We start from the raw sequence: 55,339 nt of genomic DNA, 5'->3' as shown, positions 1-55,339 counted from the left end.
GTCCAGCAGATCCGCCGAAGGGTGTCCGGGGTGAGGAGGTTCTCGGTGGGCATCCCCAGCTGCTCGGCCCGTCGGGCGACGCGGGCCTTGGCCGTGCGCAGGCGGCGGTCCGCCACCGGGTCCCGGTCCTTCCAGGCCCGGGGTGGGGGCGGGCCGTCCCCGGTGCGGATCTGCGCCGCGGGGGCGTCGTCCCGCTCGGCGTCCTCGACGCCGGCCCGGATCGCGGCGATCCAGCGCGGGGCCTCGCGGCTCGCGGCGCGGCCGTGGAAGCCGGAGGTCTGGCGCAGGGCGGGGACGGTGCGCGGCTGGGCGGCCGCGGCGGCGACGATCGACCGGTCCGGGATGAGCCGGCCGGGGGCGACGTCGCGGTGGCGGGCGAGGTCCTCGCGGGCCTCCCACAGGCGCTTGAGGACCGCGCGCTGCACGGGGCGGCGCAGCGTCTGGGAGCCCGAGGTGCCGCGCCAGGGGTCCTTCTTCGGCGTGGGCGGCGGGGCCGTGCGCACGTGCTCGAACTCCTGCTCGGCCCACGCGAGCTTGCCGTCGGCCTCGAGGCGCGCGATCAGGGCCTCGCGCAGCGGGACGAGCAGCTCGACGTCGAGCGCCGCGTAGGTGAGCATCGCCTCGGGCAGCGGACGCACCGACCAGTCGGCGGCCGAATGCTCCTTGGCGAGGGTGACCCCCAGCAGCTCCTCCAGGACCGCGGCCAGGCCGACGCGCGGCAGGCCGGACACCCGGGCCGCGAGCTCGGTGTCGAACAGCCGATCGGGGCGCAGCCCCTGCTCGGCCAGGCAGGGCAGGTCCTGGCTGGCCGCGTGCAGGATCCACTCGACGCCCGCGAGGGCCTCCTGCAGCGGGGCCAGCCCGTCGAGGGCCTCGGGATCGACGAGCCAGATGCCGGCGCCCTCGCGCTTGAGCTGGACGAGCATAGCCCGCTGGCCGTACCGGATCCCGGAGGCGCGCTCCGCGTCGACGGCGACCGGCCCGGTCCCCGCGGCGAGCGCCGCGGCGCAGGCCTCCAGACCCGCGCGGGTGTCGGTGAGCCGGGGGACTCCACCGGCCGGTGTCGCGATCAGCCGCGGGGGCGCGTCCGGGGCGGCCGTCTCGGGGGCGTCGGTCATGCTGCTCCNTTCGGGACGCTCAGTGCGGCCCCGGACACCACCGACATCGAGCTGCGCGCCTCGTGGACCCCGGCCCCGCGGGACCTCGGCTCGCATCTCGAGGCGTGGTCGGTCATGCTGCTCCTGTTCGGGGAGGTCGGGGCGGGGACGGGCCGGGGCCCGGTGCGCCGGAGGCGCGGGCGCGCGGTCAGGGGCCGGCCGTGGAGACGTCCGCGGCGTGCTCCGGCGGCAGACCGGCGAACGCGCAGATCATGTCCGACCACGCCTCGAGATGCGAGCCGAGGTCCCGCGGGGCCGGGGTCCACGAGGCGCGCAGCTCGATGTCGGTGGTGTCCGGGGCCGCACTGAGCGTCCCGAAGCCCTCCGCGATGCTGCGCGTCGCGGTGCCGCCGGCGTGGGAGTGCTCGGCGTGGCGGCGCTCGAGCGCCTCCACGAGCCACGTCCACGCGACGGCGCCGGCCAGCTGGTCCAGTGCGACGTCCGGTTCCAGGCTCGCACGGATCCATGTCACCGCCCGGAAGCCTCCCGGCCACCGGGCGTCCGGGGCCGGGTCGTGCAGGAGGACGAACCGCCCCGTGGCCAGCACGCCGCCGGTCGCGCCCGGCCCGTCGCACACGTCGGCGGCGAGGGCGACGGCGAACGGCGCCTGCCCCTCGGGCGCCGGGATCTCCCGCAGCCGCACCTCGGTCCGTGGCCGCGCATCGCGCAGGTCCGCCAGGGCACGCCGGAACACCCCCGGCGGCACGGGCGCCTCGACCGCCCCGGGGGCGGCGGAGAGGCGACGGGGCCCGATCACGCTCATGCCCGTCAGCCTAGGCCGCGGGGCCCAGCGGGCCGCGGGGGCGCGCCGTGGACGCCACGGCGCTCCCGCACCGGATCAGCGCGCCCCGTCCGGGGCCGCCGCGTCGTCGGCGGGGGCCAGGCGCAGCGAGATCGAGTTGATGCAGTAGCGCAGGTCCGTGGGGGTGTCATAGCCCTCGCCCGCGAAGACGTGACCCATGTGGGAGCCGCACGCCGCGCACCGCACCTCGATCCGCTCCATGCCCAGGGTGGTGTCCTTCAGGTACTCCACCCGGTCCTCCGCGAGCGGTGCGAAGAACGAGGGCCAGCCGCAGTGCGCGTCGAACTTCTCGTCCGAGCGGAACAGCTCGGATCCGCACGCCCGGCACGCGTACACGCCCTTCACGTGCGAGTCCCAGTACTCGCCCGTGAAGGGCCGTTCCGTGCCGGCCCGGCGCAGCACCTGGAACTCCTCGGGCGTGAGCCGTCGGGCCCACTCCTCGTCCGTCAGGCGGGCGCCGCCCGGGGCGGCCAGGGTCTGCTCGGGAGCGGGGACGTCCCGCGCGGGGTCGGGGGTGGGGCCGTCATGGGGGTCCCCACCCCGCCGACCTGCCGCCCGCCCTGGCCGCCGCCGTCACCGTGGCAGCCCGGCGGGCCGGGGGTCGCGACTCCCGCGTCCGCCGAGCGGGCCGCCTGGTCCGCCGCGGAGTCACCGGATCGGTGCGCGGCGGCGTGGCCGTGGCCTCCCCGGTGGCCCGCTGGGCCCCGCCCGTGCTCAGCGTCGCCGCGGCCTCCGCCTTCGTGCTGGCCGGGGCGAGCTCGGCGCTCGCAGGCGTGTTCGCCCGCACCGTGGTGACCCCCGTGCGCCGCCACGCCGAGTCCACGCCGATCCTCGCCGTCGTCGACACGCCCGCCGGGCAGGACGTGATCCTGCAGGCCGACGAGTACACCACCGTGCCCGGCCAGTACTCCCTCACGTTCGACGACGGCGCCGGATGCGCCCGCATCGGGGAGATCACCTCCTTCGACCCCCGGGACGGCACGGTGCAGCGCGCGGTCGAGGAGGTCTTCTCCGGCGATCTGACGACGGCGACCCGGGGCCGGTTCACCGGCTTCGTCTACCCGACCCCCGCCGACGCCGGGCTCGACGCCGAGGACGTGCAGGTGCCGGTGCCCGGCGGCCACGCCCGCGCATGGCGCATCGAGCCGGACCCCAGCGAGGACGGCGAACCCCGTCCCGCGGAGGGGCTGTGGGCGGTGATGGTCCACGGCCGCGGCGCGCGCCGCAACGAGGGCATCCGCGCCGTGCCGACCGCCCGCCGCCTGGGCATGACGTCGCTGCTGATCTCCTACCGCAACGACGGCGACGCCCCGGACGCCGCCGACGCCCGCTACGGGCTCGGCACCACCGAATGGGAGGACGTCGAGGCGGCCATCCGCTACGCCCTCGACCACGGCGCCCGGGACGTCGTCCTCTTCGGCTGGTCCATGGGCGGGGCCGTGGTGCTGCAGACCGTGGACCGCTCCCCGCTGGCCCCGCACGTGCGCGGCGTGGTCCTGACGGGCCCCGTCATCGACTGGGTGGACGTGCTGCGCCACCAGGCCCGGCTCAACCGGATCCCCGAAGCCGTGGGCCTGCTCGGCCAGTGGCTGCTGGCCAACCGGGCCGGCCGGTTCATCACGGGCCTGGCCGCCCCCGTGGACCTCAAGGCCCTGGACTGGGTGACCCGCGCCGACCACGTGCGTGTGCCCACGCTGATCCTGCACTCCGAGGACGACGAGTACGTGCCCGTCGGCCCCTCGCAGGACCTGGCCGAGCGCAACCCGGACCTCGTGCGGTTCGTCCGCTTCCACCAGGCCCGCCACACCCGCGAGCAGAACGTGGACCCGCGCAAGTGGGACACCACCGTGCGCGGCTGGCTGCGCGCCGTGCTCAGCGCCCCCCGCCCCGGCGGCCGGGGGCGCTGACCGCGCTCAGGCCGCGGCGTCCGCCAGCCCCCGACGGCGCAGCAGCGGCTCGAGCTCGGCGTCCCGGCCACGGAACGCGCGGTAGGACTCCAGCAGGTCACGCGTATCGCCCCGCGAGAGCAGCTCGTCCGCGAACCGGCGGCCGTTCTCCCGCGTCATCCCGCCGTGCTCGCGGAACCACTCCACGGCGTCCGCGTCCAGCACCTCGGCCCACACATAGGAGTAGTACCCGGCCGCATAGCCGCCGCCGAAGATGTGCTTGAAGTAGCCGGTGCCGTAGCGCGGAGGCACCAGGTCCGGGTCGATGCCCGCCTCGATCAGCACCCGGCGCTCGAACGCGGCCGGGTCGGCCGTGGCGGCGTCCACCGTCTCCTCCGTCAGCGAGTGCCAGGCCCAGTCCACGAGCGCCGCGCCCAAATACTCGACCGTGCGGTGCCCCTCGCCCCACAGGTCCGCCGCCTCGAGCCGCTCCAGCGTCCCCGCCGGCAGCGGCTCGCCCGACTCCACGTGCCGCGCGTACGCGGCCAGCAGGGACGGCTCGCGCAGCCACACCTCGTTGACCTGCGACGGGAACTCGACGACGTCGCGCGGCACGTTCGTCCCGGTGAGCGAGGCGTACTCGCCCCGGGCCAGCAGCCCGTGCAGGGCGTGGCCGAACTCGTGGAACAGCGTCGTGGCCTCATCCAGCGTCAGCAGGGCCGGACGCCCCGCCGCCGGGGCCGGCACATTCATCGTGGTGAACACCACCGGGCGCTCGCCCAGGGCGTCCGCCATGTCCCGCACCGTGTGCATCCAGGCACCGCCGGACTTGGTCGGCCGCGCGAACAGGTCCGCGACGAACAGACCCACCCCGGCACCGTCCTCACCCGTCACCTCGAACACCCGGATCCCGGGGCGGTACAGGTGCCGCGCCAGCTCCGGGCGCTCGGCGAACGTGAGCCCGTACAGCGCCGTCGCCGCCGCGAACACGCCCTCGGTCAGCACCCGGTCCAGCTCGAAGTACGGGCGCAGGGCGTCCGCGTCCACCGCGAACTCCTCCCGCGCGTACGCCGCGGACAGCGCCGGCCAGTCCCATGGGGCCACCTCGGCGTCCGTCCGGCCCGCGTGCGCCGCCGCCGTCGCCGCGTCCGCCCGCGCGTTGGCCATCGCCCGCGGCGCCATCGCGGCCAGCAGCTCCTCCACGGCCGCCGTCGACGGCGCCGCCCGGTCCTTCAGCGCCTGCTCGGCCCAGCTCTGCGCCCCCAGCAGCCGCGCCTTGCGCAGCCGCAGCCGCACCATCGCCATCGCCGTCGTCAGCGTCTCGTGCTCCCCGGACCCGCCCCGGCCCGTCGACGCCTCGAACACCTCGCGCCGCATCCCCTCGTCCTGCAGGGACGCCAGCCACGGCTGCGACGTGAACAGGGACAGCGTCAGCAGCCACGGGCCCGCCGCCGCGGCCAGGTCGTCCTCGCTCAGACCGGCCAGGCGCCCGCGCCGTGCTCGTCACGGACCGCGAGCGCCTGGCCGGTCTGAGCGAGGACGACCTGGCCGCGGCGGCGGGGGCGGCCGCCNCCTCGGCGGCCGCCCCCGCCGCCGCGGCCAGGTCGTCCTCGCTCAGACCGGCCAGGCGCTCGCGGTCCGTGACGAGCACGGCGCGGGCGCCTGGCCGGTCTGAGCGAGGACGACCTGGCCGCGGCCGCCCCCGCCGCCGCGGCCAGGTCGTCCTCGCTCAGACCGGCCAGGCGCTCGCGGTCCGTGACGAGCACGGCGCGGGCGGCGGTGTCCGCGACGAGGCGGCGCGTGTAGGCGGCCGAGAGGGACGCCAGCTCCGTGTTGATCCCGCGCAGCTCCTCGCGCGCGGCCTCGTCCAGGTCCGCCCCCGCCAGGGAGAGGCGCAGGCGCAGCGTCTCCAGCAGGCGGGCGTCCTCGCCCGTGAGGCCGCCGTCGTCGATCGAAGCGGCGCGCGCCGCCAGCCGCGGGTCCAGCAGGATCGCGTCCTCGTGGGCCGCGAGCTCGGGGGAGAGCTCCTCGGCCAGGGCCTGCCGCGCATCCGTGCCGTCCGAGCCGACGAGCGTGAAGAACATCGCGGCGGAGCGGCGCAGCAGCTGGCCGGACAGCTCGAGCGCACGGACGGTGTTCTCGAAGGTCGGCGCCGTGGCCGCCCCGAGGATCTGGTCGACCTCGGCGCGCTGGGCCGCCATCCCCGCGCGCACGGCCTCGGCCAGCTGCGCGTCGGAGACGGCGGAGAAGTCGGGCAGCCCGTAGGGCAGGTCGGAGGGGGTCGCCAGCGGGTGGTCGGCGGGCAGGACGGAGGGCGCGGAGGTGTGGGTCATGGGCGCGAGTGTAGTCAGCCGTGATCCGCGCCACCCCACCGGGCGTCGCTAGACTGGGCGGTCGAGCCAGCAGACGAGATCCAGACCTGAGGAGGCGTGATGGCAGGACATTCCAAGTGGGCGACCACCAAGCACAAGAAGGCCGTCATCGACGCGCGGCGCGCCAAGGCGTTCGCGAAGTACATCAAGAACATCGAGGTCGCGGCACGTGCCGGCGGACCCGACGTCGCCGGCAACCCCGCCCTCGACCTGGCCGTGTCCAAGGCCAAGAAGGCCTCGGTGCCCAACGACAACATCGACCGCGCCGTCAAGCGCGGCGCCGGCCTCACCGGCGAGGTCATCGACTACGCCGAGATCATGTACGAGGTCCGCGGCCCCCAGGGCTCGGCGCTGCTGGTCGAGTGCCTGACCGACAACAAGAACCGCGCCGCCGCGGACGTGCGCGCGGCCGTCACCCGCAACGGCGGCACCATGGCCGACTCCGGCTCCGTCTCCTTCCTCTTCGAGCGCAAGGGCCTCGTGCGCCTGCCCGCCGAGGGCAACACCGAGGACGGCCTGCTCGAGGCCGTGCTCGAGGGCGGCGCCGACGCCGAGGAGGTCGTCGTCTCCGGCGACTCCTTCGAGATCCTCTCGGACCCCTCCGACCTGCAGTCCGTGGCCAAGGCCCTCGACGAGGCGGGCGTGGAGTACGAGTCCGACGAGCTTGAGTTCGTCCCCACCATGAAGGTGGACCTGGACGCGTCGGGCGCCCGCACCTTCCTCAAGCTGGCCGATGCCCTCGAGGACCTCGACGACGTCCAGAACGTCTTCTCGAACGTGGACATCGCCCCCGAGGTCCTCGCCGAGCTCGACGAGGACTGATCGCGCTGAGCGCGCGCCGGCCCGCCGACGTCGTCCGGATCCTCGGGGTGGACCCGGGGCTCACCCGCTGCGGGATCGCCGTGGTGGACGTGGACGCGCGACGGCGGGCCGCGCTCGTCCACGTCGAGGTCACGGGCACCCCGCCCACCGCCCCCCTGGACCAGCGCCTCCTGCGCATCGACGAGGCCGTCTCCGCGGTCCTCGCCGCGCACCGGCCCGATCGCGCCGCCGTCGAGCGCATGTTCGCGAACACGAACACGCCGACCGTGCTGGGCACGGCCCAGGCCGCGGGCGTGGCGATCGCCGCGGCCGCGCGCGCCGGCGTCCCCGTGGGCCTGCACACCCCCTCCGAGGTCAAGGCCGCCGTCACCGGACACGGCGATGCGGGCAAGGAGCAGGTCACCACGATGGTCACCCGGATCCTCCGCCTCGACGCCCCGCCGCGCCCGGCCGACGCGGCCGACGCCCTCGCCTTGGCCATCGCCCACGGCTGGCGCGGCACCGCCCTCGGCGCGGCCGCCGGCCAGACCGGCCTCGACACCGCGGACCTCGCCTCCCGGGCGGGGCGCTCGCAGTTCGCCGCCAAGGCGCCCGCGCGCGCCCGCCCGCGGGGCCAGCTCACCGCCGCGCAGCGGGCCTGGCTCGACGCCGAGCGCTCGGCGGGCGGCGGGCGACGCCGGTAGGCCGCTGCCGGGCCGGCGTTCGATGATATGTTCGAATCCGCGCCGACCGGCGTCCGTCCGTCCCGACAGGAGGGCCCCTCATGATCGCCTCGCTCAGCGGCACCGTCGAGCACGTGGCCCTCGACCGGGCGGTCATCGCCGTCGGCGGCCTGGGTGTGCAGTTCTCCGCCACCCCGCAGACGCTGGCCACCCTGCACGAGGGCCGGCCGGGGGCGGTGCAGACCCACCTCGTGGTCAAGGAGGACGCCCTGACCCTCTACGGCTTCGCGGACCGCGACGAGCGCGAGGTGTTCGAGGTGCTCATCACGGCCAACGGCGTGGGTCCCCGCCTCGCCCTGGCGATCCTCTCCGTCCACCACCCCGAGACCGTGCGCCGGGCGGTCACCGAGGAGGACGAGAAGACCCTCACCCGCGTGCCCGGCATCGGGCCGAAGATGGCGCGCAAGATCATCGTCGAGCTCTCCGGCCGCCTCGCGCCCACCGGGGAGCCGGTGCCCGAGGCGGAGGCCGAGGCGAGCGCCGAGCCGACCGTCGAGGCGCTCTGGCACGCCGACGTCGTGCAGGCGATGGCCGGCCTGGGCTGGTCCGAGAAGGAGGCGCTCAAGGCCGTCGAGGCCACCGTGGCGGCCCGCCCGGAGCTGGACGAGGGCCGCGACGTCGCCGCGCTGCTGCGTGCCACCCTGCGCGACGTCGGCATGGCCGGCTCTGTGCGAGGCGGGCGATGAGCGCGGAGTCCTCGCCGCTGTCCGCGGCGGCCGTCGACCCGGAGGAGCGTCGGCTCGAGGCCGCGCTGCGCCCCAAGCACCTGGACGAGTTCGTGGGCCAGATGCGCGTGCGCGAGCAGCTGGACCTCATGCTCGCCTCCGCCCGGCTGCGCGACCGCGCCGCGGACCACGTCCTGCTCTCCGGTCCGCCCGGGCTCGGCAAGACCACGCTGGCGATGATCGTGGCCGCGGAGATGAACGCCCCCCTGCGGCTGTCCTCCGGCCCCGCGATCCAGCATGCGGGCGACCTCGCGGCCATCCTGTCCTCGCTCACCGAGGGCGAGGTGCTCTTCCTCGACGAGATCCACCGGATGTCCCGCCCGGCCGAGGAGATGCTCTACATGGCCATGGAGGACTTCCGGGTGGACATCGTGGTGGGCAAGGGCGCCGGCGCCACCTCGATCCCGCTCGAGCTGCCGCCCTTCACGCTCGTCGGCGCCACCACGCGGGCCGGCCTCCTGCCGGGGCCGCTGCGCGACCGCTTCGGCTTCACGGGCCATCTGGACTTCTACACCGAGGTGGAGCTCGAGCGCGTCCTGCGCCGCTCCGCCCTGCTGCTGGACATGCGGCTGGCCACGGAGGGGTACCGGCAGATCGCCCGGCGCTCGCGCGGCACCCCGCGCATCGCCAACCGCTTGCTGCGCCGCGTGCGGGACTGGGCGCTCGTGAAGGGGCTGGCCGAGGTCGGCGCGCACGACGCCGCCGCCGCCCTGGACATGTACGAGGTCGACGGGCGCGGCCTGGACCGGCTCGACCGGTCCGTGCTCACGGCCCTGTGCACCACGTTCGGCGGCGGGCCCGTGGGGCTCAGCACGCTGGCCACCGCCGTGGGGGAGGAGGCCGAGACCGTGGAGACCGTGGCCGAGCCCTTCCTCATCCGCGAGGGCATGGTGGCGCGGACCCCCCGTGGCCGCGTCGCGCTGCCGGGGGCCTGGGAGCACCTGGGCCTCGCCGCTCCGGAGGCCACGCCGGGGCCGTGACGCCCAGGGCGGGCCCCTACACTGGACAGGCCCGCCCACCCCGAGCATCAGGAGTCCCCCATGCCCGTCGCCACCGCCGCGACCCTGCCCGTGATCGCCCAGCAGGCCCAGGGGGGTGGCGGCAGCCTGCTCATGCTCATCGCCTTCGCCCTGCTCGCGGTGATGCTCTTCCTCTCCTTCCGCAAGGGCAAGAAGATGCAGCAGCAGCAGGCGCAGATGCGCAGCACCCTCGCCCCAGGCGTCGAGGTCATGACGGGCGCCGGCATCTTCGGCACCGTCGTGGCCGTGGACACCGAGGGCCAGCGGGTGACGCTGGAGACCGCCCCGGGCACCCGCATGGACGTGCACCTGCAGGGCGTCACCACCGTCGTGGAGCCGGAGACGGCCGCCGCGCCCACCACGGACCCGTCGCGTCGGGATGACGCCCCCGGCACCGAGTACCGCGCCGACGACGCCGACCCGCGTCCGCGCCGCGACGACCTGGCCTGAGGCCCACCCACCCCTGCACACGCGGCCCCGCCTGGCGGGGCCGCTCGAATGTGACGGAAGCACCTGAGCAATGGCGAAGAGAACACCCACCGGCTCCGCCGGGCGCACCCTGGCCTGGCTGGCCGCCCTCCTCGTGGTCCTGGCCGCGATCCTCGGCGGGGGCGTGGCCTCCGGCGCGGCCTCCTGGGCTCCCAAGCTCGCCCTCGACCTCGAGGGCGGCACGCAGATGGTGCTGGCCCCCCAGACCTCGACGGGCGAGTCCGTCACCCCCGAGCAGCTGGACCAGGCCGTGGAGATCATCCGCCAGCGTGTGGACGGCTCCGGCGTGGCCGAGGCGGAGGTCGCCACGCAGGGCTCCCAGAACGTGGTCGTCTCCCTGCCCGGGGTCCCGGACGAGGAGACCCGCCGCCTGATCCAGGCGTCCGCGGACATGCAGTTCCGCCCCGTGCTGCAGTCCGGCCCAGGGGAGGCCACCCCCGAGGACCAGCGCCTGCCAGAAGACCAGCTGCCGAAGCCCGACGGGGAGCCGGCGGACGCCTACGACCCGAACTGGGTCACCCCGGCCCTGCTGGCCGAGTTCCAGGCCACGGACTGCACCGCCCCGCGGGACCCGGCCGCGCCCCCGCCGCCGTCCGACCGGGCGATCGTCGCCTGCCAGCCCTCCGAGGAGCTCGCCGACGGCGCCGTCACGCCGGCCCAGAAGTACATCCTGGGCCCCGTGGTCATCCCGGGCACCCAGATCAAGGGCGCGTCCAACGGCATGGCCCAGGCCCAGGGCGGCGTCTCCACCAACCAGTGGGTCGTCAACATCGAGTTCGACGAGGAGGGCACCAAGGCCTTCACGGAGGTCACCCAGAAGCTCACCCCGTACCCCGAGGGCGACCCGCGCAAGCAGTTCGCGATCCTGCTGGACGGGGACGTGATCTCCGCGCCGCAGTCCAACGTGGTCATCACCAACGGCAGCGCGCAGATCAGCGGCCCCACCCTGAACGAGCAGACGACGGCGCAGTTGGCCGAGCAGCTCAACTACGGCTCCCTGCCGATCTCCTTCTCGATCGAGTCCGAGCAGCAGATCTCCGCCACGCTCGGCCGGGACCAGCTCTTCTGGGGCCTGATCGCCGGCCTGATCGGCCTCGGCCTCGTGGCCGTGTACCAGTTCTTCCAGTATCGGGCCCTGGGCCTGCTGACCTTCGCCTCGATCATCGTGGCGGGCGTGCTGACGTGGCTGACCATCGCGATCCTGGGCTGGACGGACAACTACCGCCTGTCCCTCGCGGGCATCGCCGGGCTCATCGTGGCGATCGGTCTGACGGCGGACTCGTTCATCGTCTACTTCGAACGCATCAAGGACGAGCTGCGCGCGGGCCACACCGTGCCCGTCGCCGTGCACGAGGGCTGGAAGCGCGCCCGGCGGACGATCACCGCGTCCAAGGCCGTGAACCTGCTGGCCGCCGTCGTGCTGTACTTCGTGGCCGTCGGCAACGTGCGCGGCTTCGCGTTCACCCTCGGCCTCACCGCGATCGCCGACCTGATCGTGGTGTTCATGTTCACCCACCCGCTCATGGTGCTGTTGGCCCAGACCCGCTTCGTGGGCGAGGGACACCCGATGTCCGGACTGGACCCGTCGCTGTTGGGCGGGCCGTCCCTGTACCAGGGCGCCGGGCGCTTCCGCGAGCCCGCCACTGCCCCCCGCACCGGGCTCCCGGCGGAGGCCTCCGACGAGCCGGCCGACGCCGACGACGCGGCGGCCGCCGACGCCCCGCGCCCGCTCGCCGCGACGGGCGCCCCCCGCGCGGGCACGTCCGCCCGGGGCGGCCGCCGCTCGCGCACCGCGCCGCCCATGACGATCGCCGAGCGACGCCGCGCCGAGCGCCGCCGCCAGGAGGAGGACCAGTGAACCGCTTCGCCGACTGGGGCAACGCCCTCTACTCGGGCCGCATCTCCTACCCGTTCATCCAGCGCTGGCGGTGGTGGTTCGCCCTCGCCGCCCTGCTGCTCGTCCTCGCCGGCGGCCTGACCGCCCTGCGCGGCGGCTTCAACCTCGGCATCGAGTTCCGGGGCGGCTCCGAGTTCACCGTCTCGCAGACGGCCTCCACCGACGTGGCCGCGGGCGAGCGCGCCGTGACCGACGTGCTGGCCGACGGCCACGCCACCGTCACGAACGTCGCCCCGGGCACCGTGCGCGTCCAGACCGAGCAGCTCGACGACGCCCAGACCCGAGCCGTGGCCGCGAACCTGCAGGAGGCCTACGGCGTCGGCCAGGACCAGGTGACCTCGACCTTCGTGGGGCCGACCTGGGGCGCCGCGGTGTCGCAGCAGGCCCTGATCGGCCTGGTGATCTTCGTGGTGCTCGTGACCCTGTTCATGGCCGTGTACTTCCGCACCTGGAAGATGTCCCTGGCCGCCGTGCTCGGCATGCTCTACGTGGTCGCGCTGACCGCCGGCATCTACGGCGCCACCGGCTTCGAGATCACGCCGTCGGCCATCATCGGCTTCCTCACGATCCTGTCGTACGCGCTCTACGACACCGTGGTGGTCTTCGACAAGATCCGCGAGAACACGATCGGGGCCGAGGAGGACCCGGAGCGCTCCTTCGTCGAGAACGTGAACCTCGCGGTGAACCAGACGCTCGTCCGGTCCATCACGACCTCCGTCGTCGGCATCCTGCCGGTCGGCTCGATCCTGTTCATCGGCGCGGGGCTGCTCGGTGCCGGCACGCTGCGGGACATCGCGCTCGCGCTGTTCGTGGGCATCATCGTGGGCACCCTGTCCACCCTGTTCCTCCAGGCGCCGCTGTACGCCCTGCTGCGCCGCAACGACCCGGACGTGCGCGACCACGACGCCCGGGCCGCGGCCCGCGCCGCCCGGGAGCGTGCCTCAGAGGCGGTCACCGATCCCGACGTCGCCCCCTGGGACGACGGCGCACGGCTCTGACGGAGCCGCTGCGGCCCCGGTGGTCTTCCTGGGGCGGGGTGGGACGGGCGCGGGTAGACTCGCCGATCATCCCGGCCGGAGCGGTCGGGGCCGCACGAGTCAGGAGGCGTGGCCCATGAGCGAGCAGGACCCCACTCCCGCCCCGGCCCGTCCCGTCCCGGTCCGGCCCCGCGGCCGGATCGCACGCCTGACCGGCCGGCACGCCACCGAGTACTCGCCCCTGCTCGAGCCGCTGATGCGCACGGTGCGGCAGCGAGCCACCAAGACCGAGCTGGCCGACATCGTCCGCGCCTTCGAGGTCGCCCGCGCGGCACACGAGGGGCAGATGCGGCGCTCCGGGGACCCGTACATCACCCACCCCGTCGCGGTCGCCACGATCCTCGCCGAGATCGGCGTGACCGGCCCGACCCTCCTGGCGGCCCTGCTGCACGACACCGTCGAGGACACGGACTACTCCCTGGAGCGCCTGCGCGCCGACTTCGGCTCCGACGTCGCCCTCCTCGTGGACGGCGTGACCAAGCTGGACAAGGTGACCTACGGCGCCGCGGCGCAGGCCGAGACCGTGCGCAAGATGGTCATCGCGATGGCCCAGGACGTGAACGTCCTGCTCATCAAGCTCGCCGACCGGCTGCACAACGCGCGGACGTGGCGGTACGTCTCCCCGGAGTCCAGCGCGCGCAAGGCCCAGGAGACCCTGGACATCTACGCCCCGCTGGCCCACCGGCTCGGCATGAACACCGTCAAGTGGGAGCTCGAGGACCTCTCCTTCGCCGCCCTCAAGCCCAAGATGTACGCGGAGATCGTGCGCCTCGTGGGGGAGCGGAACCCGGAGCGGGAGAAGCACATCGCGGCGCTGCGCACCGTGATCGAGGATCATCTGCGCGAGCACCGGATCCGGGCGACCGTCACCGGACGGCCGAAGCACTACTACTCGATCTACCAGAAGATGGTGACGCGCGGGAAGGACTTCGACGACATCCACGACCTGACGGGCATCCGGGTGCTCGTGGACTCCGTGCGTGACTGCTACGCCGTGCTCGGCGCGATCCACGCCCGCTGGAACCCGGTCCCGGGTCGGTTCAAGGACTACATCGCGGTCCCGAAGCTGAACATGTACCGCTCCCTGCACACCACGGTGATGGTGCCGGGCGGCAAGCCGGTGGAGATCCAGATCCGCACGCAGGAGATGCACCGCCAGGCCGAGTACGGCGTCGCCGCGCACTGGCGGTACAAGGCCCAGGCCGCCGGCCAGGCGCCGGTGCAGGCCACGCCGGCCTGGCTGCGCTCGGTGATGGACTGGCAGGCGGACACCCGGGACCCGGACGAGTTCCTCGCCTCGCTGCGCACCCAGATCGGGGCGGACGAGGTGTACGTCTTCACGCCGAAGGGGGAGATCCGCACCCTGCCGGCCGGCTCCACGCCCGTGGACTTCGCCTACGCCATCCACACCGACGTCGGCCACCGCACCATCGGTGCCCGGGTCAACGGCAAGCTCGTCCCGCTGTCCACGCCGCTGAGCCACGGTGACACCGTGGAGGTCTTCACCTCGCGCGCCGAGGACGCGGGCCCGAGCCGGGACTGGCTGGGCTTCGTGGTCTCGCCGCGGGCCCGGTCCAAGATCCGTCACCACTTCGCCACGCAGCGCCGCGACGAGCAGGCCGACCGGGGACGCGAGTCGCTGACCCGTCAGCTGCGCAAGGCCGGCATGGCCGTGCAGCAGGTGCTCGGCGGCGAGGAGCTGGTGCAGGTGGCCACGGATCTCGGCTACGCGGACCTCGACGGGCTGTTCGTGGCCCTCGGCGACGGCCACGTGTCCGCCCAGTCCGTGCAGGAACGCGTCGCGGAGCGCCTCGCTCCGCCGACGCCGACGCAGGCCGAGCCGGAGGGCGAGCTGACCGTCGGCGAGGTGCACCTGCAGGAGCTGGTCCCGGCCCAGTCGCGGCGCGCCCCCGCGCGGGCCACCAACGACGCCGGCGTGCTCGTGGACGGCGACGGCGGCGTCATGGCCAAGCTGGCACGGTGCTGCAACCCGGTGCCGCCGGACGCCATCGACGGGTTCGTCACCCGCGGCTCCGGGGTCTCCGTGCACCGGGTCGACTGTCCCAACCTGGCGACCCTGCTCGCGCAGGAGCCGGAGCGCCGCACCCCGGTCAGCTGGGCGCCGTCGCGGGACACCGTCTACCTGGTGGAGATCCAGATCGAGGCGCTGGACCGCAAGTCGCTGCTCTCCGACGTCACACGGGTCCTCTCCGAGAACCACGTGTACATCCTCTCGGCCTCCGTGAACACCACCCGCGACCGCGTGGCGATGAGCCGGTTCGTCTTCGAGATGGGCGACCCCCGGTTCCTCGGCCACGTGATCGACGCGGTGCGCCGCATCGACGGCGTCTTCGACGTGCACCGCACCTGAGCCTCCCGGCCTCAGTCGGGGACGTCCAGCGCCGCCAGCAGCGCGCCCAGCCGGCGCCGGGCCGCCACGACGCCGGCACGGCGGGTCCGGCGGGCCAGCCGCTCCCGCAGCCCGGCGGCGCCGTGGGCGCCGATCACGGCGGCCGCGCGCCGCGCCGCATCCGGGTCGGCGCTGAGCAGCAGGTCTTCGACTGTCCGGGCGGGCGTCGTGACCCGCACGGGGCCGAAGCGGAGCACGTCGTGCTCGGCGGGGGCGACGCCCGTGGCATCGGCCGCGACGTCCGACTGCGTGAGCGTCCAGGGCAGCAGGCCCCCGCCGGCGGGGCGCCGGTGGAAGTGCGGCACGGCCGCGTGCAGCCGCCCGGGCGCCGCGCCGCCGGCCAGGATCCAGGCCGCCGACGGGCCGATCGCGGTCCAGCCGGCGGCCAGGAGCGGGCCGCCGAGGGTCCACAGGGCAGCGGCCCGGACCGCGGGATCGTCCGCGGCGTCCGGCCGCGCCCACACCCCGGGCAGCAGCGGCCGCACGGCGCCCCGCGCGCCGAGCGCCTGCAGCTCCGGCTCCGTGAAGGGGTCGCCCGCCAGCACGAGTGCCCCGGTCGGGGCGGTCTCCTCGATCGTCACGGTCGTCATGCCCGGATCCTGCCAGAGACGGGGACGCCCCCGCGGCCGCCTGTGGACAGGCGGGCCGCGGGGGCGTGCTCGAGACGGGTGGGGCTCAGCGGAGCTCGGAGGCCGAGGCCTCGAGGGCCTGCTTCCACTGCAGGCGCGCGTCGAGCGCCTCCTGGGCCTTCTTGACGGCGCGCTGGTCGCCCCGGGCCTGGGCCCGGGCGAGATCCGCCTCGAGCCCCGCGATGGTCTCCTCGAGCTGCGTGAGGGCGGAGTTCGTGCGGGCCTTGGTCTCCGGGTCGGTGCGGCGCCAGTGCTCGTTCTCCGCCTGCTTGAGGGCGTCCTCGAGCTTGCGGAAGCCCTCCTCCATCCGGCGGACGTCCCCGCGGGGCACGCGGCCGGCATCCTCCCACCGCCCGCGCAGCTCGTTGAGCGCGCGCCGTCCGGCCTTGACGTCCGTGAACGGGAGCAGCTTCTGGCCGTCGGCGAGGATCTGCTCCTTCACCTTCAGGTTGGCCCCGTACTCGCGGTCGATCTCCTGGTTCGCGGCCTTGCGGGCGGCGAAGAAGACGTCCTGGGCGGCGCGGAAGCGGGCCCAGAGGGCGTCGTCCTCCTTGCGGGAGGCCCGGGGGGCGCGCTTCCACTCGTCCATCAGGTCGCGGTACTTGCCGGCGGTCACGCCCCAGTCGGTGGAGGTGGACAGCTCCTCGGCACGGGCGATGAGACGCTCCTTGACCTGCTTGGCCTCGGCCGAGGCGGCGTCCAGCCGGGAGAAGTGGGCGCGGCGGGTCTTGTCGAACGCGGTGCGGGCGCCGCGGAAGCGCTTCCACAGGTCGTCCTCGACCGACTTGGCCAGACGCGGACCGGCCTTCTGGGCGGCCTTCCACTCCTCGAACAGCTCCGTCATGCGCTTGGACGCGGTCTTCCAGGGCATCCGCTCGGCCGGGGTCTGGGCGAAGGTCTCGGCCTCGGCGACGATGGCCTCGCGGGTGGCCAGCTGCTCGGCCTGGGCGGCCTGCCGGGCCTCCTGTTCCGCGGCGCGGTAGTCGCCCAGGAGGGTCTCCAGGGCCGCCAGGCGGGTGCGGAGGGCGTCCATGTCGCCGACCATGTGGCGCTCGTTCACCGCGGTCGTCATCTGACCCAGCGCCCGGCCCAGCTCACTCGAGGGGGCGCCGGCGGCGATGCGCTGCTCGAACAGGGCCATCTGGGCGCGCACGTCGTCGTACTTGCGCACGAAGTACGCCAGCGCGTCCTCGGTGCTCGCGTCCGGCACCTGGCCGACCGCGTGCTCCTCCTGCCCGTCCAGCAGCGTGACGTGGCCGTCCTCGCTCACCCGGGCGAACCTGGCGGCCTCCTCCACCGGGGTGGGCGGCACGGTCGGGGCCACGACGAATCACCGTGCGCCGGCGCGTCGGGGACGACCTCGGGGACGGGCCGGGCCTCGGCGGGCACGGTCGGCTCGGCGGCCTCGGCCGACGCGGGGGCGGCCTCGGTGGCGGGGGACTGCTGGTCGTCGGGCTGCATGTGATTGGTCACCGCTGGAACTCTCCCTGACTGCGCCGGCACGCAGTCGTCGAGGGATGCGGCCGGTCGGGATGGACACGAACAGGGCCAGCGTACCGGGCCGGACAGCGCCCGCGCCTAGAATGGGCCGGTGCGCCGGCGGGGGACCGTCGCGCGTCCCCGCCGTCGTCGTCTCGAAGGATCGCCATGTCCCGCAAGGCCTCCCTGTCCGGTTTCCACGAGTGGCTGCCCGCCGAGCGGCTCGTGGAGCAGCACGTGCTCGACACGCTGCGGCGGACCTTCGAGCTGCACGGGTTCGCCGGCATCGAGACCCGTGCCGTGGAGACCCTGGGCCAGCTGCTGCGCAAGGGCGAGGTGGACAAGGAGGTCTACGCGGTCTCCCGCCTGGCCGAGGACGAGGAGGTCGCCGCGGGCCGGCGCGATCCCAAGGACCCGGCCGACCCCAAGCGCCTGGCCCTGCACTTCGACCTCACCGTGCCGTTCGCCCGCTACGTCGTGGAGAACGCCGGCCACCTCGCCTTCCCCTTCCGTCGCTACCAGATGCAGAAGGTCTGGCGCGGGGAGCGCCCTCAGGAGGGCCGCGCCCGCGAGTTCACCCAGGCGGACATCGACGTCGTCGGCGACGGCGCCCTCTCGCCCCGGTACGACGCCGACGTCGCACTCGTGATGGCCGAGGCGCTCGGCGCCCTGCCGATCGGCGACTTCCTCATCCGCGTGAACAACCGCAAGCTCGCCGAGGGCTTCTACCGGGGCATCGGCCTGGAGGACACCGCCGGCGTGCTGCGCAGCATCGACAAGCTGGAGAAGGTCGGCCCGGAGGAGGTCGCGCGGCTGCTCCAGGAGGAGGTCGGCGCGAGCCCCGAGCAGGCTGCGCAGGCGCTGGCCCTGGCGGACATCCGCACGTCGGACGCCTCGTTCGTCGAGCGGGTCCGCGCCCTGGGGGTGACCCACGAGCTGCTCGAGGAGGGGCTGACCGAGCTGGCCGACGTCGTCGCCACCCTGCACCGCCGCGCCCCCGGGCGCGCCGTGGCGGACCTGTCCATCGCGCGCGGCCTGGACTACTACACGGGCACCGTCTACGAGACCGTCCTGGTGGGCCACGAGCAGCTCGGCTCGATCTGCTCGGGCGGCCGCTACGACGCGCTCGCGTCCAAGGGGAACCGCGTGTTCCCCGGTGTCGGGCTGTCCATCGGCGTGACGCGGCTGGTGATGCGCATGCTGTCCCAGCAGATGGCCGTGGCCTCCCGCTCCGTGCCGACCGCGGTGTACGTGGCGCTGACGGCGGACGAGGACTGGTCCGAGGCCCAGGACGTCGCGGCCCTGCTGCGACAGCGCGGCATCCCCGCGGAGGTCGCGGTGTCCGCGGAGAAGTTCGGCAAGCAGATCAAGTACGCGGATCGCCGCGGCATCCCGTTCGTCTGGTTCATGGGCCGGGACGATGCCGGCGCGCGGGTCCACGAGGTCAAGGACATCCGCTCCGGCGAGCAGCACGCCGCGGACCCGGCCGACTGGACCCCGCCGGCCGAGGACCTGCTGCCGCAGGTCGCCCGCGCGCAGGACTGAGCGGGCGGACCGCTGCGCCGGCCCCGGCGCGCGACGCCGACACCCGTCCGCGCGTCGGTTCACCGGCCCCGGCGCCCGGCCCGCACGAACGCGCGCCCGCCCACCCCGATCAGGAACACGCCCGCCATCGCGGCCACGGACATCGGCGGCAGGCTGAGGGCGAGCAGCAGGCACAGGGCCAGGCCGAGGACGTTGACGGCGCGGGGCACGCGCAGCGGGCGCAGCGGGCGCGGCCGGGCCGGGCGGCGGCCGTCGTCGTCCCCGCGCAGGGTCAGGGCGGACAGGTTCGCCACCGCGTAGTAGACGAGCACGCCGAACGAGCTGAAGCCCACCACGGTGAGGATGTCCGTGGTGAGCAGGAGCAGGATCACGGCCGCGGCCACCGTCAGCTGAGCCGTCCACGGCGTGCCGGTCCCCGCATGGACCCGTGCCAGGGGGCGGGGCAGGTCGGACTCGCGGGCCATGGCCAGGGCGGTGCGGGAGATGCCCGTCAGCAGGTTGAGCATGGCCCCGGCCGCGGCGAGGGCGGCGCCGGCCACCGCCACCCAGCCCCAGCCGGAGCCCAGGGCGGTCTCGAGCAGGTCGCGCACGGGCGCCGGGGACCGGGCCAGCCCGGAGGTCCCGAGGCCCGAGATCAGCGCCGTGGCGAGCAGCAGGTACAGCGCCACGGTCACGGCGAGGGCGATCAGGATGGCGCGCGGGATCGTGCGTGCGGGGTCGATGACCTCCTCACCCATGGTGGCCACGCGCGCGTAGCCGGCGAACGCGAAGAACAGGACGCCCGCGCCCATGAGCACGCCCTGCACGGGGGAGTCGACGCCGAGCGCCGCGGCCGAGCCCCCGGGGGCCTCGCGCGCCAGGCCTGCGCCGATGGCCAACACGAGCACGGCGAGCACGGGCACGAGGATCGCCAACGTCGCCTGCGCGGTCCGCGTCACGCCCGCCATCGCCACCCCGGTGAGCACGACGACGGCGGCCACGCCCGTCCACCGGGCCGCGGCGGCGTCGTCGGGGAAGAGGTACAGGCCGAGGGTGGCCGCCATCGCGGCCACCGACGCGGTCTTGCCCGTGACGAAGCCCCAGCCGGCGACGAAGCCGGCCCACGGGTGCAGCTGCCGCCGGCCGTAGACGTAGGCGCCGCCGGACTCGGGGTGGACGGTGGCCAGCTGCGCCGTGGACAGGGCGTTGCACAGGGCCGCGACGGCCGCGACCGCCAGGGCCCCGTACAGCAGGCCGGGGTGGCCGCCGGTGAGCGCGGCCGCCAGGCCGATCGCGGTGAACACGCCCGCGCCGATCATCGAGCCGAGGCCGATCGCGACGGCGTGGAGCAGGGTCAGGCGGCGCTGCAGGGCGGCGGTCATGACGGGGTCCTCCTGGGCTGGGGCAGTGTGGACGGGGCACTAGACTGACGGGAACGGCGCGCGCCCGCCCCGCAGGCGTATCACACGGCGTCGACCATCACATGAACCCCGCACATCGTCCGGCGACCGGACGGAGAGGATCCTCGTGCTGCGCACCCACTCCCTCGGCGAGCTCAACGCCTCGCTCATCGGCCAGACCGTCACCGTCACCGGCTGGGTGGCGCGGCGGCGAGACCACGGCGGCGTGGCCTTCGTGGACCTGCGCGACGCCTCGGGCTTCGCCCAGGTTGTGGTGCGGGACGAGGCGGACTTCGACCCGCTGCGCAACGAGTGGGTTCTGCAGGTCACCGGCACGGTCGAGCGCCGCCCCGAGGGCAACGAGAACCCGAACCTGCCCTCCGGCGAGATCGAGCTGATCGCGGAGACCGTGACGGTGCTCAACACCGCCGCCGCGCTGCCGTTCCAGGTGGACGAGCACGTGGAGGTCGGCGAGGAGGCCCGGCTGCGCCACCGCTACCTGGACCTGCGCCGCCCGCAGCCCTCGCGCATCATGCGCCTGCGCTCCGAGGTCAACCGGACGGCGCGCGAGCTGCTGCACGGCGAGGGCTTCGTGGAGGTCGAGACCCCGACTCTCACGCGCTCGACGCCGGAGGGCGCCCGCGACTTCCTCGTCCCGGCCCGCCTGGCTCCCGGCTCCTGGTACGCCCTGCCGCAGTCGCCGCAGCTGTTCAAGCAGCTGCTGCAGGTGGGCGGGATCGAGAAGTACTACCAGATCGCCCGCTGCTACCGCGACGAGGACTTCCGCGCGGACCGTCAGCCCGAGTTCACCCAGCTGGACATCGAGGCCTCCTTCGTGGAGCAGGATGACGTGATCGCCCTCGGCGAGAAGATCGTCAAGGCCCTGTGGGCCCTCGTGGGCGTGGACGTGCCGACGCCGATCCGCCGCATGACCTACGCCGAGGCGATGGAGAAGTACGGCTCGGACAAGCCGGACCTGCGCTTCGGCCTCGAGCTGACGGACCTGACCGAGTACTTCAAGGACACCCCGTTCCGCGTGTTCCAGAACGAGTACGTGGGCGCCGTCGTGATGCCGGGCGGCGCCTCCCAGGCCCGCCGCACCCTCGACGCGTGGCAGGAGTGGGCCAAGCAGCGCGGCGCCAAGGGCCTGGCCTACGTGCTCATCCAGGAGGACGGCGAGCTGACCGGCCCGGTGTCCAAGAACATCTCCGAGGAGGAGAAGGCCGGGCTGGCCGCCGCCGTGGGCGCGAACCCGGGCGACTGCGTGTTCTTCGCCGCCGGGAAGCCGAAGGAGTCCCGCGCGCTGCTGGGTGCGGCCCGCGTGGAGATCGGCCGTCGCTGCGGGCTGTTCACCGATGCCGGTGACGGCGTGGCCGCGAAGGACGCCGACTGGGCGTTCGTGTGGGTCGTGGACGCGCCGATGTTCGAGCCGGCGGCCGACGCCGTGGCCTCGGGCGACGTCGCCGTGGGTGCGGGCGCCTGGACCGCCGTGCACCACGCGTTCACCTCGCCCAAGCCGGAGTTCGCGGACACCTTCGACACCGACCCGGGCGCGGCCCTGGCGTATGCGTACGACATCGTGTGCAACGGCAACGAGATCGGCGGCGGTTCCATCCGCATCCACCGTCGGGACGTGCAGGAGCGCGTGTTCGAGGTCATGGGCTTGTCCCCGGAGGAGGCGAACGAGAAGTTCGGCTTCCTGCTCGAGGGCTTCAAGTACGGCGCCCCGCCGCACGGCGGCATCGCGTTCGGCTGGGACCGCGTGGTCGCCCTGCTGGCCGGCACCGACTCGATCCGCGAGGTCATCGCGTTCCCGAAGACCGGCGGCGGCTTCGACCCGCTGACGGCCGCACCGGCGCCCATCACCGCCCAGCAGCGCAAGGAGGCCGGCGTCGACGCGCAGCCGGAGCCGAAGCAGGCCGAGGCCGAGCCGGAGGCCTGATCCGGGTCCGCGGCGGGCCCGCCTCAGCCGCGCCGCGGACCGGCCAGCTCGTCCGAGTCCACGATCAGCGTGAACGGCCCGGAGTTGGTGAGGGAGACGTCCATCTTCGCGCCGAACACCCCGCGCTCCACGCGCACGCCGGCGGCCTCGAGCTCGGCCGTGAACCGCTCGTAGAGCGGCTCGGCCTGGTTGCCCTTCGCCGCGCGCGTCCAGGACGGCCGCCGGCCCTTCCGCACGTCGCCGTACAGCGTGAACTGGCTGACGACGAGCGCCGGGGCACCGGCGTCGGTGAGGGACCGCTCGCCGTCGAGCATGCGGAGCCCGGCCACCTTGCGGGCCACCTGGACGGCCTCGGCCTCGGTGTCGTCGACGGTCACGCCGAGCAGGATCACCAGCCCCTCGCCCTCGAAGGAGCCGACGACTTTGCCGTCGACGGTCACGGACGCGGAACGGGCGCGTTGCAGAACGGCTCTCATGCAGCCATTCTGCAACGCGCCCGGAACCGGTCCGCGTCAGCGGATCACTGACGACGGGTCGGATTCACCTCGTACACGGTGGTCGAGCCGGAGACCTCGTTGGCGACGATCAGCAGGGCGGTGCCGGAGGGGGACTCGTCGGCCGGCACGAAGGTCAGGCCCTCGGCGCCCATGTCACCCAGGCCGGCCGTGGCGTCGTCGCCCGCGGCATCCCAGTCACGGTCGTTGACGTAGTCCACGTAGGTGGCGTTCCGCGGGTCGGTGATGTCGAAGACCACCACGCCGCCGATGCGCTCGAGGCCCACGAACGCGTAGGTGCGGCCCTGGATCGTGCCCACCACCACGGACTCGGGCTCGGGGCCCTTGTCATCCGAACGGGAGTCCCCGGACGGGGTCTCGTCGTTGTTCGCGTTGAACGCGTGCTCCGGCAGCTCGCCGGCGGCCACGAGCCGGGCGATCTGCTCCTCGATCATGCCGGCGGAGTCGAACAGGCGGGTGCCGTCCGCGGTGTAGATGGAGAAGGACCGGCCGCCCAGTGTGGTCAGGGAGGAGTGGCACTCGCGCTCAGAGTCGTAGCCGAGGTCGGTGAGCACCTTCAGGCGGCCCAGGGCATCCTTCTTCTGCAGGGCCTTGGCCCCCGGGAACTCGGCGGCGCACAGGTCCAGGTCGCTGACGCGCTCGGAGTCGTTGAAGTCGCCCCACTCCCGCCCGTCACCCTCGTTGGCGGTGACGACCAGGTTCTGACCGCGCCAGCGGTACGTGTCGATGCCGTCGGGCATGGGCAGGCCGTCGACCGGCCAGTGGCCCAGCTCGATGCCGCCGTCCTTGTCCGAGGCGTCCAGCACGCCCTCGGTGGACCAATCGGTGGGCGTCAGCGCCCAGAGGTCCTCCAGCGTGGCGGACTTCAGGTCCACGACGGCGACGGCGTTGGCCTCCTGCACGGACACGTAGGCGGTGCGTCCGGTCGGGTCGACGGTGACGTACTCCGGCTCGAGGTTGCGAGCCACCCGACCGGCGGGCTCGTGACCGGCGGGCACCGCCATATCGGGGCCGGAGACGCGCACGCCGGCGGGCAGGGCGGTGCCGGCGTCGTAGGCGCGGAAGTCCACGGTGCGCACCGCGTCCTGGGTCAGGCGGGAGAACTGCCGGGCGTTCTTCGGTACGGAGACCACGGAGATCGTGCCCTCCGGGTCGACGGAGAAGTCGTCGGCCGGTTCGCCCTCGTTGGCGACCACCACGTACGCCCCGTTCGGGGAGAAGGCCAGCGAGTCCGGCAGGGCACCCACCCGCACGCCGCCGAGGTAGCGCAGGGTGGTGGTGTCGAAGAACACGACCCAGCCGTGGTCGGTCTTCTCGGCGGCCTCGACGGCGACGGCCATCACACCGCCGGAGACAGCGACGGAGTTCACCGTGGCGCCCTTGTCCGTGACGGAGCCGTCCGCGGTGCGCAGGCCCTCGGCGGAGAGGGTCCGCTCGGCCACGGGGGCGGCGTCGGCGCCCAGGCGCATGACGTCGACGGCGCCGCGCTGCGCATTCACCACGAACAGGCGGCCGGAGACCGCGTCGAAGGCCGGGATCTCGGCGGCGGACTCGCCGAACACGCCGGTCTCGTGGGTGCCGGCGCGGGTGAGCTCGATGCTCTTGCCGGACGGGTTGGCGGCGATGGCGGCGCGCTGGGCCGTGGCCGAGTGCGGGGCGGGCGCGCTGAGGGAGGCCGGGGCGAGGAAGGCCGTGGACAGGGTCGCGGCGGTGACGGCCGTGGCGAGGCGTGCGAGGCGAGGCATGGATGCTCCAGTCAGGGCAGGGAGGCGGAGGACGGGGTCACCCCATCGCACGGATGTGAACGGTCCGTGACGTCCCGGCCAGCGCGCGGTGTCCCGCGGGTGTCGACGCCCCGGACGCCCCGCGTGCCGTCCGCCGAGGTCAGTCCTCGCTCGGCAGCCCCGCGAGCACCCGCACCGTCGTGAGGTTCCGGGCCGTGCCGCGCACCCCGAGCGCCCGGTCGAGGCGGGCCGGAGTGAGCGGGGAGTCGGCGACCCCCGCGGCGCAGCGCATCCACAGCAGCCGTCCCTCCAGGGCCGTGCGATCCGGCCCCGCGGGTCGGTCGTCCCCGTGGTCGAGCGCGGCCAGGGCGGCGGCCGCCTCGGGTGCGGGGTCGTCCTCGAGCACGGTGAGCTGCGTGCGTTTCGGCTCGCCGCCGGCCCAGGGGAGCGCGTCGTGCAGCTCCAGGGCGCGCCGGAGCGTGCCCACGTCCACGACGACCACGGGGACGTCGAGGCCGCCCTCCTCACGCGCCCGTCGCGCGAACCCCTGCCGCACGCCCTCCGCGGCCGCGTCGGAGGACGCCCGGAACAGGACGTTGCCGCTGGCCAGGTGGGTGGTGACCGCCTCCCCGCCGGCGGCCTGGGCCCAGCGGATCAGCGTGTCCTTCCCGACACGGTTGCTCCGGCCCACGTTGATCCCGCGCAGCAGCAGGACATGGGTGTGGTCGGCGCGCGGGGCGGCGGGGCTCATGCGGCCAGGATGCCACCCACGCGCCCGCGGGCCGAGGACTACCCTGGACCCGATGGACGACCTCTTCAGCGCCGCGCACAACGGGGCCGACGACGACGGCCCGGCCGGCACCGTGGCCGCCCCGCACCCCGGCGCACCGCTGGCCGTGCGCATGCGCCCGCGCACGCTGGATGACGTGCTGGGCCAGCGGCACCTCATGCGGCCGGGCTCCCCGCTGCGCAAGCTCGCTGAGCCCGATCCGGACTCCGCCGCGGGACCGAGCTCGGTCATCCTCTACGGGCCTCCGGGCATCGGCAAGACGACGCTGGCCCACGTGATCGCCCGCGCCCCCGGGCGCACGTTCACGGAGCTGTCCGCGATCACGGCCGGTGTGAAGGACGTGCGGCAGGTGATGGAGCAGGCCCAGCGCGAACGGGACCTCTACGGGCGCACCACCGTCCTGTTCCTCGATGAGATCCACCGCTTCTCCAAGGCGCAGCAGGACGCGCTGCTGCCGGGCGTCGAGAACCGCTGGGTCGTGCTGGTGGCCGCGACCACGGAGAACCCGTCCTTCTCCGTGATCGCACCCCTGCTCTCCCGGTCGCTGCTGCTCACGCTGCGTCCCCTCACGGACGACGACATCGTCGGGCTGCTGGACCGTGCCGTGACCCAGGAGCGCGGGCTCAACGGCGCCGTGGTGCTCCAGGACGACGCGCGGGACTACCTGGTGCGGATGGCCGGCGGCGACGCGAGGCGGGCGCTCACGGTGCTGGAGGCCGCGGCCGGCGTCGCCCTGGACAAGGCGCGCGAGGCCGGCCGGGCGGGGGAGGGCGCCGTCGCGGTCACGGAGGAGGACGCCGCGCAGGCGATGGACCACCACGTCCAGCGCTACGACAAGGACGGCGACCAGCACTACGACGTGATCAGTGCCTTCATCAAGTCCATCCGCGGCTCGGACGTGGACGCGTCGATGCACTACCTCGCCCGGATGCTGGAGGCGGGGGAGGACCCCCGGTTCATCGCCCGGCGGCTGATCATCTCCGCGTCCGAGGACGTGGGCATGGCCGACCCGACCGCGCTGCAGACCGCCGTGGCCGCCGCCCAGGCCGTGCAGCTGATCGGCATGCCGGAGGGACGCATCATCCTGGCGCAGGCCGTGACGCATCTGGCCACCGCGCCGAAGTCCAACGCGAGCTACACCGCCGTGAACGAGGCGATCGCGGACGTGCGGGCCGGCCACACGGGCGCGGTGCCGGCGCACCTGCGGGACGCGCACTACCCCGGCGCGGCGGCCCTCGGCCACGGCCAGGGCTACGTCTACAGCCACGACGAGCCGCACGCCGTCGCCCGTCAGCAGTACGCGCCGGACCCCCTGGTCGGGAGGGACTATTACCGGCCCAAGCCCATCGGACACGAGAAGCGGCTCACCGAGCAGGTGGCCGCGCTGCGCCGGATCATCCGCGGCGACTGAGCGCGCGCCGGGCCCGAGGGCGGACGCCTCGGGCGGCCGCGCGGAATAAAGACGCCCGGATCACCGGTTGTCCAGGGATGAGCGGGGCGGTCGACGTCGGCCCGCCGACTCCTCGCCCGCTCGCGCCCCCATGCACCACCGACGCACAGAAGGAACAGAAGGAGCCGCCCCCATGACCCAGTCCACTCCGCAGCAGTCCACCCCCCAGCACACCGCCGCGCAGCAGCCGGCCCCGTACGGCCGCCCCGGCGCCGGCGGCCCCGCCCTCCCGCAGGCCGACTACCGCATCCTGCGCTCCGTCCCGGCCTACGCCGAGGCCCAGGCCCTCGTGGACCAGCTCTCCGACGCCGGGTTCCCCGTGGAGCGCGTGCGCATCGTGGGCACCGGGCTGCGCTCCGTGGAGCAGGTCCTGGGCCGGATGACCACCGGCAAGGCCGCCGTCCGCGGCGGGCTGCAGGGCCTGTGGTTCGGCCTCCTGCTCGGCCTGCTCTTCTCGATCTTCGCCCCCGGCTTCGGGTTCCTCTGGATCCTGCTGATCTCCCTGGGCCTGGGCGCCCTGTGGGGGGCGGTCTTCGGGGCGATCGGCCACGCGGCCACCGGCGGCAGGCGCGACTTCACGTCCCTGCAGACCATGGAGGCCGAGTCGTACGACGTGCTGGTCGAGGCCTCCCACCTGGACCAGGCCGGTCAGCTCCTCGGCGCGGACCCCGGCACCGCGGCCACGCCGCGCGCCTGAGCCCCGGCCCGCCCCGTCGTCGTCGCTCTGGTAAGGTGGACCGGTCTGGCAGGCGCTGCGCCCCGGACGCATCCCCCTCGAACGGTCCACGGGACACCCGCGTGCCCGGTCGAGGGACGCGCAGCGCATCAGTGGATGACGGGCGGCGGCACGCCCCTCAGCTCTCCTCAGGATCGCGGGGAGGCCAGGTTCGAGTCCCCTTGACCCGTGTGCCCCGGCGCGCGGACGAGACCTCGAGACAAACCCGAACCGTGCCGCACGTCAAGGAAAGGCAGGTCCACCATGAGTGGCAACCTTCGCACCCGCCGCACCGTGCGGCACTCCCGCGCCCTGGGCATCGCGCTGACCCCCAAGGCCGAGAAGTACATGGAGCGTCGTCCGTACGGCCCCGGCCAGCACGGCCGCGCCCGCCGCAAGCAGGACTCGGACTACGCGGTGCGCCTCAAGGAGAAGCAGCGTCTGCGCGCCCAGTACAACATCCGCGAGGCCCAGATGCGCCGCTACTTCGAGGAGGCCAAGCGCACCGCCGGCCTGACCGGTGAGAACCTGGTCGAGCTCCTCGAGCAGCGCCTCGACGCCCTCGTGCTGCGCGCCGGCTTCGCCCGCACCATCCAGCAGGCCCGTCAGCTCGTCGTGCACCGCCACATCATGGTGGACGGCAAGCGCGTGGACGTCCCCTCGTTCCGCGTGAAGGAGGGCCAGATGATCCACGTGCACGAGCGCTCGGAGAAGATGGTCCCCTTCCAGCTGGCCGCCGCCGGCGCCCACCAGCAGGTCCTGCCCGCCACCCCGGGCTACCTGACCGTGGAGATCGACAAGCTGCGCGCCACCCTCACCCGTCGCCCGAAGCGCTCCGAGGTCCCCGTGACCTGCGAGGAGCAGCTCGTGGTCGAGTACTACGCGCGCTGATCCGCCGCGGCCGGGTCCGTCCCGGACGACGGCGCCCCGCGCGTCCCGCAGGCCCGGTCACCTCTCGGAGGTGACCGGGCCTGCGGCGTCCCCCGGGCCCGCCGCCGGGGATCGGCGCCGCGCCCGGTAAGGTGGGGCCGGAATCCCTGCCGTCCGAAGGAGGCCCCCGCCATGCTCCGCTCGCTGCTGCTCGTCGGCGCCGGCGCCGCATCCGGCTGGTTCGCACACCGCGCCCTCGGCGACCGTGCCCACCCGGCCACCGACGCGACCGACGCGCCGACGTCTGACCCTGGCTCCGCGGGGGGGCGCGCGGGGTTCTCCGCCCGCCTGGACCCGGAGCGTCTGGCCCGCCAGGCCGGTGAGGCCGCCGCCGACGCCGCGGCGGCCGCCCTGCAGGACGGTGCCCGGCGCCTGGCCGAGCGCGTCCGCGCCGAGGCCCCCTGGGCCGCGCCCTACCTGCCCCACACGGGGCCGATCATCTCCGGGGAGACCGTGGAGCCGCCGTCGCACGGCGCCGCCCGCCCCCAGACCACCACCACGCAGAAGGACACCCCCGCATGAAGTCCCAGGAGATCGCCCGCCGCTGGACCGCCTTCTTCGAGTCCAGGGGGCACCGCGTGGTGCCGTCGGCGTCGCTCGTCTCGCCGGATCCGTCGCTGCTGTTCACGGTGGCCGGCATGGTCCCGTTCATCCCGTACTTCCTGGGGGAGCAGACCCCGCCGAGCCCGCGCGCCGTCTCGGTGCAGAAGTGCATCCGCACCGCGGACATCGAGGAGGTCGGCAAGACCGTCCGCCACGGCACCTTCTTCCAGATGTGCGGCAACTTCTCCTTCGGCGACTACTTCAAGGAGACGGCCATCCCGATGGCCTGGGAGCTGCTGACGTCCTCGGTCGAGGACGGCGGCTTCGGCCTGGACCCCGAGCGCCTCTGGGTCACCGTGTACCGCGAGGACGACGAGGCCGAGCGCATCTGGCGCGAGGACGTGGGCGTCCGTCCCGAGCGCATCCAGCGCATGGGCAAGGACGACAACTACTGGAACACCGGCCAGCCCGGCCCGGGCGGCCCCTGCTCGGAGATCTTCTACGACCGCGGCCCCGCGTACGGCGTCGACGGCGGCCCGGCCGCGGACGACACCCGCTACATCGAGATCTGGAACCTCGTGTTCATGCAGTACCGCCTCTCCGCGGTGCGCTCGAAGGACGACTTCGACATCGCCGGCGAGCTCGAGCACAAGAACATCGACACCGGTCTCGGCCTCGAGCGGCTCGCCATGATCCTCCAGGGTGTGGAGAACATGTACGAGACGGACCAGGTCCGCCCCGTGCTCGACCGCGCCGCGCAGCTGGCCGGCCGCTCCTACACCTCCACCGAGGACCCGGCCGACCCGCACTACGACGACGACGTCCGCCTGCGCATGGTGGCCGACCACGTGCGCTCGGCCCTGATGCTGATCAGCGACGGCGTGCGCCCCGGCAACGAGGGCCGCGGCTACGTGCTGCGCCGCCTCATCCGCCGCGTCGTCCGCGCCCTGCGCCTGATGGGCGTCACCGAGCCCGTTTTCCCTGAGCTGCTGCCGGTCTCCCGGGACGCGATGAAGGGCACCTACCCGGTGGTCGCGGACGAGTTCGAGCGCATCTCCCGGATCGCCTACGCCGAGGAGAAGGCGTTCCTGCGGACCATCGCCGCGGGCACGGCCCGCCTCGACGCCGCGGTGGGCCAGGCCCGCTCGGCGGGCGGCGGCATCGCGGGCCCGGACGCGTTCGAGCTGCACGACACCTACGGCTTCCCGATCGAGCTGACGCTGGAGATCGCGGAGGAGGCCGGCGTCGCCGTGGACGAGGCCGGGTTCCGCGCCCTCATGGCCGAGCAGCGCGACCGCGCCCGCGCGGACGCCAAGGCCAAGAAGGCCGGCCACACGGACACCGCCGTGTACCAGCGCCTGCGCGCCGAGGGCCAGACCCACTTCACCGGCTACACCGAGCACACCACCGAGTCCGTGGTGCGCGGCCTGCTGCAGAACGGCGAGGAGGTCGCGTCCGCCGGCGCCGGCACGGAGCTCGAGCTCGTCCTGGACGCCACGCCGTTCTACGCGGAGTCCGGCGGCCAGGCCGCGGACACCGGCCTGATCACCGGCGACGGCTTCCGCCTCGAGGTGCTCGACGTGCAGGCCCCCGTGAAGGGGCTGTCCGTGCACAGGGTCAAGGTCCTCGACGGCGAGGTCGCCGCCGGCGCGCAGGCCCTCGGCGCGATCGACCTGCAGCGCCGCCTCGACGGCGAGAAGGCCCACTCCGGCACCCACCTGGTGCACGCCGCACTGCACCAGATCCTCGGCCCCGAGGCCACCCAGTCCGGCTCCTTCAACAAGGAGGGCTACCTGCGCTTCGACTTCCGCTGGGCCGAGGCGCTCTCGGCCGGGGTCCGCTCCGAGGTCGAGGACGTGGTGAACATCGCCATCCGCGACGACCACGCCGTGCTCACCCAGGAGATGAGCCTCGAGGAGGCGCGCGCACTCGGCGCGATGAGCCTGTTCGGCGAGAAGTACGGCGACCGGGTGCGCGTCGTGGAGATCGACGGCGCCTGGTCCCGCGAGCTGTGCGGCGGCACCCACGTGGGCCGCACCGCCCAGATCGGCTCGCTGACCCTGCTCGGCGAGCAGTCCGTGGGCTCGGGCAACCGCCGCGTCGAGGCGCTCGTCGGCCTGGACTCGTTCCGCCACCTCGCCGCGGAGCGCACCCTCGTCTCCGAGCTCTCGGAGATGTTCAAGGCCCCGGCCGAGGAGCTCAAGGACCGCATCGGCGCCACCCTGGACCGGCTCAAGGCGGCCGAGAAGCAGGTCGCGGAGCTGCGGGCCCAGGCGCTGCAGGCCCAGGCCGGACAGCTCGCCGGGCAGGCCCAGGACGTCACGACGTCCGCCGGGACGGCGGTGCGGGTGCTGGCGCACCACGCCGGCGACGTGGCCGGGGACCAGCTGCGTTCCCTCGCGCTGGACCTGCGCGCCCGGATCGAGTCGGCCGGCGGCAACGCGGCGGGCACCCCCGTGCTCGTGGCCCTCACGGCCGAGGCGAAGGGCCGGCCCCTCGTGGTCGTGGCGACCAACGAGGCCGCCCGCGCGGCCGGCCTCAAGGCGGGCGCCATGGTCAAGACCGCCACCGGCGTGCTCGGCGGCGGGGGCGGAGGCAAGGACGACGTCGCCCAGGGCGGCGGCCAGGACGTCACGCGCGTCGGGGACGCGCTCGAGGCCGTCGTCGCCGCGGTGCGCGCGGCCTGAGGCGGACGTGAGCGCAGGTCAGGACGGGGCCGCCGTGGCGAGCGACGCCGTGCGCCGGGGGCGCACCCTCGGCGTCGACGTCGGCCGTGCCCGCGTGGGCGTCGCGTCGGCCGACCCCGACGGCCTGATCGCCACCCCCGTGGCCACCCTGCGGCGGGATGCGCGTCGACGTCGTGACGTGGACGAGCTCGTCGCCCACGCACGCGAGCTCGACGTCGTCGCCGTGTACGTCGGTCTGCCGGTGAATCTGCGGGGCGAGCACACGCCGTCCACGCAGGACGCCCTCGACTACGCGGACGCCGTCGCCGCCGCCCTGGTCGAGGCGGGCCACCCCGTGCCGGTCCGGCTCGTCGACGAGCGGCTCAGCACGGTCTCCGCGCAGGCCGGACTGCGGGCCGCGGGCCGGTCCGTCAAGGACAGCCGCGGCGTGATCGACCAGGCGGCCGCCGTCGCGATCCTGCAGGCCGCCGTGGACGAGCAGCGCCGCACCGGCCGCTGGGCCGGCCAGGACCGGGAGCCGATCCGGTGACCGGCGACCACCAGCACGCGCGGCGTGAGGACCACTGGGACGATCTGCTCGGCGACGAGGCCGACGTCCACAACGACCTCGACGTGTTCGGCTTCGTCCACGACGAGGCGGACGAGGCCGATCTCGGCGCCCCGTCCCAGCCGGTCGACGCGGCCGGCCCACGCCGGCCTCGCACGTTCCTGCGTCGCCGGGGCACCGGGTCCCACCCGGCCCCGCGGGTCGACCGCGGTGCCGGCCGGCGGCGGACCGCGCTCGTGCTGGGCACGGTGCTCGTGGCGTTCGCCGTCGTGGTCGGGCTGATCGTGCGCGGCTTCCTGAGCGGCCCCGACCACACGGCCGTCGAGGGCGACGAGGTGACGTTCTCGGTGGAGCCGGGCGAGGACCTGGGCTCCGTGGCGGCCCGCCTGGACCGGGTCGGCATCGTGGCCTCCGCCCGTGCGTTCGAGCGCGCTGCCCGGGACACGGACAGCGGTCTCGTGCGTTCGGGGGACTTCGTGCTGCGCGAGCGGATGCCCGCGGCCGACGCCCTCGCGGTGCTCCAGGGCGCCACGGACGGGGCCGTGCACTACGTGCTCGTGGAGCGCGGCCGGCGACTCACCGAGGTGCTGGACGCCGTCGCCGAGGCCACGGGGCTGCCCCGTGAGGAGCTCGAGGCCGCCGCCCAGGACCCGACCCGCTACGGCGTCCCCGGGGAGGCGGGCACGCTCGAGGGCTGGCTCGACGCGGGGGAGTACCGCCTCCCCGTCGACGCCACCGCCGAGCAGGTGCTCGACGCCCTGATCCGGCCCACCCTCGCCGAGCTCGACGCCCTCGACATCCGCGACCCGGCCGAGCAGCAGCGTGTGCTCACGATCGCCTCCATCCTCGAGGCGGAGGCCCTGCCCCAGGACTACCGGCAGGTCGCCGGCGCCATCGAGAACCGCCTCGCCTCGGACAACACCGAGACGCACGGGCTCCTGCAGATCGACGCCACCGTCACGTACGGCCTCGGCGTGCGCAGCCTCAGCTTCACCTCGGGCCAGCGCCAGGACGCCTCGAACCCCTACAACACGTACGTGCACCCGGGCCTGCCGCCGGGTCCGATCGGCATGCCCTCCGACGCGGCCGTCGAGGCCGCCCTCGACCCGGCCGAGACGGACGCCTACTACTGGGTGACCACGGACATCGGCACCGGCCACACCGAGTTCTCCCGCACCTATGAGGAGCACCAGCAGCACGTGCGCACCCTGCAGCGCTACTGCGCGTCCAATCCGGGGGTGTGCTGATGCGCCCCGTGCTGCGCGCGGCGGTCCTGGGCCGGCCGATCGCCCACTCGCTCTCCCCGGTGCTGCACGCGGCCGCCTACCGGGTCCTGGGCCTCGACGTCGACTACGGCCGCCGAGACCTGGGCGAGGACGAGGCGCTGGCCTTCGCGGCCGAGCACCTCGGCGCCCCGGGCACGGCCGACGGCGGCGCGGCCGCGGCCCGCGGGCAGGACTGGCTCGGCTGCTCCGTCACCATGCCGCTGAAGCGGGCGGTCGTCGCCGCCGCCGGGCACGTCAGCGACCGCGTCCGCCTCCTGGGCACCGCGAACACCCTCGTGCGCGACCACCCCTCCGCCCCCGGGGTCGTCCACGCCGAGAACACGGACGTGGACGGCATCCTCGGCGCCCTCGCCGCGGCCGGCCTCGACCGTGCCGCCCGGGGCGGGACCGTCGGCGTCCTCGGGAACGGGGGGACCGCGACGGCGGCCGTCCTCGCCGCCGCCACGCTCGGCGCGGACGCGGTGCTCTTCGGCGTCCGCGACCCCGCCCGCGCCGCCGAGGTGACGGCCCTGGCCGACGCGCTCGGGCTGCGCTGGGCGACCTTCGCCCAGGCGGACCTGCTCCGGCGGGCGCCGGGGCTGCGTGCCGTCGTCGCCACCCTGCCGCCGCGCGCCGCGGACGCCCTGGCCGCACACGTGCCGGCCGGCGCCGCCCTGCCGCCCCTGCTGGACGCGGCCTACGACCCGTGGCCCTCCGTGCTGGCGTCCGCCTGGTCCCGGGAGGGCGGTCCGGTGGCGTCCGGGCTGTCCATGCTGCTGCACCAGGGCATCGAGCAGGTCCGGCTGTTCACGGCCCGGCCCCGCGCCGCGGCCGGGATGCCCGAGCCGGACTGGGCGGCGGTGACGCGCGCCGCGGCGGACGCCCTGGGACCGGCCGCCGGCTGAGCGTCGAACGCCGGATCCGGTGCGTCCCGTCCGGTCACACGTGGCGGCGCGGTGCCCCGTGCGTGAGAGACTGCACGCCATGGTGCGCTGGTTGACAGCGGGGGAGTCTCACGGCCCCGCGCTCACAGGAATCGTTGAGGGACTGCCGGCCGGGATCCCGGTCACGACGCAGGACGTGCAGGACGCGCTCGCGCGCCGCCGCCTGGGGTACGGGCGCGGCGCGCGCATGAAGTTCGAGCAGGACGCGGTGACGATCCTCGGCGGCGTCCGCCACGGCCGCACCCTCGGCTCGCCCGTGGCGATCCAGGTGGGCAACACGGAATGGCCCAAGTGGGAGAAGGTGATGGCCGCCGATCCCGTCCCCGCGGAGGAGCTCGACGGTCTGGCCCGCAACGCGGCGCTCACCCGCCCGCGGCCCGGCCACGCCGACCTGACCGGCATGCAGAAGTACGGCTTCGACGAGGCCCGCCCCCTCCTCGAGCGCGCCTCCGCCCGTGAGACCGCCGCCCGTGTGGCCCTGGGCACCGTCGCCCGCGCCTTCCTCGGCGAGCTCGGCGTGCGGATCGTCTCCCACACCGTGGCCTTCGGGGAGGCCGCCCTGCCGGAGGGCCACCCGTTCCCCGTCCCCGAGGACGAGGCCCGCCTCGACGCCGACCCGGTCCGCTGCCTCGACCCGCAGACCTCGGCGGCGATGGTCGCCGAGGTCGACGACGCCCACCACGCCGGGGAGACCCTCGGCGGCGTCGTGGAGGTGCTGGCGTACGGCGTGCCGATCGGCCTGGGCTCCCACGTGCACTGGGACCGCCGCCTCGATGCGCGGCTGGCGGGGGCGCTCATGGGCATCCAGGCGATCAAGGGCGTGCAGGTCGGCGACGGGTTCGCCATGGCCGCCCGACGCGGCTCCGCCGCCCACGACGGGATCGCCCGCGGCGCGGACGGTCGCCCCCGGCGCACGAGCGACCGGGCCGGCGGCATCGAGGCCGGCATGTCGACGGGCGAGCTGCTGCGCGTGAGCGCCGCGATGAAGCCGATCGCCACGGTGCCGCGCGCGCTGCCCACGGTCGACGTCGCCACGGGCGCGGAGACCACGGCCCACCATCAGCGCTCCGACGTGGCGGCCGTGCCCGCCGCGGGCATCGTCGCCGAGGCCATGGTCGCCCTCGTCCTGGCCGACGCGATGCTCGAGAAGTTCGGCGGCGACTCCGTGGCCGAGACGCGCCGCAACCTCGAGGCGTTCCAGGCCGCGGTCCCCGCCCTGCCGGAGCCGGGCGCCGACGTCGTGGCGGACGGCCCGATGGGCGACCCCCTGCCGTGACCGACACCCCCGGGACCGCGCCGGCCCCGGGACCGGACCCGAGCACGCGTCCCGTCCCCGGGCCCGTCACCGTGTGCCCGTGGGAGGGCATGACCGGTGCCCTCGAGGCGCGCCTGACGGCCGCGGCCACGGTGGCCGCCGCGTCCGACGAGGACCCGGACGCGCGCCCGGCCCGCCGGGTCGTCCTCGTCGGCCCGATGGGGGCCGGCAAGACGACGGTCGGCCGGGCCCTGGCCGCCCTGACCGGGCTGCCCTTCGTGGACTCCGACGAGCTGTTCGCCCAGGTCCACGGCCCGATCCCGGAGTTCTTCGCCGAGCACGGCGAGGCCGCGTTCCGGGCGGAGGAGGCCCGCGTCATCGGCCATGTGCTCGGCCGACCCGCCCCATGCGTCCTCTCGTGCGGCGGCGGCGCCGTCCTGCATCCGGGCACCCGCCGCGCGCTGGCCGGGCCGGACTCCGACGTCGTCTACCTCGCGGTCGGAGAGGCCGAGGCGCTGCGCCGCGTGGGCGGCGGCGCGGGCCGCCCCGTCCTGGCCGGAGACCCCGCCGGGACCTGGCGGCGTATCCTCGCCGAACGCGAGGGGCTGTACCGCCAGGTCGCCGACCTCGTGCTCGACACCACAGGCCTGACGGCCGCCGAGGCGGCCTGGCGTATCGTGGGGGACGCCCACCGCCCCCGAAGGAGTGAGTCACACCCATGACGGACCGTCAGCCGGACAGCACCGAGCAGGAGACCCCGGGGGCGGCGCCCGTGGCCGCTCCGGCCGCACCCGAGGACGTGACGGTCATCCCCGTGGCCGGTGGCCACGAGGCGGCCGTGCACGGCGGCTACGACGTGGTGGTGGGCCGGGGCCTGCTCGCGCGCCTGCCGGACATGCTCGGCCCGACCGTCCGACGCGTGCTGGTCATCCATCCGCGCGCCCTCCGGGCCACCGGCGACGTCGTCAAGAACGACCTCGAGGCCGTGGGCCTGACCGCACTGACCGCCGAGATCCCGGACGCCGAGGAGGGCAAGCACCTGCAGGTGGCCGGGTTCTGCTGGCAGGTGCTCGGCCAGAACGACTTCACCCGGTCGGACGCGATCGTCTCCGTGGGCGGCGGCGCCGTGTCCGACCTGGCCGGCTTCGTGGCGGCCACGTGGCTGCGCGGCATCCGCGTCGTGCACATGCCCACCACCCTGCTGGGCATGGTGGACGCGGCGGTGGGCGGCAAGACCGGCATCAACACCGCCGAGGGCAAGAACCTGGTGGGGGCGTTCCACAATCCGGCCGGCGTGCTGGCCGACCTGGACACGCTGCTCACCCTGCCGGCCAACGAGCTGATCTCCGGCCTGGCCGAGGTCGTGAAGTGCGGCTTCATCGCCGACCCCGCGATCCTCGACCTGATCGAGGAGGACCCGGCCCAGGCCCAGAACCCGCACTCCGCGCGGCTGCGCGAGCTGATCGAGCGCTCGATCCGGGTCAAGGCGGACATCGTCTCCCGCGACCCCCGCGAGTCGGGCGCCCGCGAGGCCCTGAACTACGGCCACACGATGGCGCACGCGATCGAGCTCGCCGAGCGCTACCAGTGGCGCCACGGAGCCGCGGTGTCCGTGGGCCTGGTCTTCGCGGCCGAGCTGGCCCGATCCCTCGGCCGGCTCGACGACGCCACCGCGGACCGGCACTGGTCGGTGCTGACAGCCCTGGGCCTGCCCGTCTCCTACCGCGGGGACCGGTGGCAGACCCTGCTCGAGGGCATCCGCCGGGACAAGAAGAACCGCGGCGACCAGCTGCGCTTCGTCCTGCTGGACGGGCTCGCGCAGCCCACCACCGTGGACATCCCGGACGCGTCCCTGCTCTTCGCGGCGTACCAGGAGATCGCGGAGTGAGCCGCCGCTGACCCCGGCCCCGCGCGGGGCCTCCCGTAGACTGGCCCGCGCACATCCAAGACCCCACCCACTGCAGGCGGACCCGTGACGGTCCGCGAGACCGATCGGGAGCACACACGTGGCAACGAGCAACGACATCAAGAACGGCGCCGTCCTGAAGCTGGAGGGCCAGCTCTGGAACGTCACCGAGTTCCAGCACGTCAAGCCGGGCAAGGGCGGCGCGTTCGTCCGCACCAAGATGAAGAACATCACCACGGGCAAGGTCGTGGACAAGACCTTCAACGCCGGCGCCAAGGTCGAGTTCGCCACCGTCGACCGCTCCGACTACCAGTACCTCTACCAGGACGGCGCGGACTACGTGTTCATGGACGTCAAGGACTACGACCAGATCACCGTGCCCGGGGCCGTGGTCGGCGACGCCGCGAAGTACATGCTCGAGAACACCCAGGTCGTCATCGCCCTGCACGAGGGCACGCCGCTGTACCTCGAGATGCCGGCGTCCGTGGTCCTGGAGATCACCTACACCGAGCCGGGCCTGCAGGGGGACCGCTCGTCCGCCGGCACCAAGCCCGCCACCGTGGAGACCGGCGCCGAGATCCAGGTGCCGCTCTTCGTGGAGCAGGGCACCCGCGTCAAGGTCGACACCCGCACCGGCGACTACCTCGGCCGCGTCAATGACTGAGCGGGCCTCCGCCGGCTCCGCTGCCAAGCGGGGGACCACGGCGCGCAGCCGCTCCCGGCAGCGTGCGGTGGAGATCCTGTTCGAGGCCGAGCAGCGCGGCTCCACCGCGCTGGAGGGCATCCGCACCCGACGCGAGAGCACCGACCTGCAGGTGAACGCCTACACCCAGCGGCTCGTGGAGGGCGTCATCGCGGACCAGGAGCGGCTCGACGAGGCCCTGAGCTCCTACTCCCGCGGCTGGTCCCTGGACCGCATGCCCGCCGTCGACCGGGCGATCCTGCGCGTGGGGGCCTGGGAGCTGCTGTTCCAGGACGACGTGCCGGACGCCGTCGCCATCTCCGAGGCCGTCGCCCTGGCCGCCCAGCTGTCCACGGACGACTCGCCCGAGTTCGTCAACGGTCTGCTCGGCCGCCTGCAGCAGGTCAAGTCGACACTGCTCGCCTGAGCCGCCGAGAGCTCCGTCACGAGGCCCGTCCCGCACCGCGTCATCCGCGCCGTGGGGCGGGCCTCGCTGGTAGAGTCGGCGACGTCCCGCACGGGGGCCCACCGGCGCCCGGGGACGAACCACGCATCCTTTAAGAGCCGTCCTGTGAGGCGGGGAAGGAGGCGCCGGCATGGGAACTGATCCCGCCGCACCTCGTGCTGCCCGGACCGTGCTGTCCGCGTCCGAGATCGACCGGGCGCTGACCCGGATCGCCCACGAGATCCTCGAGTCCAACAAGGGTGCCGAGGGTCTCGTCCTGATGGGGATCCCGCGCCGCGGGGCGCCCCTGGCCCGGCGGCTCGGCGCCCTGCTGGCCCGCATCGAGCCGGCCTTCGACCCCACCGCCGCCGTCGGCGAGGTGGACGTGACGCTCTACCGCGACGACCTCCGCCGCGGCACGGCCCGCACCCCGATGCCCACCCGCCTGCCCGAGGTCCCCCTCGACGGCGCCGTCGTCGTGCTCGTGGACGACGTCCTCTTCTCCGGCCGCACCGTCCGGGCCGCCCTCGACGCGATCGCCGACCTGGGCCGCCCCGCCGCCGTGCGCCTGGCCGTCCTCGTGGACCGCGGGCACCGCGAGCTGCCCGTCCGGGCCGACTTCGTGGGCAAGAACCTGCCGACCTCCACCGCCGAGCGCGTTCAGGTCCGGCTCATGGAGGTCGACGGCCCCGAGGGCACCGGCGAGGTCACCGAGGACGCCGTGAGCATCGTCGACCGCGTCGCGACCCGGGAGGGCTGAGCCGTGCGCCACCTGCTGTCCACCGCCGACCTCTCCCGCGCCGACGCCCTCGCCGTCCTCGACACCGCCGAGGAGATGGCCGCCGTCAACCAGCGCGAGGTCAAGAAGCTGCCCGCCCTGCGCGGCCGCACCGTGGTGAACCTCTTCCTCGAGGACTCCACCCGCACCCGCATCTCCTTCGAGGCCGCCGCCAAGCGGCTCTCCGCGGACGTGATCAACTTCTCCGCGAAGGGATCGTCCGTCTCCAAGGGGGAGTCGCTCAAGGACACCGTCCAGACGCTCGAGGCCATCGGCGCGGACGCCATCGTGATGCGCCACTGGTCCTCGGGCGCGGCCCGCCAGCTGGCCGACTCCGGCTGGGTGCGCTCCGCCGTCGTGAACGCCGGCGACGGCACCCACGAGCACCCCACCCAGGCCCTCCTGGACGCCTTCACCCTGCGCCGGCGCCTCGCCGCGGCGACGGGAGAGGACCTGGTCGGCCAGGACCTGACCGGCATGCGCGTGGTGATCGTGGGGGACATCCTGCACTCGCGCGTGGCCCGGTCCAACGTGTGGCTGCTCAGCACGCTGGGCGCCCAGGTCACCCTGGCCGCCCCGCCCACCCTGCTGCCCGTGGGCGTGGCCGCGTGGCCGTGCCAGGTCACCTACTCGCTGGACGAGGCCCTCGACGCCGGCCCCGACGCCGTCATGATGCTCCGCGTCCAGGCCGAGCGGATGGGCGGCGCCTTCTTCCCGTCCGCGGGGGAGTACACCCGGACCTGGGGGCTGACCGACGACCGCTTCGCCCGCCTCACCGCCGGCCGCGGCGCCCTGCTCGACGAGCCCGTGGTCATGCACCCCGGCCCGATGAACCGCGGCCTGGAGATCAGCCCGGCGGCGGCGGACTCGCCCCGCAACACCGCCCTCGAGCAGGTCGCCAACGGCGTGTCCGTCCGCATGGCGGTCCTGCACCTCGTCCTCAACCACGACCAGGAGGTCCGCCCGTGAGCGCCCCCAGCCCCGCCCCCCTGCTGCTGCGCAGCGCGCGCCTGACCACGGGCGAGACCGCCGACGTGCTCGTCGCCGAGGGCCGGATCGCCGCCCTCGGCCCGGACGCCGCGACCCACGCCGCCGGCCTCGACCCGGCCCCCGAGGAGGTCGACTGCGCCGGCCTGGTGCTGCTGCCCGGGCTCGTCGACCTGCACACCCATCTGCGCCAGCCCGGCAAGGAGGACGCGGAGACGGTCGAGACCGGCACCCGCGCCGCCGCGATGGGCGGCTTCACCTCGGTCCACGCGATGGCCAACTCGACGCCGACGGCCGACACCGCCGGCGTGGTGGAGCAGGTGTGGCGGCTGGGCAGGGACGCGGGCTGGTGCGATGTGCACCCCGTGGGCGCGGTGACCGTGGGCCTGGCCGGCGAGGCCCTGGCCGACCTCGGCGCGATGGCCGACTCGCAGGCCCGCGTGCGGATGTTCTCCGACGACGGCATGTGCGTCCACGACGCCGTGCTGATGCGCCGGGCGCTGGAGTACGTGAAGTCCTTCGGCGGCTTCGTGGCCCAGCACGCGCAGGAGCCGAACCTCACCGCCGGCGCCCAGATGAACGAGTCCGAGCTCTCCGGCGTCCTCGGCCTGGCCGGCTGGCCCGCCGTGGCGGAGGAGGCCGTCATCGCCCGTGACGTGCTGCTGGCCCAGCACGTGGACTCCCGCCTGCACGTGTGCCACGTCTCCACGGCCGGCTCCGTCGAGCTGATCCGCTGGGCCAAGGCCCAGGGCGTGGCCGTGACCGCCGAGGTCACCCCACACCACCTGCTGCTCACCGAGGAGCTCGTCCGCTCCTACGACCCCGTGTTCAAGGTCAACCCGCCGCTGCGCCGCGAGTCCGACGTGATGGCCCTGCGCGCCGGGCTGGCCGACGGCACCATCGACACCGTGGGCACCGACCACGCCCCACACACCGCCGAGACCAAGCAGTGCGAGTGGACGGTCGCGGCGATGGGCATGACGGGCCTCGAGACCGCCCTGTCCGTGGTGCAGCAGGCGATGGTGGACACCGGCCTGATGGACTGGGCCGGCGTCGCCCGCGTGATGTCCACGGCGCCGGCCCGGATCGCCGGCCTGACCGACCAGGGCCAGGCCGACGAGCGCGGCGTCCCGCGCGTCGGCGCGGTGGCCAACCTCGTGCTCGTGGACCCGCAGGCCCGCCGCACCGTGGACCCCGAGCAGCACCTGACCAAGTCCCGCAACAGCCCGTACCGGGGCATGGAGCTGCCGGGCGCGGTGCGCCACACGGTCTACCGCGGCGCCCGCGTCGTCGCCGACGGCGCCCCCGCCCGGCCGTACCGCCACCCGGCCCTGACGGAGACGGGGGAGCGCGCGTGAGCATCACCCCCCTGGCCGCCGCCCTGGCGGCCCGGCCCGTCCCGCCGCGGACCCCGACGAAGGACTACGCGGACGTGTGGCTGCCGGTGACCCTGGGCACCCTGGCCGTCGTCCTCGTGCTGCTCGGCCTGCTGGCCCTCGGGTGGCGGGCCCGCCGCCGGGCGCAGGCCGGGATCCCGGCCCCGGCCCCCGTGCCGACGGCCCTCTACGACGCCGAGCCGACGCTGTCCGCGGAGGGCATGCACGTGGGCACGGTGCGCGGCGAGGACCGACTGGACCGCGTGGCGGTGCACGGCCTGGGCCTGCGCTCGCGCGCCGTCCTCGAGGTCCACGACGCCGGCGCCCACCGCGGCCTGCTCGTGCTCCGCCCCGGGGCCGCCAACCTGTTCATCCCCGCGGACGACCTCGTCGAGGCCGGCCTGTCCGCGGGGATCGCCGGCAAGTTCGTCGAGCCGGGCGGGCTCGTCGCCTGGGGCTGGCGCCTCGGCGACGTCGAACTCACCTCCGCCTTCCGCCCCGACCGCCCCGAGGACCGCGACCGGCTCCTCGCCGCCCTGCAGACCATCATCGACCCCGCCCCGGCCGACCCGGCCGGCCGCGCAGGAGAAGGAGACCCCCGATGAGCACCCCCACCGACGACCTGGCCCTGCTCGTCCTCGAGGACGGCACCGTCCACCGCGGCCGGGCCTACGGCGCCCGCGGCCGCACCCTGGGCGAGGCCGTGTTCACCACGGGCATGACCGGCTACCAGGAGACCCTCACCGACCCGTCCTACGCGGGGCAGATCATCGTGCAGACCTCCCCGCACATCGGCAACACCGGGGTCAACGACGCCGACCGCGAGTCGCGGGCGATCTTCGCCGCCGGCTATGTGGTCCGCGACGCCGCCCGGCGTCCGTCCAACTGGCGCGCCGAGCGCAGCCTCGACGAGGAGCTCGAGGCGTTCGGCGTCGTCGGGATCCGCGAGGTCGACACCCGGGCCATCACCCGCCGCCTGCGCACCGAGGGCTCGATGCGCGCCGGCGTGTTCTCCGGCGAGCACGCCGCCCGCCCCGAGGCCGAGCTGCTGGCGGAGGTGCGCGCCCAGCCGTCGATGGCCGGCGCCCGCCTCGCGGAGTCCGTCACCACGGAGGAGCCGTACGTCATCGAGCCGGCCGAGCACGGCTGGGAGGGTGAGCCCATCGCCGAGATCGCCGCCCTCGACCTCGGCATCAAGGCCGCCACGCCGCGGCACCTGGCCTCCCGCGGCATCCGCGTGCACGTGCTGCCCGCGGCCACGGACCTGGCCGGCATCCGCGCCGTGGACCCGGACGGCGTCTTCCTGTCCAACGGCCCCGGCGACCCGGCCACGGCAGACGCCCAGGTGGAGCTGCTGCGCGAGGTCCTCGACGCCGGCCTGCCGTTCTTCGGCATCTGCTTCGGCAACCAGATCTTCGGCCGCGCGCTCGGCTTCGACACCTACAAGCTGAAGTTCGGCCACCGCGGCCCGAACCAGCCGGTGCTGGACAAGGCCACGGGCCGCGTGGCCATCACCTCCCAGAACCACGGCTTCGCCGTGGACGCCCCCCTCGGCGAGCCGATCGAGGCGCCGGAGTCGCGCTTCGGCCGCGTCGAGGTCTCCCACTGGTCCCTGAACGACCAGGTCGTCGAGGGCCTGCGCCTGCTCGACCGGCCCGCCTTCTCCGTGCAGTTCCACCCGGAGTCCGCGGCCGGCCCCAACGACACCCTCGACCTGTTCGACCGCTTCGTGCAGCTGCTCACCGAGCACCGCACCGCCACCACCCCCGCCACCGAAGGAGCCTGATCCATGCCCAAGCGCACCGACCTGAAGTCCGTCCTGGTCATCGGCTCCGGCCCCATCGTGATCGGCCAGGCCGCCGAGTTCGACTACTCCGGCACCCAGGCCATCCGCGTCCTCAAGGAGGAGGGCGTCCGCGTCGTCCTCGTCAACTCCAACCCGGCCACGATCATGACCGACCCGGAGCTGGCCGACGCCACCTACGTCGAGCCCATCACCCCGGCCGTGGTCGCCAAGATCATCGAGAAGGAGCGCCCGGACGCCCTGCTGCCCACCCTGGGCGGCCAGACGGCGCTGAACACCGCCATCGCCCTCGACAAGGACGGGGTGCTCGAGCGCTTCGGCGTCGAGCTGATCGGCGCGAACATCGAGGCCATCGAGCTCGGCGAGAACCGCGAGCTGTTCAAGGGCGTCGTGGAGCGTGCCGGCGGCGAATCCGCCCGGTCCCACATCGTGCACACGATGGAGGAGGCCCTGGCCGCCGTCGAGGACCTGAAGTACCCCGTGGTGGTGCGCCCCTCGTTCACGATGGGCGGCCTCGGCTCCGGCATGGCCTACGACGAGGCCGACCTGTACCGCATCTGCGGCGCCGGCCTGCAGTACAGCCCGACCTCCGAGGTCCTGCTCGAGGAGTCCATCCTCGGCTGGAAGGAGTACGAGCTGGAGATGATGCGGGACAAGAACGACAACGTCGTCGTCGTCTGCTCCATCGAGAACGTGGACCCCGTGGGCGTGCACACCGGCGACTCCATCACCGTGGCCCCGGCCATGACGCTGACGGACCGCGAGTACCAGAAGCTGCGGGACATCTCGATCAACGTCATCCGCGAGGTCGGCGTCGACACCGGCGGCTGCAACATCCAGTTCGCGGTGAACCCCGTGGACGGCCGCGTCGTCGTCATCGAGATGAACCCGCGCGTCTCCCGCTCCTCGGCGCTGGCCTCGAAGGCCACCGGCTTCGCGATCGCCAAGATCGCCACCAAGCTGGCCCTGGGCTACACGATGGACGAGATCCCCAACGACATCACCCAGAAGACCCCGGCGTCCTTCGAGCCGGTCCTGGACTACGTGGTCGTGAAGGTCCCGCGCTTCGCGTTCGAGAAGTTCCCGGCGGCGGACCCCACGCTGACCACCACCATGAAGTCGGTCGGCGAGGCCATGGCCATCGGCCGCAACTTCACGGAGGCCCTGCAGAAGGCCCTGCGCTCGCTCGAGCAGAAGGGCTCGGAGCTCGCGTTCCCCCAGGACGCCGACCCGCAGGCCCTGCTCGCGGCGGCGAGCACGGCCACCACCGACCGGCTCTCCCAGACCCAGCAGGCGCTCTACGCCGGCGCCACGATCGAGGAGGCCTTCGAGGCCACCGCGATCGACCCGTGGTTCCTGGACCAGTTCGTGCTCATCAACGAGGTCGCGGACGAGATCCGCGACGCCGAGGTCCTCGACGAGGCCCTGCTGCGCCGCGCCAAGCGGCACGGGTTCTCCGACGCCCAGGTCGGCTCGCTGCGGCACATGGACGCGGCAGTCGTGCGCGGCGTGCGTCACGCCCTAGGCGTGCGCCCCGTCTACAAGACCGTGGACACCTGTGCCGCCGAGTTCGAGGCCTTCACCCCGTACCGGTACTCCAGCTACGACCTCGAGACCGAGGTCGCCCCGCACGAGGGCGAGTCGGTGATCATCCTCGGCTCGGGCCCGAACCGGATCGGCCAGGGCATCGAGTTCGACTACTCGTGCGTGCACGCCACCATGGCGCTGCGCGAGGCCGGCTACGAGACCGTGATGGTCAACTGCAACCCGGAGACCGTGTCCACGGACTACGACATCTCCGACCGCCTCTACTTCGAGCCGCTCACGCTCGAGGACGTCCTGGAGGTCATCGCGGCCGAGGAGGCCTCCGGCGGCGTGCGCGGCGTCTTCGTGCAGCTCGGCGGTCAGACCCCGCTCAAGCTGGCCCAGCAGCTCGCCGACGCCGGCGTGCCGATCCTGGGCACCTCGCCCGCGGCCATCGACCTGGCCGAGCACCGCGGCGAGTTCGCGCTCGTGCTCGAGCGCGCGGGCCTGGTGGCGCCGAAGAACGGCACGGCGGTCTCCTTCGACGACGCCAAGCGCGTGGCGGACGAGATCGGCTACCCCGTGCTCGTGCGCCCCTCCTACGTGCTCGGCGGTCGCGGCATGGAGATCGTGTACTCCGAGGAGGCGCTGGCCCACTACGTGGAGCACGCCACGGAGATCACCCCCGACCAGCCGATGCTCGTGGACCGCTTCCTCGAGGACGCGATCGAGATCGACGTCGACGCCCTCTACGACGGCACCGAGCTGTACCTCGGCGGCGTCATGGAGCACATCGAGGAGGCGGGCATCCACTCGGGTGACTCCGCGTGCGTGCTGCCCCCCGTCACCCTGGGCCCGGACGTGCTCGAGCGCGTGCACCGCGCCACCGAGCGGATCGCGGCCGGCGTCGGCGTGCGCGGCCTGATCAACATCCAGTTCGCGCTCGCCTCGGACGTGCTGTACGTGATCGAGGCGAACCCGCGCGCCTCGCGGACCGTGCCGTTCGTCTCGAAGGCCACGGGCGTCCAGCTGGCCAAGGCGGCCGCGCGGATCGGCGTCGGCGAGAGCATCGCCGACCTGCGCGCGGCGGGCATGCTGCCCACGGCGTACGACGGCGGCACCCTGCCGATCGGCGCGCCCGTGGCGGTCAAGGAGGCGGTGCTGCCGTTCACCCGCTTCCGCACCGCGGAGGGCCGCGTGGTCGACTCGCTGCTGGGCCCGGAGATGCGCTCGACGGGCGAGGTCATGGGCATCGACAAGCACTTCGACACCGCGTTCGCCAAGTCCCAGTCCGCCGCCGGCGGCCCGCTGCCCACCTCGGGGCGCGTGTTCGTGTCGGTCGCGAACCGGGACAAGCGCACCCTCGTGGGCCAGGCCAAGCGCCTCGTCGACCTCGGCTTCCAGGTGGTCTCCACCGGCGGCACCGCCGAGGTGCTGCGGCGCAACGGCATCCCCGCGGAGGTCGTGGCGAAGATCGCCGACGCCGGGCACGAGGACGGCGCGGGCACCGTGCTGGAGCAGCTGCACGCCGGCACCGTCGATCTCGTGCTGAACACGCCCTCCGGCGGCGACGCCCGCACGGACGGCTACGAGATCCGCGCGGCCGCGACGTCGCTCGGCGTGCCGGTGATCACGACCACGGCCGAGTTCGGGGCGTGCCTGCAGGCCATCGAGGCCATGCGGTCCTACGAGTGGTCCGTCACCTCACTGCAGGAGCACGACGCGCGCCTGCAGCAGGCTGTCGCCGGTCCGGAGGCCGCGGCGTGACCACGACGGCGACGGGCGGCGCGGGGCCCCGCGCCCCCTTCGGGCGGCGGCTGGCCCAGGCCATGGAGACGGCCGGTCCGCTGTGCCTCGGCGTGGACCCCCATCCGGGCCTGCTGCGGCAGTGGGGCCTGAGCGACACCCCGGCGGGCCTCGAGGCGTTCTCCCTGACCGCCCTCGAGGCGGCGGTGGGTCCCGAGGGGCCCCGCGTGGCGGCGATCAAGCCCCAGGTGGCGCTGTACGAGCGCCACGGATCGGCCGGCCTGGCGGCCCTGGAGCGGCTGCTCGCGGCCGCCCGAGACGCCGGGGTGCTCACGATCGCGGACGCCAAGCGCGGTGACATCGGCTCCACCATGGACGGCTACGCCGCCGCGTGGATCGCCGATGCCTCGCCCCTGGCCGCGGATGCGGTGACGCTCAGCCCGTACCTGGGTTTCGGCACCCTCGTGCCGACCATCCGCGCCGCCCACGAGGCCGGCCGCGGCGTGTTCGTCCTCGCGCTGACCTCCAATCCGGAGGGCCGCGAGGTCCAGCACGTGGGCGAGGGGTCGGCCGAGGGATCGGTCGCCCGGCGCATCGCCGCGGCGGCGGCCGCCGAGAACGCGGCCCTGCGCGGCGACGACGCGTGGGGGCCGGTGGGACTCGTCTTGGGCGCCACGGTGGCCGCCGAGGCGGACCGCCTCGGCCTGGACCTGCCGGCCCTCGGCGGGCCCCTGCTGGCGCCCGGGTTCGGTGCCCAGGGCGCCACGGCCCGGGGCATGCGGGCCGACTTCGGGACGGCCTGGCCGCAGGTCTTGGCGACCTCGTCCCGCGGCATCCTGAGCGCGGGCCCGTCGGTGGCCTCGCTGGTGGACACGATCGAGGAGAATCGCGCCGCCCTGCGGTGACGCCCGCGTCCTCCCGGCGCGCCCGTGCCGTGTGGACGGGATGGTATCTTCCCTTTCGATCGGCTGTGCTCGTCGTCCTTGACGGTGGAAGGGTCTCGACGGGGCCGGTGAGGAATGAGAGGCATCGAGGTCAGACCATGGCGTTGCGGCAGCTCAGTGTGCAGGAGCGGGCGGAGGCCCGGAGGAAGGCCCTCCAGGCCCGCCAGGCGCGGGCGGAGCTCAAGGCGGCCTTCGCCGCCGGTGCGGTCGGCCTGGCCGACGTGTTCGCGCGCGCGGACACCGAGGACGCCGTCGCCCGCCTGCGGACCGTGGACCTGCTGCTGGCCCTGCCGGGCGTGGGCGAGGTCCGGGCCCGGGAGACGATGGCGGGGTGCGGCATCTCGCCGCGGCGTCGGCTGGGCGGCCTGGGCCGTCGTCAGCGCGAGGCGTTGATCGCCTATATTGGCCGGTGACCCCCACACCCCGGCGGGTCGGCGCCGGCCCGGGTGAAGGGCCTGCGAGGCCCGTCCCACCAGGAGGATGCGTGACCGACACGTTCGACCCCGGACCCGCCCCCGCCGTCCCGGTGGCCCGCACCGCCGTCCAGGAACGCCCCCCGGGCCCGGGCGTCACCGTCCTGGCAGGACCCACCGCCGTCGGCAAGGGCACCGTCTCGGCCTATGTCCGCGAGCACTATCCCGAGGCCTGGCTGTCCGTCTCCGCCACCACCCGCCCGGCGCGCCCGGGTGAGGAGGACGGGGTGCACTACTACTTCACGACGCCGGAGGAGTTCGACTCCCTCGTCGAGGCGGACGAGATGCTGGAATGGGCCGTCGTCCACGGCGTCCACCGCTACGGCACGCGGCGCGACCGTGTGATGGAGGCCGTGGCGCAGGGGCGCCACGTCCTGCTGGAGATCGACCTGCAGGGCGCGCGCCAGGTCCGCCGTGCGCTGCCGGAGGCCACCTTCGTGTTCCTGGCGCCGCCGAGCTGGGAGGAACTCGTGTCCCGGCTGCTCGGCCGCGGCACCGAGAGCCCGGAGGAACAGCGGCGTCGGCTCGAAACGGCTAGACTGGAACTCGCAGCGGAACCCGAGTTCGACGCCGTCGTCGTGAACGACCGCGTGGAGCGGGCCGCCGAGGAACTGGTGAGACTCATGGGGCTGGACCCCGAGCGCCGTCCGACCGAGGCCTGAGGACCGGCCGCACCGACGCCGCACCCGGCGCCGACGTGACAGTGAGATGAAGACTTTGGAGACCCCGTGACCGAACAGTACGAAGGCATCGTCAACCCGCCCATCGACTCCCTGCTGGAGCGGGTCGACTCGAAGTACGCCCTGGTGCTCTTCGCCGCCAAGCGGGCCCGGCAGATCAACGCCTACTACTCGCAGCTGCACGAGGGGCTGTTCGAGTACGTCGGCCCGCTCGTGGACACCCAGCTGAACGAGAAGCCGCTGTCCATCGCCCTGCGCGAGATCGAGGCCGACCTGCTCGAGTCCCACGAGGCCGTCGAGGCCACCCCGGAGGCCGACCTGGCCGCCGAGGACTTCGGCGACTTCTCCCTGCCGGGCGAGGACGACCCGTTCGCCACCCTCGAGTCGTCCGACGCCCACCAGCCGATGGGCGATCCCGCCGCCATCGAGGAGGCCGCCGAGACGGTGCGCGCCGAGGAGGGCACCTCCGAGGACGCCACGGAGGCCTGAGCCCGTCATGGAGATCGTCCTCGGGGTCGGCGGCGGCATCGCGGCCTACAAGGCGGCGCTGCTGCTGCGCTTGATGACCGAGGCCGGCCACGGCGTGACCGTGGTGCCCACCGCCAACGCCCTCGAGTTCGTGGGCGCGGCGACGTGGGAGGCCCTCTCCGGTCGCCCGGTCCGCACGGACACGTTCGAGGCGGTCGACGAGGTGAACCACGTCCGGCTCGGCCGGCGTGCGGACCTCGTGGTGGTCGCGCCGGCCACGGCCGACCTGCTCGCGCGCACCGCCGCGGGGATGGCGCCCGACCTGCTGGGCAACGTGCTGCTCACCGCCACGTGCCCCGTCGTCCTGGCCCCCGCCATGCACACCGAGATGTGGCACCACCCCGCCACGGTGGCCAACGTCGCCCTCCTGCGCGAGCGCGGCGTCACGGTCGTGGATCCCGCCGTGGGCCGCCTCACCGGGGCCGACTCCGGCGCCGGACGTCTGCCCGAGCCCGCCGAGATCTGGGAGCGTGCGCAGGCCGCCGCCGCCGCGGGCGCCCCGCGCCGTCCCCGGGCCTCCGGGTCCGACGCCGAGCCGACGCCCGGCCCGCTGGCCGGTCGCACCGTGGTGATCACGGCCGGGGGCACCCGCGAGGCCCTGGACCCGGTCCGCTACCTGGGGAACCGCTCCTCCGGCAAGCAGGGGGCCGCCCTGGCGCGCGCCGCCCTCGACGCCGGCGCCACCGTGCGGTTCGTCGCCGGGTCCATGTCCGTCCCGACGCCCGAGGGCGTCGAGCGCGTCGTGCCCGTGGAGTCCACGCAGGACCTGTTGGACGCCGTGCAGGCGGAGGCCGCCGACGCCGACGTCCTCGTGATGGCGGCGGCCGTCGCGGACTTCCGGCCGGCCGAGGTCTCGGACGCCAAGATGAAGAAGGGCGACGACGGCGGCGCGCCCGTCATCGTGCTCGAGCGCACCCCGGACGTGCTCGCCACGGCCGTGCGCACCCGCTCCGAGGGCGGGCCCATGGCCCCGCTCATCGTCGGCTTCGCCGCGGAGACCGGCGACGCGACGTCCTCCGTGCTCGAGTACGGCCGGGCCAAACTGGCGCGCAAGGGCTGCGAGATGCTCGTGGTCAACGAGGTCGGCACGGACAAGGTGTTCGGCCGGGACGAGACCGCCGTGACCATCCTGTTCGCCGACGGCCGCCCCGCCGTGGAGGCCGCAGGCTCCAAGGACGAGGCCGCGGCCGCCGTCGTGCAGGCGATCGTGGATGACCTCGCCGGTCGCGACCCCGTCGGCGCGTCGGGCCGCTGACCTAGACTGTGCGGCATGACCGATGCCGCCTCGCTGAGCCCCGCCCGCCACGCCGACCCGTATTCGGGGGTGGGCGGCGGAGAGCTCCGCCTCTTCACCTCCGAGTCCGTCACGGCGGGCCACCCCGACAAGATCTGCGACCAGATCTCCGACGCCATCCTGGACGCGATCCTCGCCGCCGACCCGTCGGCGAAGGTGGCCGTGGAGACCCTGACCACCACCGGCCTGGTGCAGGTGGCCGGCGAGGTGAACACCTCAGCGTACGTGGAGATCCCCAGGATCGTGCGCGAGACCATCCTGGACATCGGCTACGACTCCTCGGCCAACGGCTTCGACGGCGCCCAGTGCGGCGTGAACATCTCCATCGGCCAGCAGTCCTCGGACATCTTCGCCGGCGTCTCCCGGTCCCTCGAGGCCCGCGAGTACGGCTCGGCGGACGAGGTGGACGAGCAGGGCGCGGGGGACCAGGGCATCATGTTCGGCTACGCCACGGACGAGACCCCGGCGTACATGCCCATGCCCATCTACCTCGCGCACCGGCTCTCCGAGCGGCTCACCGCGGTGCGCCGGGCGGAGAACACGCCCATGCCGTACCTGCTGCCGGACGGCAAGACGCAGGTCACCATCGGCTACGCGCCCGGCCACGTGCCCACCACGGTCGAGGCCGTGGTGGTCTCCACGCAGCACCACGAGTGGGTCACGCAGGAGCAGCTGCGGGCGGACGTGGAGGAGCACGTGATCCGGCCCGTCATCGAGCGCTCCGGCCTCGACACCTCCGGCATGCGGATCATCATCAACCCGGGCGGCAAGTTCGTCATCGGCGGCCCCGTGGGCGACGCCGGCCTCACCGGTCGCAAGATCATCGTGGACACCTACGGCGGCATGGCCCGGCACGGCGGCGGCGCCTTCTCCGGCAAGGACCCGTCCAAGGTGGACCGCTCCGCCGCCTACATGCTCCGCTGGGTCGCGAAGAACGTGGTGGCCGCCGGCCTCGCCTCGCGCGCCGAGTTCCAGGTGGCCTACGCGATCGGTTCGGCCCGGCCCGTGGGCCTGTACGTGGACACCTTCGGGACGGCCACGGTGCCGGAGGAGAAGATCATCGAGGCCGTGAACGCGGTGTTCGACCTGCGTCCGGCCGCCATCGTGAAGGAGCTGAACCTCCTGCGGCCCATCTACCGACGGACCGCCGCGAACGGCCACTTCGGCCGGGACGACGCCGACTTCACGTGGGAGCGCACGGACCGCGTCGAGCAGCTGCGCGCTGCCGCCGGCCTCTGATCCGGAGGCGGGCATCACGGACACGCTGTTCGCCCTCCCGGAGCCGGAGGACGCGCCCCGACTGCCGGAGCGGGCCGAGGGGTGGCCGGAGCGGCCGATCGCCCGCGTCCTGCTGGACTCGCCCGTGCCGCACCTGGACCGCGAGTTCGACTATCTCGTGCCCGTGGCCCTGGACGACCGGGCGGTCCCCGGCTCCCGCGTGTCCGTCCGCTTCGGCGGACGGGCCATGACGGGCTGGCTCGTCTCGCGGGAGCAGGAGCCGGCCACCGGCGCCCAGCTCACCGAGCTCACCGGCGTGCTCACCGCCATCCCGCCGCTGACGGAGGAGGTCCTGGCGACGGCTCGCGCGGTGGCCCGCCGCCAGGCCGGCGTCGTCACGGACGTGCTGCGGGCCGCGGTGCCCCCGCGCGTTGCGCAGGTCGAGAAGGCCGCCCTGGCGGAGGACGCGGAAACCGCCGCGGACCACCCTGTGACGCTGACCGGCACGGACGCCGAGCGCCCGGAGCCTCCCGCGGCGGAGGAGGGCCTCGTGCCCACGGTGTGGGAGTCCCTCGAGGGGGGCACCGCGTTCGTGTCCGCCGTGCTGGCCGGGGACGCCGCGCGGGCGGCCGCCGTCGTGCCCTCGCGCCTGTTCGAATGGGACGAGGCGGGCGCGCTGGCCGCTCTGGCGCGCACGGTGGCCGCCTCGGACGGCGGCGTCCTGCTGCTGGTGCCCGACCACCGCGACCTCGACCGGCTCTGCGCCGCCCTCGACGAGCACGTGGGGGAGGACGCCTACGCGCGGATCGGCTCCGAGGACGGCAACACGCCCCGGTACCGCGCCCACCTGGCCGCGCTGCGCGGCACCCGGCGCATCGTGGCCGGCACCCGGGCCGCCGTGTGGTCGCCCGTGCGCGACCTGAGGCTGGTGGTGCTCTGGGACGACGGCGACGACGCGTGGGCAGAACCCCGCGCGCCCTACTTCCACGCCCGAGAGGTCGTGCTGGAGCGGGCCCGCGCGACCGGCGCGGCGCTGCTCTTCGCCGGGCCCTCCCGGTCCGTCCCGGTGCAACGGCTCGTCGAGTCGGGCTGGCTGCTGCACCTGGGCCCCTCCCGCGCGACCCAGCGCGAGCTCGGGCCACGGGTCGTCTCCACCGCCGACGCCTGGGAGACGGCGCGCGACCCGTTCGCGCAGCGGGCGCGGCTGCCGCAGGCCGCCTGGGCCGCCGCCCGCGCCGCGCTGCTCGGGCCACGGCCGGGCCCGGTGCTCGTGCAGGTGGCCCGGGCCGGCTTCATCCCCGCCCTCGTGTGCGAACGGTGCCGCACGCCCGCCCGCTGCCGCGTCTGCGCGGGGCCGCTGGGCTTCCGCGACGCGCGGGCCGCCCGGCACGGGGAGGTGGCCTGCCGGTGGTGCGGCACCCGGGAGCGCGGCTTCCGGTGCACCGAGTGCGGCGGCACGACGCTGCGGGCCGGCGCCCGCGGCGTGGACCGCACGGCCGAGGAGCTGGGCCGGGCGTTCCCGCGCGTGCCCGTGCACGCCTCTTCGGCGCAGCACATGCTCGGCTCGGTGCCGCCCGGGCCCTCCCTGGTGGTGGCGACCGTGGGGGCCGAGCCGGCGACGCCCGACGGCTACGCGGCCGCCCTGCTGCTCGACGGGGACAGCCAGCTCCAGCGCGAGGGCCTCGACGTGCCGGGCCGCGTGCTCGCCCGCTGGCTCGCGGCCGCCTGCCTGGTCCGCCCCGCCTCCGACGGGGGCGTCGTGGTGGTCACCGCGGACGCGGGGGAGGCGGTGAACGCGCTCGTCCGACGGGACCCCGACGGCTTCGCCGCGCGCCAGGTCGCCGAGCGGCGCGAGCTGCACCTGCCTCCCGCCGGCCGCCTCGCAGAGGTCACGGGGGAGGCCGCCGCCGTCGCGGAGTACCTCGAGCTCGTGGAGGCCGCCCGCCGGGAACGGCCGGACGAGGACGTCCACGAGGATCCGCACTCAGCCCCGCTCGATGGCGGCCCGGCGCGGCTGCCCTGGATTGGGCCGGTGCCGGACCCCGCCGACGAGACCCGCTCCCGCGCCCTGCTGATCTTCCCCTACGCGGCGGCCGAGGCCACCGTCGGCGCCCTGCGCGCCGCCCGGTCCGCAGCGAGCGCTCGGCGGGAGACCGCCCCGGTGCGGGTGCGGCTCGACCCGGCCGGGGTGCTCTGAGGGGGCGGCCGGACCGACCCGCAGCCCGAGGGGCCGGAGCGCGGCGACGCCGGGGCGATGACGGCGTCAGCGGCCGGCGCGGCGGAGCCAGTCGCGGATCAACGCCGCACAGGCGGCCGGCCGCTCGTAGTGCAGCAGATGCCCGACGCCGTCGAGGACGTGCAGCTCCGCCGTGCCGCCCGCGTCGTCGATCGCCGCGGCGAGCGCCTCCTGTGCCGGCACCGAGCCCAGCGGATCCTCCCGCCCCGCGACCAGCAGCACCGGCAGGCTGAGGCGGGCGGCGACGTCGGCCACGGAGCCCGTGCTCGAGGCGCGGTACGCCTCGGAGAGCATGCGCGCGGAGGCGAAGTCCGAGAAGTGGCGCCGGTGCTGGTCATGGGTGTACGCGAGGACATCCCTGTCCCTGGTGCGGGTCATGGCGAGCGTGGTCACCCACACGACCGGCGGCGCGCCCAGCAGCAGCCGCGCCGGGCGCTCGGGCAGGCGGGCGGCGACCTCGTAGTACCCCTCGGCGACGGCCGCCAGCACCCGACTCGACACGGACGCCGACGCCTCCAGCGCGGGTTCGGCGATGGGGTTGAGCAGGACCAGCCGTCCCCACCGGGACGGCTCCCGGGCGACCAGCTCGGCCGCCACCGTCGTCCCGTAGGAGTGTGCGACCAGCACGGGGGCGGCCGGCAGCCCCAGGGCGACGACGGCGGCGGCCACCGCGTCCGCGTGATGGGCCACGGTGTGCTCGGCGCGGGGGAAGGGCTCCGAGGCCCCGAAGCCGGGCAGCTCGATCGAGTGGATCGGATGCTCCGGGAGCGCGTCGGCCAGCAGGGCGAGGCCGTGGTGGTCCCCGCGGAAGCCGTGCACGAACACGAGCGGGGCAGCGGCCGCGTCCCCCTCGAGTGCGCCGGGCGATCCCGGCGCGGCCACCGGAACGGGGGCATACTCCCACACGGCCACGGACGACGGGGTCCTGCGGACGGGGTCCGGGACCGCCAGGGTACGCCGGCGGGGCGTCCGGGCCGGGTGGCCCGTGAGCACGCGGGGATCGGCGGGCGCCGCGGGCGGGCGCAGCAGATCGCGCAGGCG

General features: G+C 74.5%; 48 protein-coding genes and 1 pseudogene. 38 read left to right on the top strand and 11 right to left on the bottom strand.

Annotated elements, in window-relative coordinates; translation table 11 throughout:
* A partial coding sequence (locus CITRIK5_RS05130) for an HRDC domain-containing protein (protein ID WP_159833715.1) occupies window positions 1-1,118 on the bottom strand: 1,118 nt, incomplete at its 3' end.
* A gap of 9 nt (window positions 1,119-1,127) precedes the next feature.
* Here CITRIK5_RS05130 and CITRIK5_RS05125 point away from each other — a divergent pair.
* A pseudogene (locus CITRIK5_RS05125) lies at window positions 1,128-1,247 on the top strand (DUF3000 family protein); the annotation flags it as partial.
* Between the two features lie 58 nt (window positions 1,248-1,305).
* Here the strand turns inward: CITRIK5_RS05125 and CITRIK5_RS05120 are convergent.
* Window positions 1,306-1,920, bottom strand: coding sequence for a DUF3000 domain-containing protein (locus CITRIK5_RS05120; protein ID WP_041103656.1), 615 nt, complete (start codon window positions 1,918-1,920; stop codon window positions 1,306-1,308).
* 75 nt (window positions 1,921-1,995) lie between these two features.
* A complete protein-coding gene (gene msrB / locus CITRIK5_RS05115; protein WP_070708529.1) occupies window positions 1,996-2,433 on the bottom strand; it encodes a peptide-methionine (R)-S-oxide reductase MsrB in 438 nt (145 codons plus the stop codon).
* A 104-nt stretch (window positions 2,434-2,537) separates the two neighbouring features.
* On the opposite strand from msrB, the gene CITRIK5_RS05110 reads away from it, so the two are divergent.
* A complete protein-coding gene (locus CITRIK5_RS05110) occupies window positions 2,538-3,866 on the top strand; it encodes an alpha/beta fold hydrolase (RefSeq protein WP_080695934.1) in 1,329 nt (442 codons plus the stop codon).
* A gap of 6 nt (window positions 3,867-3,872) precedes the next feature.
* Here the strand turns inward: CITRIK5_RS05110 and CITRIK5_RS05105 are convergent, their stop codons facing one another.
* Window positions 3,873-5,222, bottom strand: a complete 1,350-nt coding sequence (locus tag CITRIK5_RS05105; RefSeq protein ID WP_236557141.1) for a M3 family metallopeptidase — start codon at window positions 5,220-5,222, stop codon at window positions 3,873-3,875.
* Window positions 5,223-6,277: 1,055 nt separating this feature from the next.
* On the opposite strand from CITRIK5_RS05105, the gene CITRIK5_RS05095 reads away from it, so the two are divergent.
* The 8 genes from CITRIK5_RS05095 (at window position 6,278) to CITRIK5_RS05060 (ending at window position 15,299) form a co-directional block, all read left to right on the top strand.
* On the top strand, window positions 6,278-7,039 hold the full coding sequence (locus CITRIK5_RS05095; RefSeq protein WP_036317934.1) for a YebC/PmpR family DNA-binding transcriptional regulator: 762 nt from the start codon (window positions 6,278-6,280) through the stop codon (window positions 7,037-7,039).
* A 47-nt stretch (window positions 7,040-7,086) separates the two neighbouring features.
* Window positions 7,087-7,722 carry a crossover junction endodeoxyribonuclease RuvC gene (gene ruvC, locus CITRIK5_RS05090; RefSeq protein WP_036317938.1) on the top strand — a complete coding sequence of 212 codons (636 nt, stop codon included), beginning with the start codon at window positions 7,087-7,089 and terminating at the stop codon, window positions 7,720-7,722.
* 80 nt (window positions 7,723-7,802) lie between these two features.
* Window positions 7,803-8,447, top strand: a complete 645-nt coding sequence (gene ruvA, locus CITRIK5_RS05085; protein WP_036317942.1) for a Holliday junction branch migration protein RuvA — start codon at window positions 7,803-7,805, stop codon at window positions 8,445-8,447.
* Window positions 8,444-9,466, top strand: coding sequence for a Holliday junction branch migration DNA helicase RuvB (ruvB, locus tag CITRIK5_RS05080; protein WP_036317944.1), 1,023 nt, complete (start codon window positions 8,444-8,446; stop codon window positions 9,464-9,466). Before ruvA ends, ruvB begins: the two co-directional genes overlap by 4 nt.
* A 60-nt stretch (window positions 9,467-9,526) precedes the next feature.
* On the top strand, window positions 9,527-9,955 hold the full coding sequence (gene yajC / locus CITRIK5_RS05075) for a preprotein translocase subunit YajC (RefSeq protein ID WP_159833185.1): 429 nt from the start codon (window positions 9,527-9,529) through the stop codon (window positions 9,953-9,955).
* A 70-nt stretch (window positions 9,956-10,025) separates the two neighbouring features.
* Window positions 10,026-11,852 (top strand): protein translocase subunit SecD, encoded by a 1,827-nt coding sequence (secD, locus tag CITRIK5_RS05070; RefSeq protein WP_095353337.1) that lies wholly within the window; start codon window positions 10,026-10,028, stop codon window positions 11,850-11,852.
* Window positions 11,849-12,889, top strand: coding sequence for a protein translocase subunit SecF (secF, locus tag CITRIK5_RS05065; protein WP_095353338.1), 1,041 nt, complete (start codon window positions 11,849-11,851; stop codon window positions 12,887-12,889). The genes secD and secF overlap by 4 nt, the downstream gene beginning before the upstream one ends.
* 115 nt (window positions 12,890-13,004) lie before the next feature.
* On the top strand, window positions 13,005-15,299 hold the full coding sequence (locus CITRIK5_RS05060; RefSeq protein WP_095353339.1) for a bifunctional (p)ppGpp synthetase/guanosine-3',5'-bis(diphosphate) 3'-pyrophosphohydrolase: 2,295 nt from the start codon (window positions 13,005-13,007) through the stop codon (window positions 15,297-15,299).
* A gap of 11 nt (window positions 15,300-15,310) precedes the next feature.
* Here the strand turns inward: CITRIK5_RS05060 and CITRIK5_RS05055 are convergent, their stop codons facing one another.
* Both CITRIK5_RS05055 and CITRIK5_RS05050 read right to left on the bottom strand, forming a co-directional pair.
* The gene (locus CITRIK5_RS05055; protein WP_036380977.1) at window positions 15,311-15,928 is read right to left on the bottom strand and encodes a hypothetical protein; all 618 of its coding nucleotides are present in this window, start codon (window positions 15,926-15,928) and stop codon (window positions 15,311-15,313) included.
* Between the two features lie 85 nt (window positions 15,929-16,013).
* On the bottom strand, window positions 16,014-17,291 hold the full coding sequence (locus tag CITRIK5_RS05050; RefSeq protein WP_236557140.1) for a DUF349 domain-containing protein: 1,278 nt from the start codon (window positions 17,289-17,291) through the stop codon (window positions 16,014-16,016).
* A 323-nt stretch (window positions 17,292-17,614) separates the two neighbouring features.
* On the opposite strand from CITRIK5_RS05050, the gene hisS reads away from it, so the two are divergent.
* Window positions 17,615-18,991, top strand: a complete 1,377-nt coding sequence (hisS, locus tag CITRIK5_RS05045) for a histidine--tRNA ligase (RefSeq protein ID WP_095694636.1) — start codon at window positions 17,615-17,617, stop codon at window positions 18,989-18,991.
* A gap of 59 nt (window positions 18,992-19,050) precedes the next feature.
* Here the strand turns inward: hisS and CITRIK5_RS05040 are convergent, their stop codons facing one another.
* Window positions 19,051-20,352: an APC family permease gene (locus tag CITRIK5_RS05040; protein WP_060973791.1), complete on the bottom strand. Its 1,302-nt coding sequence runs from the start codon at window positions 20,350-20,352 to the stop codon at window positions 19,051-19,053.
* Between the two features lie 145 nt (window positions 20,353-20,497).
* Between CITRIK5_RS05040 and aspS the strand changes: the two genes are divergently transcribed.
* The gene (gene aspS, locus CITRIK5_RS05035; RefSeq protein WP_136939975.1) at window positions 20,498-22,312 is read left to right on the top strand and encodes an aspartate--tRNA ligase; all 1,815 of its coding nucleotides are present in this window, start codon (window positions 20,498-20,500) and stop codon (window positions 22,310-22,312) included.
* 23 nt (window positions 22,313-22,335) lie between these two features.
* On the opposite strand, the gene dtd is transcribed toward aspS, so the two are convergent.
* The 3 genes from dtd to CITRIK5_RS05020 form a co-directional block, all read right to left on the bottom strand.
* Window positions 22,336-22,788, bottom strand: a complete 453-nt coding sequence (gene dtd / locus CITRIK5_RS05030; RefSeq protein ID WP_044659818.1) for a D-aminoacyl-tRNA deacylase — start codon at window positions 22,786-22,788, stop codon at window positions 22,336-22,338.
* A 44-nt stretch (window positions 22,789-22,832) separates the two neighbouring features.
* Window positions 22,833-24,572, bottom strand: coding sequence for a choice-of-anchor I family protein (locus tag CITRIK5_RS05025; protein WP_044659817.1), 1,740 nt, complete (start codon window positions 24,570-24,572; stop codon window positions 22,833-22,835).
* A gap of 139 nt (window positions 24,573-24,711) precedes the next feature.
* Complete coding sequence (locus tag CITRIK5_RS05020; protein WP_159833183.1) at window positions 24,712-25,302, bottom strand: DUF1697 domain-containing protein; 591 nt, start codon at window positions 25,300-25,302, stop codon at window positions 24,712-24,714.
* Between the two features lie 52 nt (window positions 25,303-25,354).
* On the opposite strand from CITRIK5_RS05020, the gene CITRIK5_RS05015 reads away from it, so the two are divergent.
* The 26 genes from CITRIK5_RS05015 (at window position 25,355) to CITRIK5_RS04890 (ending at window position 54,259) form a co-directional block, all read left to right on the top strand.
* On the top strand, window positions 25,355-26,752 hold the full coding sequence (locus tag CITRIK5_RS05015; RefSeq protein WP_041103678.1) for a replication-associated recombination protein A: 1,398 nt from the start codon (window positions 25,355-25,357) through the stop codon (window positions 26,750-26,752).
* A 172-nt stretch (window positions 26,753-26,924) separates the two neighbouring features.
* Window positions 26,925-27,488 carry a general stress protein gene (locus CITRIK5_RS05010; protein WP_020621560.1) on the top strand — a complete coding sequence of 188 codons (564 nt, stop codon included), beginning with the start codon at window positions 26,925-26,927 and terminating at the stop codon, window positions 27,486-27,488.
* A gap of 282 nt (window positions 27,489-27,770) precedes the next feature.
* Window positions 27,771-28,397, top strand: a complete 627-nt coding sequence (gene rpsD, locus CITRIK5_RS05005; protein WP_036313685.1) for a 30S ribosomal protein S4 — start codon at window positions 27,771-27,773, stop codon at window positions 28,395-28,397.
* A 171-nt stretch (window positions 28,398-28,568) separates the two neighbouring features.
* Entirely contained in the window at window positions 28,569-28,958 is a 390-nt protein-coding gene (locus CITRIK5_RS05000; protein ID WP_020621562.1) for a hypothetical protein, read from the top strand.
* Window positions 28,955-31,666, top strand: a complete 2,712-nt coding sequence (alaS, locus tag CITRIK5_RS04995) for an alanine--tRNA ligase (protein WP_159833181.1) — start codon at window positions 28,955-28,957, stop codon at window positions 31,664-31,666. The genes CITRIK5_RS05000 and alaS overlap by 4 nt, the downstream gene beginning before the upstream one ends.
* 7 nt (window positions 31,667-31,673) lie before the next feature.
* The gene (ruvX, locus tag CITRIK5_RS04990) at window positions 31,674-32,195 is read left to right on the top strand and encodes a Holliday junction resolvase RuvX (protein WP_159833179.1); all 522 of its coding nucleotides are present in this window, start codon (window positions 31,674-31,676) and stop codon (window positions 32,193-32,195) included.
* On the top strand, window positions 32,192-33,460 hold the full coding sequence (gene mltG, locus CITRIK5_RS04985; protein WP_159833177.1) for an endolytic transglycosylase MltG: 1,269 nt from the start codon (window positions 32,192-32,194) through the stop codon (window positions 33,458-33,460). Before ruvX ends, mltG begins: the two co-directional genes overlap by 4 nt.
* A complete protein-coding gene (locus CITRIK5_RS04980; RefSeq protein WP_159833713.1) occupies window positions 33,460-34,383 on the top strand; it encodes a shikimate dehydrogenase in 924 nt (307 codons plus the stop codon). Before mltG ends, CITRIK5_RS04980 begins: the two co-directional genes overlap by 1 nt.
* Window positions 34,384-34,462: 79 nt before the next feature.
* Window positions 34,463-35,698: a chorismate synthase gene (aroC, locus tag CITRIK5_RS04975; RefSeq protein ID WP_134377128.1), complete on the top strand. Its 1,236-nt coding sequence runs from the start codon at window positions 34,463-34,465 to the stop codon at window positions 35,696-35,698.
* Window positions 35,699-35,787: 89 nt separating this feature from the next.
* Window positions 35,788-36,399, top strand: a complete 612-nt coding sequence (locus CITRIK5_RS04970) for a shikimate kinase (protein ID WP_267899369.1) — start codon at window positions 35,788-35,790, stop codon at window positions 36,397-36,399.
* Window positions 36,396-37,565: a 3-dehydroquinate synthase gene (gene aroB, locus CITRIK5_RS04965; protein WP_095346497.1), complete on the top strand. Its 1,170-nt coding sequence runs from the start codon at window positions 36,396-36,398 to the stop codon at window positions 37,563-37,565. The genes CITRIK5_RS04970 and aroB overlap by 4 nt, the downstream gene beginning before the upstream one ends.
* Before the next feature lie 118 nt (window positions 37,566-37,683).
* Window positions 37,684-38,247, top strand: a complete 564-nt coding sequence (efp, locus tag CITRIK5_RS04960) for an elongation factor P (RefSeq protein WP_002857030.1) — start codon at window positions 37,684-37,686, stop codon at window positions 38,245-38,247.
* The gene (gene nusB / locus CITRIK5_RS04955; RefSeq protein ID WP_136939977.1) at window positions 38,240-38,692 is read left to right on the top strand and encodes a transcription antitermination factor NusB; all 453 of its coding nucleotides are present in this window, start codon (window positions 38,240-38,242) and stop codon (window positions 38,690-38,692) included. The genes efp and nusB overlap by 8 nt, the downstream gene beginning before the upstream one ends.
* A 169-nt stretch (window positions 38,693-38,861) precedes the next feature.
* Window positions 38,862-39,470 (top strand): bifunctional pyr operon transcriptional regulator/uracil phosphoribosyltransferase PyrR, encoded by a 609-nt coding sequence (pyrR, locus tag CITRIK5_RS04950; RefSeq protein ID WP_087114165.1) that lies wholly within the window; start codon window positions 38,862-38,864, stop codon window positions 39,468-39,470.
* 3 nt (window positions 39,471-39,473) lie between these two features.
* Complete coding sequence (locus CITRIK5_RS04945) at window positions 39,474-40,457, top strand: aspartate carbamoyltransferase catalytic subunit (protein ID WP_036380943.1); 984 nt, start codon at window positions 39,474-39,476, stop codon at window positions 40,455-40,457.
* A complete protein-coding gene (locus CITRIK5_RS04940) occupies window positions 40,454-41,833 on the top strand; it encodes a dihydroorotase (RefSeq protein ID WP_098092668.1) in 1,380 nt (459 codons plus the stop codon). The genes CITRIK5_RS04945 and CITRIK5_RS04940 overlap by 4 nt, the downstream gene beginning before the upstream one ends.
* Entirely contained in the window at window positions 41,830-42,456 is a 627-nt protein-coding gene (locus CITRIK5_RS04935) for a hypothetical protein (protein WP_036380937.1), read from the top strand. The genes CITRIK5_RS04940 and CITRIK5_RS04935 overlap by 4 nt, the downstream gene beginning before the upstream one ends.
* A complete protein-coding gene (gene carA / locus CITRIK5_RS04930; protein ID WP_036380934.1) occupies window positions 42,453-43,637 on the top strand; it encodes a glutamine-hydrolyzing carbamoyl-phosphate synthase small subunit in 1,185 nt (394 codons plus the stop codon). The genes CITRIK5_RS04935 and carA overlap by 4 nt, the downstream gene beginning before the upstream one ends.
* A gap of 3 nt (window positions 43,638-43,640) precedes the next feature.
* Window positions 43,641-46,946, top strand: a complete 3,306-nt coding sequence (gene carB / locus CITRIK5_RS04925) for a carbamoyl-phosphate synthase large subunit (RefSeq protein ID WP_159833175.1) — start codon at window positions 43,641-43,643, stop codon at window positions 46,944-46,946.
* Window positions 46,943-47,830, top strand: a complete 888-nt coding sequence (gene pyrF, locus CITRIK5_RS04920; RefSeq protein WP_036313723.1) for an orotidine-5'-phosphate decarboxylase — start codon at window positions 46,943-46,945, stop codon at window positions 47,828-47,830. The genes carB and pyrF overlap by 4 nt, the downstream gene beginning before the upstream one ends.
* 137 nt (window positions 47,831-47,967) lie before the next feature.
* Window positions 47,968-48,282, top strand: coding sequence for an integration host factor, actinobacterial type (gene mihF, locus CITRIK5_RS04915; RefSeq protein WP_036313727.1), 315 nt, complete (start codon window positions 47,968-47,970; stop codon window positions 48,280-48,282).
* Window positions 48,283-48,353: 71 nt separating this feature from the next.
* Window positions 48,354-49,004 carry a guanylate kinase gene (gene gmk, locus CITRIK5_RS04910; RefSeq protein WP_010078602.1) on the top strand — a complete coding sequence of 217 codons (651 nt, stop codon included), beginning with the start codon at window positions 48,354-48,356 and terminating at the stop codon, window positions 49,002-49,004.
* A 66-nt stretch (window positions 49,005-49,070) separates the two neighbouring features.
* Window positions 49,071-49,511 (top strand): DNA-directed RNA polymerase subunit omega, encoded by a 441-nt coding sequence (gene rpoZ / locus CITRIK5_RS12365; RefSeq protein ID WP_036313731.1) that lies wholly within the window; start codon window positions 49,071-49,073, stop codon window positions 49,509-49,511.
* Window positions 49,512-49,518: 7 nt separating this feature from the next.
* A complete protein-coding gene (gene coaBC, locus CITRIK5_RS04900) occupies window positions 49,519-50,805 on the top strand; it encodes a bifunctional phosphopantothenoylcysteine decarboxylase/phosphopantothenate--cysteine ligase CoaBC (protein ID WP_036313734.1) in 1,287 nt (428 codons plus the stop codon).
* Window positions 50,806-50,820: 15 nt separating this feature from the next.
* On the top strand, window positions 50,821-52,083 hold the full coding sequence (gene metK, locus CITRIK5_RS04895; protein WP_036313737.1) for a methionine adenosyltransferase: 1,263 nt from the start codon (window positions 50,821-50,823) through the stop codon (window positions 52,081-52,083).
* Between the two features lie 13 nt (window positions 52,084-52,096).
* On the top strand, window positions 52,097-54,259 hold the full coding sequence (locus CITRIK5_RS04890) for a primosomal protein N' (protein ID WP_309225964.1): 2,163 nt from the start codon (window positions 52,097-52,099) through the stop codon (window positions 54,257-54,259).
* Between the two features lie 66 nt (window positions 54,260-54,325).
* Here CITRIK5_RS04890 and CITRIK5_RS04885 read toward each other — a convergent pair.
* Window positions 54,326-55,339, bottom strand: a 1,014-nt coding sequence (locus tag CITRIK5_RS04885; protein ID WP_159833173.1) for an alpha/beta fold hydrolase, incomplete at its 5' end; no start/stop codon positions are given.

The organism is Micrococcus sp. 116 (genome assembly GCF_902506395.1).
GTDB lineage: Bacteria > Actinomycetota > Actinomycetes > Actinomycetales > Micrococcaceae > Micrococcus > Micrococcus luteus.
This window is presented reverse-complemented; position numbering and strand designations above follow the sequence as displayed.

Coding starts and splice junctions, on each gene's coding strand:
- CITRIK5_RS05120 (WP_041103656.1), bottom strand. CDS start 1,920: ATGAGCGTGATCGGGCCCCGTCGCCTCTCCGCCGCCCCCGGGGCGGTC.
- CITRIK5_RS05105 (WP_236557141.1), bottom strand. CDS start 5,222: ATGCGGCGCGAGGTGTTCGAGGCGTCGACGGGCCGGGGCGGGTCCGGG.
- CITRIK5_RS05095 (WP_036317934.1), top strand. CDS start 6,278: ATGGCAGGACATTCCAAGTGGGCGACCACCAAGCACAAGAAGGCCGTC.
- ruvA (WP_036317942.1), top strand. CDS start 7,803: ATGATCGCCTCGCTCAGCGGCACCGTCGAGCACGTGGCCCTCGACCGG.
- ruvB (WP_036317944.1), top strand. CDS start 8,444: ATGAGCGCGGAGTCCTCGCCGCTGTCCGCGGCGGCCGTCGACCCGGAG.
- yajC (WP_159833185.1), top strand. CDS start 9,527: ATGCCCGTCGCCACCGCCGCGACCCTGCCCGTGATCGCCCAGCAGGCC.
- secD (WP_095353337.1), top strand. CDS start 10,026: ATGGCGAAGAGAACACCCACCGGCTCCGCCGGGCGCACCCTGGCCTGG.
- CITRIK5_RS05060 (WP_095353339.1), top strand. CDS start 13,005: ATGAGCGAGCAGGACCCCACTCCCGCCCCGGCCCGTCCCGTCCCGGTC.
- CITRIK5_RS05055 (WP_036380977.1), bottom strand. CDS start 15,928: ATGACGACCGTGACGATCGAGGAGACCGCCCCGACCGGGGCACTCGTG.
- hisS (WP_095694636.1), top strand. CDS start 17,615: ATGTCCCGCAAGGCCTCCCTGTCCGGTTTCCACGAGTGGCTGCCCGCC.
- CITRIK5_RS05040 (WP_060973791.1), bottom strand. CDS start 20,352: ATGACCGCCGCCCTGCAGCGCCGCCTGACCCTGCTCCACGCCGTCGCG.
- dtd (WP_044659818.1), bottom strand. CDS start 22,788: ATGAGAGCCGTTCTGCAACGCGCCCGTTCCGCGTCCGTGACCGTCGAC.
- CITRIK5_RS05025 (WP_044659817.1), bottom strand. CDS start 24,572: ATGCCTCGCCTCGCACGCCTCGCCACGGCCGTCACCGCCGCGACCCTG.
- CITRIK5_RS05020 (WP_159833183.1), bottom strand. CDS start 25,302: ATGAGCCCCGCCGCCCCGCGCGCCGACCACACCCATGTCCTGCTGCTG.
- CITRIK5_RS05015 (WP_041103678.1), top strand. CDS start 25,355: ATGGACGACCTCTTCAGCGCCGCGCACAACGGGGCCGACGACGACGGC.
- CITRIK5_RS05010 (WP_020621560.1), top strand. CDS start 26,925: ATGACCCAGTCCACTCCGCAGCAGTCCACCCCCCAGCACACCGCCGCG.
- rpsD (WP_036313685.1), top strand. CDS start 27,771: ATGAGTGGCAACCTTCGCACCCGCCGCACCGTGCGGCACTCCCGCGCC.
- CITRIK5_RS05000 (WP_020621562.1), top strand. CDS start 28,569: ATGCTCCGCTCGCTGCTGCTCGTCGGCGCCGGCGCCGCATCCGGCTGG.
- alaS (WP_159833181.1), top strand. CDS start 28,955: ATGAAGTCCCAGGAGATCGCCCGCCGCTGGACCGCCTTCTTCGAGTCC.
- CITRIK5_RS04980 (WP_159833713.1), top strand. CDS start 33,460: ATGCGCCCCGTGCTGCGCGCGGCGGTCCTGGGCCGGCCGATCGCCCAC.
- aroC (WP_134377128.1), top strand. CDS start 34,463: ATGGTGCGCTGGTTGACAGCGGGGGAGTCTCACGGCCCCGCGCTCACA.
- CITRIK5_RS04970 (WP_267899369.1), top strand. CDS start 35,788: ATGACCGGTGCCCTCGAGGCGCGCCTGACGGCCGCGGCCACGGTGGCC.
- aroB (WP_095346497.1), top strand. CDS start 36,396: ATGACGGACCGTCAGCCGGACAGCACCGAGCAGGAGACCCCGGGGGCG.
- nusB (WP_136939977.1), top strand. CDS start 38,240: ATGACTGAGCGGGCCTCCGCCGGCTCCGCTGCCAAGCGGGGGACCACG.
- pyrR (WP_087114165.1), top strand. CDS start 38,862: ATGGGAACTGATCCCGCCGCACCTCGTGCTGCCCGGACCGTGCTGTCC.
- carA (WP_036380934.1), top strand. CDS start 42,453: ATGAGCACCCCCACCGACGACCTGGCCCTGCTCGTCCTCGAGGACGGC.
- carB (WP_159833175.1), top strand. CDS start 43,641: ATGCCCAAGCGCACCGACCTGAAGTCCGTCCTGGTCATCGGCTCCGGC.
- mihF (WP_036313727.1), top strand. CDS start 47,968: ATGGCGTTGCGGCAGCTCAGTGTGCAGGAGCGGGCGGAGGCCCGGAGG.
- coaBC (WP_036313734.1), top strand. CDS start 49,519: ATGGAGATCGTCCTCGGGGTCGGCGGCGGCATCGCGGCCTACAAGGCG.
- metK (WP_036313737.1), top strand. CDS start 50,821: ATGACCGATGCCGCCTCGCTGAGCCCCGCCCGCCACGCCGACCCGTAT.